The following is a 57,671-nucleotide window of genomic DNA, read 5'->3' as shown; positions in this document are numbered from 1 at the left end:
AGCAACAAATAACCCGCGTAGGTGATGCCAACGCCCCGGGGATCGTGGCTGACGAGGAACGTCGCTCCCATTTCATCGCTGTCGTAATCCATCTGATAGATACGATAGCCCGATTTCTTGAATATCTTGTTCATTGAAATCTGATGAATTTGGTCATCTACTTTAACAAAACTTCGATAATCGGCAGGTTGATTTGTTCCGGGATGATAAACAATATCAAAATACAACATTTTTACATTAAACGGCATGGATATACGCCGTGTTCCATCTTCCGAAACGAAATAATTATGTATCTCATTCTGCCGGATATGCATCGCTCCCCGTTCGCCCCAAATATAGGTAACCAATCCGCCCAATAGAATCACAACAAACGAGCAATGTAGCAGGAAGGCGGGAAAACGCCGGTAAAGCTTCATGCGAATAATAAAAATCATCATGCTGAGCGTGGCTATCCCCCACAACGCGACAAACCACCATGCGCCGTAAATCCATTCCGCCACTTTTTCTGTGCTGAACAATTTCTCGATAACGGTTGCCACAGCAAGTACCGCCACCATCACTCCCAACAGCCCGAAAGAGATATTTTTCAGAAGTTTGTCGTTCATTTTTCTATATAAGAACTTAAATTCGTTTTATTTGCAGATTTACGTCCGATTCTTCACAAAGGACCGGACGTAAGAAGCATTTTTATTGTATACCGTTACTAGATTGATTCTAAAAACTTTACCAAAGCGTCGCGGTCTTCTTTAGAGAGATTGCGGAACTTTTCCCGTGCCCAGGCCGCATCTCCGCCGTGCCACATGATGGCTTCGGTGTAGTTGCGGGCGCGCATATCGTGGAGGTGGTCGCTGGCGCCGGTGCAGATTTGCGAAAGTCCGCGTCCCCAGAGCGGCGTGGTACGGCACCAGCCGGTGCGGATGTCGTTCACCATATCTAATTTATGTTGAAGCATATCGGTATAGGGCCATATCTTTTGATAAGGATAACGGGGTAATCTGCGTGCAACCAGTGTATCGCCGGTGTAGTTGTCCGGCCCGGTAGTCCACGATGGTTTGTGGCAACTTGTACAGCCGATGCTGTAAAACGCTTTCTTGCCTTTCTGTACGACAGGATCATCCAGATCGCGTGCGGCGGGAACCGCCAATCCGCGATGCCAGATCATAAAGTTGACGTAGTCTTCCGTAGCAAGCTCGGGTTCTAAGTCGGTTGACATCAGTTCGGCATAAATGGTAGCTTCGTCCCTACCGAGTGCGGCTTGTACGTCTGCATTTTTCGACATGGCTGCGGCATACGCCGTTGTGATATAATTGCTGCGACGGTTTTCGCGGGTAACGTTGGTGATGTTCCAGATGGCATTCGCACCGGGACCGTTTTGTAGCGTTCCGCGTGTCAAGCCGTACGTGTAGCGTCCGGGATGTTTTGTGCCGTCGTTTTCTGTAATAAAGTTTGCCGGATCGTACTTCGCATCATTTAACGTGCGTCCCATTGCCTTCTGACGATGATATTCCGCAATGATGGAATCATCGGGAACGGCGTCGAGCAGGCCTGTTCCGTAAATACCTATGGTAGCTTCCAGTTTCACTGTATAATTTGCCGGTTTTGGATCGGTATTGATATATGCCGGATCAATGGTTACTTCGGGATAAATAAGGCTATAGGCTTCGCCGTCGGGAAATTTATTGCCGAATTCATCCACGTGTTCTCTCCATTCTATTTTGATACCCTTCTCGTCGATAGGAGGCAAAAAAGGGTATACCGCTTGTGTTTGAGGCATACCGGTGAGCTCAGGTACGTAAGCGTGCGTATTTTTGTCAACCACTACCAGTAAATAGCCGTTCCCGAAATCGCTGGCGCGATACCGTTCCACCCGTTTGCCATGTCCGTAACCGGGATGGCATGTAATGCAGGAACTACGAACAGACACCGGTCCTAATCCATGACGCATGCCCGAAGTATTGGAATTGAATCCGTCTTCGAAAAAGGCTTCTCCTATTTTAAAAGCAAGGGCCATTCCGCTTTCTTCCACAGCGGGAGTCGGTTGTTCGTAAGCGGAAGAAATATTGTTTACAAACGTTGTGCCGAGTTTTCCTCCTGTATAATATTCTTCGGACAATTCTGCGGGGTTGTCATCGGGGATATCACTTTCGTGACAAGAGGCTATAAATAGTATTGCGAGGTTAAGAAAGCTGATTATAAATACATTAACTCTTTTCATACATTAAATAATAAGATAATTCAAATAATGTACACATGTAGGGATTAATTTTCTGGAATTAACTATTTTTAAATACCATGAAGAGAATATCCTGAAAACAGGATAATCTCTTACGCGCTATTTCAGGTGCATGAATATAGCTTAATCTCCTTCTGCAAGCGCTACTTTCGCTTCATTCAAAGCGTTTGTAAGTTCCGTACAGGCGTCAATGGCAGCACCTGCCTGCGTGGAAGAGTAATTGCGCTCAAAAGGATAAGGAATTGCTTTAATTTTAGTGATCGCATTTGTGATCGCATTCTTCACTTTTGTATCCGCCGTGGGGTTCACAGATTTGATATAATCGCTGACCGAACCTCCTCTTTTGTTTTTTTCGGCTCCGCCCAGATAGGCATTTTCGATACTTATGATATTATTTTCAAAATCCACCAACGAATTGTAGCTGTAAGGCGATTCGAGATAATTTCTGTCATCGCCGCGCCATGCATTCCCGATTTTAAGGTCTCCCACTTCTTCCGATATAACCGCACAACCATCCAAAATAGCCAGGGAGGCAGCTGTTATCGTTTTATAGGTGCTCCCGGGTTTGCTGGCAGTAAGCATATTTTCGCCATACGAAGTGTTGCTGTTCGAAGGTGTTATGCCAAGTTCCAAATCATCAATCAATGTTTGTTTTTCTTTGGTTACAGCATCGTAGCCTGCCCAGGCAGCTTCCAACCGGATACACTGGTTACGCAAATCGCCCATCACGGCAAGAGCGTAAATCAATTCTTTTTCCGTAATGGCGCTTGCAGATTTAACCTCTCCTTCGCTGAACAAGATGTATTCTACCCCATGGAAACCAAGTAAGGCATTGCCTAAATGTTCTGATGCCCATACATCGCCGTCTTCCGCATCCATGCCGGCGATGAAATCATTATTGTTAATCAGTTGTACGAATGCCGTTTCATCAAGGGGCCAGGTGTCAATGTGCGGGTCTATGCCGAAATCGGCAACTGCGCCGTATAAAAACGCTTCACTCAATTCCCAATGCGCGCGGGTTTCTATCCATTGCTCTGCCGCTGCATTGAGGTTGGCATTCGTTTTATTTACTTTTAATGTTTCTATGGCGCCGTATAAATCAATGGTTGCATCCGCCAGATTTCTATATGTGTAAATAACTGTGTTGTTTACGTATTGTTCCACTGCTTTGGACAAGGCTTCTTCCTTAACACTGATATCGATGTCGGGGTCGTTGTCACATGCAACGAACGGGCTTACGAACAGGGCTGCAACGAAAAAACAGACTGCTAATTTTAGTAACTTTTTCATACGATTATTTTATTTTTAATTAGTGTTGAACGAAAAATTTATTTTGTAAAAAAACCGGAATAAGCAATACCGACAGCTAATGAATTTTCATCTTTAAACGGGTTTTTCATTATTCCTGCAGAATATTGGGCTTTAAGTACAATTTCATTGGTTGGAAAATAATTGATGCCGCCTGTTATGATCTGACGTTCGCACCATTCTTCGGCTTGAATGCCATCGGGCACTTTAAACATGGAATCGTAATATTCATAACGTGCGAACAAATATAACTTCCGATTGTCTTTTTCCGCCCATTTAAATTGGGATAAAATATCGTAGCCGACTTCCGTCCCATAACACAATGCATCGGACGCTACGTATGTGCTTGGTGAAGGAGAGGCGTTCGGCAAGCCTCTGTTATAAATGGAGATTGTTTTGGCATCACTCAAATGACCGTAATCGAAATAGCCTCTCGCGATGAGATTATGAGCATCGTATTCAAAATCGAAAGAGGCGATGGAGACCGCACCTTTTACGTCTTTATACTTATCCGCATACGAAGGCATCAGGCTATTTCGGAAACTGTGTCCGTAATACCCGCTTATTCCTAAGCGAAGACCTTTAACAGAATAATTGTCAATACGGAATGCTCCGGCATACGTGTTAGCGATTTTAAATTCATAAGGTGAAGCGGATGCGCCGCCAATCCATTTTTGATTACCGAACAGTTCAGAATCCAGTCCCGGCAACAACATGGCTTCGTAACGCCAGTTCTTTCCAAGATAGCCCCATAAGCTGATTCCCGTCTCGTGCCATGTACAAGGCAGGATGGTATTCTCGCCTTCGGGACGATATACGGTAAAGAATTGTGTGGGTAAATGATTACCGTTGGTCAGCCCCACAGGAACAATAATATGCCCCATACGGAGATTGAGCGTGCGGTTAAATGTTTTTTCAATCCAGAACTGTTCGAGTGCGACTTCCCCTCCACGTTCCACTTCCTGCTCGTATTCGCCTCCTTCTTCCGGTTCTACCTCTACTGCCGACTCTGTCCCGCCATGCTCGAACTCTATTTCGGCATTCATTCTCCATCCATTGCCAAATTCGTACCCGATGAAAAATACCACATGCGGTAAATCGAAGCGTCCGTGACTGGGGTCATTTTTATAAGAATCTGGATACATATAGCGGAAGGGATTGCTGCTGTAAAAATTACGGCTTGCCACGGCTTCGCCGTAACCGCCCAATTGGAGACGAGCGGTTTTGGATAAATTAGCAATGTTTGAATCGACGCTTGTATCTTTATTTTGTTCTGTTGCCGGAGACGTTTTCTCTTCGGTAACGCTTTGTGCATAACCCTCTGTGTATACAGCGGCAAAAATCAGAAAACAAAATAACATTTGAATGAGATTCCTTTTCATTACATTATAATTAAATACCTGATCAGAAGACCGGAAATATCAATAAGATCGGTTTGCCAGGCAGGAAGTATGGCCGGCAAACCTGTCTTTGATAAAATTAGTCTATGGAATTATTTGTTTTATTTATAATGCAAAAGTATTTCTCTTAAAAACGCGGCGCAATACCTAAAAGTAATTATTTTTATTAAAAAAAATACCTGAAAATGATGAGGTGTTTCTGTATATAGGTATCGCGTCTGCATCCGGCTTTTAAATCGACGATGGCTCTCCTCCTGAGATGACCATCCTGCGTGTACAGGCTATATATCAGCTGTATATGGAGATTTATCTCGTTGATTATTCACCAAGTTTCTGCTTTTTATAACCACTATTTTTTCAGGGTATATTGCGGATAATTCTATATTTTTTCTATTATATGGCGACGAAAATTTAGGGGATAATTGGTTATTTTCAAGAATAAATCATAAACTTAGTTACAGGATTACTGTTTTCCTTATTAAATATTTTTTTGCATCTTTGCAAAAAGTCCGTGAAGAAAAATAAAATTCAGGATCCTTATTTTGTAGCAGATGGCAGAGAGTGCAGTATTGGATAACCTGTTCAGGAGAATGGCCTTTCATGATGATCAGGAAGCGTTTAAAGAGTTGTTTTTCGACTTCTATCCTGCCCTCTGTGTCTTTGCTCAACGTTACATCTCTTCGCCGGAAGCGTGTGAAGATATTGTTCAGGATACTTTCTTTCATCTGTGGAAAAACCGGAAAAAGATAGAAATTAGCTCTTCTTTTAAGAATTTGCTCATCACCAGTGTAAAGAACAGTTGTACGGATTACCTTCGTAAGCAGTCTGTACGACAACATCATGCGCAGAAGCAGGCCATTTCCGCCACTGCCGATACCCCCGAAGTGATTTATACCATTGGAGAACTGGAAGAAATGCTTCATACAGCGTTGGCACAACTGCCCGAAAACGTGCGGAGAGCCTTTGAACTGAGCCGGTTTGAGAATATGACTTACAACCAGATAGCGAAGGAGATGTCCGTCTCTCCCAAAACAGTAGAAGCTTATATCAGTAAAGCATTAAGCCTGTTAAGAACCGAGTTGAAGGATTATCTTCCATTCGTATTGTTTACATATAGCATTGCTTATATTTGAGCTCCATAAGTGTTTTTTACCACACCGTTACAACGCAGTCCACAATGCATTTACATTCTTCCTCTCTATCATAAAAGTTTTCACCTTTTACCACAGTGCCATAAGTAAATGGCTTCATATTTTCATTTTTCCACAAAGATATGGTATCTCTTTCATTATGCAAAAAAGCATAATGTATTTAAGTTTCGCGAGTAAAAAATGGTGAAATAAGCGTGGACGATCCGGCAACCCCCCGAGCGTAATGTTGTGGCCGGAAAAAGCTCATCCTTCTTCCAGAATATATCGGATAACAGCACTTTGAGTCCCGGTTTTGGCATATTTCTCCACCTCGTTTTTGTAGGCATTCAGTAATTGATTGTATGTGGCCGACAAAGATTCCTGACTCTTGATCTTTGTATCTTTTGTTATAAATTTGAAAAAAATCTCTTTTAATATAGGGGATTTTCTCTCTCATACGTCAAGTGAATATAAAAAGGGATAAAATATCTTTATCAGGGATGTTTTTAATATTGCCTGTCGTATATGAAAGAGCATATAAACTATTTGCACACAAGTGTATGATTAAAGTAAATTCCATACACCATTGAAAGATTGATAATGAATAACTTTAGTGAAACTTATATTTTAGCATATATAAAGAGGGATCTTCCCGGTGATGATATCAGTAAATGTGATGCCCTTATGCATTCCTCCCCCGAATTCCGTGAAAAGGTAGAGCGAATCGAAGCAATCTATGATTTGTCGGAAAATCTTAGAAAGCAAAAGAAGATCGATACAGAAAAAGCATGGGCGCGGTTATCCCGGAAGATAGCCTTCGTCTCTTTCCGGACAAGGGTGTGGAATATTACACGGACGGCAGCGGCAATATTATTTCCTTTGTTTTTGTTGCATCAATACGTGATACAACCGATGTTGAAGACAACTCCGCCGGAGATGATCACCCTTGTTTCGGCTCCCGGTATTGTTACAAAAGCCGTATTGCCCGATGGGAGCGAGGTTTGGCTCAATGCACAGAGCGAACTGACCTATCCGCAAAAATTCACCGGAAAAGGAAGAACTGTACGGCTGTCGGGAGAGGCTTATTTCAAAGTGGTGGCAGATAAAAAGAACCGGTTTAATGTTGTGATGCCTGATGATATTGCCGTCAGCGCTTTCGGCACGGAGTTCAATATACATGCCTATCAGGATGAGCCGGATTATCAAGTGACGCTGGCCCGGGGAAATATAGAAGTGGAAACAGCCCGTTCGATGAAAAAGGAAACGCTGGCGGTGGGACAAAAAGCCGTTTTGATACCCCAGACGGAAGAGATGACTATTGTACAGGCTGATACTTATGTAGAAACAGCCTGGAAAGACGGAAAAATGGTGTTCCGGCGGGAAAAACTCGAAACCATCGCCCAGAAGTTATCCCGTAAATTCGGAGTAGTCATTCGGCTTGAAGGCGATGTATTGAAAGACTATGAATATACTGCCACTTTTACCGATGAAACACTGGAAGATATCCTGGATCTCTTGAAAAGATCGGCCCCTATCACCTATTCCATATCCCGGCAAGAACAACTTGATAATAATGCATTTACACATCGAACTGTGACAATAAAAAGTAATAAAAGATAACCAGTAACAGAAAAGGAGGAATGCCTATGAGAACATAAATACCGGCAAAAAACATAAAACGGGAGAATGAAAATTCACTCTCCCGTCCATGATTCACAATCGCCCTCGCGGAAACTCTCACCTCACCGCCAGGCAATCGATTTACTAAACCCATAAATGAATTTAATAACAATGTAAAAGTATGAATAATAACTCAATCAACCAAAAAGCACCCATTTTTTGTACTTTTTGGAAAAAAATACCTATTGCTATGAGAATGACACTCTTATTCTTGTTCTTACTTGTTTTTCAATTACAAGCAGAACATTCATATTCTCAAAACACAAAAATTTCGTTGGATATGAAAAACAGCTCCATCGAAAAGATCTTACAGACCATAGAAGAGAGATCAGAATACTATTTCTTGTATAACAGCAAGCTGATAGATGTAGACCGAAAAACGGATATACGGGCTAAGGAAGAGTCTATTGCTGCCGTATTGAATCGGTTATTTAATGCGGAGAACGTGGAATATGAGGTAAAAGGTACGCAGATCATCCTGCATCTGAAAGAGATGAACCGTACCGATTCCGAATTGATAGCCGAAGTTCAGCAACAGCAAAAAAAACAAATCACCGGAAAGATTACTGATGAAAGTGGAGAGCCTATTATCGGCGCTAATATTATTGAAAAAAGTACTACAAACGGTATCATAACTGATATAAACGGTAATTTTTCTCTCAGAGTGGAAGAAGATGCTGTACTTTATATTTCCTATATCGGTTATCTGGAGCAGGAAATTCCTACAGCAGGCAGGACCTCTGTTGATATTGTTCTGCAGGAGGATACGAAAGCGTTAGAGGAAGTGGTTGTAATCGGTTACGGTACCGCTCGCAAGGAAGATTTGTCTACAGCCGTTTCAACCGTGAAATTTGATCAATCACTCAAAAGTCGTCCGTCTAGTATCAGTTCGATGTTGCAAGGACAATTACCTGGTGTGACCATACAGTCCTCCGGTGGAGATCCACTAGCCGGGGCTGTTTATAACATTCGTGGAAAAGGTTCGCGTGATAGCGACGGTATTCTATGGGTAGTTGACGGTGTGCCCGGAGGCATATATAACATTGAAGATGTTGAGTCTGTTACGGTGTTGAAAGATGCTGCTTCTGCAGCGATTTATGGTGCTTCGGTAGGTTCAGGAGGGGTAATTGTAATTACGACGAAACGAGCTCAATCGGGAAAGGTGAAAGTTGAGGCGAATGTCTCTCATAGTTTTCAAAATCCCTGGAGACTTCCCGAGACACTTACTTCTGAGCAATTAAATCAAGTATGGCAAGATGCTGTAGACGCATCAATCACGAAAAGGGCTCTTCCTTTGGTGGCTGATCCTTCCCGCTATCCATACGGAAATGTAACGCGTACGGATTGGATTGATGAGGTTTTCCGGACAGGGCATTTACATCATTATGCTATAGCATTATCGGGTGGAACAGAGTCATTAAAAGCTTATGGCTCTTTCTCATATGATAAAAACGAAGGGATATTGCTGAATACATACAGTGAAAAATTAGGTGCTAAATTTAATGCGGATTTTCAAATTGCAAAATGGTTGAAATTTAGTCAACAAGCAATGTATCAGTATTCTAATGGACAAGGAGACGTGTGGAATAATTCTCATGAAGGAGTGTTGATCGGGGCAATCTTTTATCCGCGGGCAGCAACAGTCTACGAATACGATGAAGACGGAGATCTTTTATATGATTCTTTTGGCATCCCCCTTTACGGCGGAACTATTCCGCAATGGGCGGTAAAGCAAGGTGTTTCGGGATACGGAGAAATACGAAATCCGGTTGCAGAATTGCAACGTATGCGTCAATTCAGACCATCCTCGTCGATTTATTCCACTTCTACAATAGAGATAAAACCAGTAAGCGGTCTTACAGTTCGTTCGGATTTTACCGCAGCGCTCGCAACCAGCCGTTATGAAGCTTTTTATCCGATAATATATGAATATGGCCGCCCCAATCCTGAAAATTCGAGAGAACTCTCCTCGTATTGGGGAAACAACTGGTTGTGGGAAACAACAGCTACTTATGCCAAGTTATTCGGCAAGCACCATATAAGCGCTATGGCAGGTTATACTATGCGAGCAAGCCATTCCCGCTGGAACAATGTATGGACCTATAATTACGATCGTGAAGACCCATTCTATACCATCGCGGGGAATGCCGGTGACTGGAGTAAAACAAAACCCGGAGAGTCTATCGGGGATGAATCTATGATTTCGGCGCTCGGGCGTATCGGATATTCTTATGGCGACCGTTATTTCGTAACAACAAGTTTACGTCGTGATGCCACCTCGAAGTTAGCTCCGGAAAATAACTGGGGTGTATTTCCTGCCATTTCAGGTTCATGGAAAATATCTTCCGAATCATTCTTCAATAAAAGTCTCATTAATCTCTTAAAACTGAGAGCCAGTTGGGGGCAAATAGGTAATTGCGACTTAGTACCTCGATATTCATATATCGCACAAATTGTATCGACCGGTTATCCTGCAGTTTTAGGTGAAAGTTTGGATCAAGCCATCTATGGAAAGTATTTATCAACACTCATTAATCGTAATCTGACATGGGAAACCACCGAACAATCAGGTATAGGTTTGGATATTGCTTTGTTACGTAATTCTTTGAACTTTTCGGTAGATTATTTCTACAAGATTACAAAAGATTTAATTGACGATATGCCTTTACCGCCTGCTGCAGGATATCCTTGGGAACCCAGGGGGAATGTTGGTAAAGTTTTGAATACCGGATGGGAATTTAGTACGGATTACCGGAAAACCATCAATAACTTTACTTTCAATGTATATGGTAATTGTAACTTTGTTAAAAGCGAAGTCAAAGATTTAGGTTCCCGCGATGTGCTGGAACATGGAACCACAATCAATGGACAGAAACCGCTCAGATCGAAGGTAGGTGAGCCCTGGTATTCTTATGCAGTGATTGAAACCGATGGTATCTACCAGACCTGGGAAGATATTAATAATCATACTTATACAAATCCGGAAACAGGAGAGGTAACTCTTATCAGACCTAACGCCCGCCCGGGAGACATAAAATATGTGGATTATAATAATGATGGTATCATCAATGATGAAGACCGTCAATATATGGGAAGCTATTTGCCTAAAGCTTCCTTTGGATTCGGGGGAGGTTTTGATTATAAGGGATTCGATTTCCAGTTTTTCTTCCAGGGAATTGCTGGAGTGAAGATATATAATGGATTTCGTATGATGGGATTAACCGGAAGACAACAAGGAAATAATATGTTGGCCGATGTATTGGATTCATGGACATACAATAAAAGTTCAGGTATTCCACGCTTATCTTTGTTCGACGATGCTAACGGCAATTATGGAAATGTATCAGACTTCTTTCTGGAAGATGGGAGTTATCTACGGTTGAAGAATATGACTGTAGGGTATACTTTACCTCGGAGTATTATGCAAAATATCGGAATGAGAGACCTTAAGCTTCGTTTATATGTGGGTGCTGAAAACCTATTGACTTTTACCCGATATACCGGATTTGATCCGGAAGTTTCGAACTATGGTATAGATAGTGGAGCATATCCGGTTTCACGTAAATTGAATATAGGGATTAATTTGAATTTTTAATTTGATAAATAATAAATTCATGAAAAAGATAATTAAATACTATAAAATAACTTTCACGCTTGCGTTAATCGCTATTTTTTGTGGATGTAGTGATTTTTTGGAATTTAAACCGTATGGACCCATTACTTCTGATACTTTCTGGCAAACAGAAGATGACTTGAAAGCTGCATTAAATGCATTTTATGATTATACATATTGGGAAGGAACAACAGGCCGGGGTGTATATTGGTTTGAGAATTGCAGTGATGATATGGTTACCGGACGTGTAAATGCAACTGCAGATGCATGTAAAAACTTCCAAATGGCAGCAAACAGCGGTTTGGATGTAAGTGACACATGGCCTCGCTTTTATCAGGTAATTGCTAAATCCAATGATATTTTACGTTATGTGCCGAACATGCATGTTTCCGAATCCCTGAAAGACAGAGCCATTGCTGAAGGTTATTTCTTCCGGGGGTATGCATATTTATGGCTGGCTCCTTGGTATGGGGACAATGGACCCAACGGTGGAATACCTGTCATCACTGAAGAAACCACAGTTGAAGAATTAGATATGCCACGCCCGCTCACAGTTTTGGAAAATTATGATTTAATCATTAGCGATTTGCGCAAAGCAGGCGATTTGTTGCCAGCCTTGTCGGAGCAGGCAAAAACAGATTACGGCCGCCCACATAAAGCTGCTGCATGGGCTTTCGCTGCACGTGCTGCACTTTACGCTTCTCAATATGACAACAAATACTTTGATATAGTCATCGAGATGTGCGATAAGGTTATCAATATGACAGGATCAGATAAAAGAGACCTATATCCTGATTTCACTAAACTCTTCCGCAGAGAAAATAACTTCAGTGGGGAATACATCTATTCAATTCTGGGAAATGCAACCGAAGGGCCAAAATTTCATGGAATGGGTTTCCAGAACGGCGGTTTTGGAATATATAATACCTGGGGTTATTTTCAGCCGACGTTAGAATTGTATAATGCTTATGCTCCGGGAGATGTGCGTCGCGATGCTACAATTTTATTCCCTAATCAACATATTACATTTGTAGGCAGAGATATTCATTGGGCGGTTAACCCTTCCGAGGTTTCTTCTACATCAGGGATGACCGGCCGTAAGTTTATGTCTATCTTCGAAGCGGCTGATTGTATTGGTACCGTGGTAAATACCAGTGGAAATAATCAAAGTAATGAATTAGGCATGGTTGTGATGCGTTATGCAGATGTATTACTGATGAAAGCGGAGGCTTTAATCTGGAAGAATGGGGAAGGAGATGCAGGGGCCAAGTCTTTATTGAATCAGATTCGAAAGAGGGCCGGTTTGGCAGAAAACAGCAGTGCCACTAAAGCGGAATTAAAAAATGAACGCAGATGCGAATTGGCTCTTGAATTTTTGCCAAGCCGTCATTTTGATTTGGTTCGTTGGGGTGATGCCAGGACAGTTTATGCAAAGTCTTTACATGGTGTTAAAACGATTTTGAAAAACGGAGCATTTGACCGTGTCGAAGAAATAGAATGTTGGCCGGCCCGTACATTTAATCCAAATGTACATCATGTTTTTCCCATCCCGTCAGTACAAATTGCAAAATCTAATGGAATACTCAAACAGAATCAGGGTTATTAGATGGGTATTTAATATATATTTTAATGAAAAAATGGAAATTTGTTTATATGAAAATTATGAAAATATCTGATTTAGTTAAAGGGGCCTGGATTCTTGGCTTTGGCTGCTGTTTAATGTCGTGTGATGATAAGACAGTTGAAATGAAAGATATATGGGTAGATCCCGGTTCAATATCGCTTAACTTAGGACTTCGCACCCAAATCGCTGCAATCCCCATTCCAATAGATGCCACTGATCAAGAGCTCGAGTGGATTTCGGAAAATTCGGATATTGCAACAGTAACCCGTTTTGGGATTGTCGAGGCCGTTGCGGAAGGAAGTACCAACATTATTGTAAAAAAAGGAACATTGCAAAAAACAATTCCCATAACGGTTACCGATCCTGTTGTAATTCCTCCGGAAAAATCGTCTTGGCTTTTTGATGCCCCTTCAAATATCGGAAAAGCGGCGATTGGGCAGGATCTGATTTTAATTGGAGAAGGATTTACTTCGATCGATGGTCCAAAAAGTGATAACAAGGCTGTTCGTATTGCAAAAGGTAGTCATTTTGAAGCCTTCCACGGAATTACACCGAATGGTGGAGGAACAAAAGTAAATGAATATACTATGCTGATCGATTTCAAAGCGCCGGAATTAGGTAAATGGTATTCCTTCTACCAGACCGATCTGGCTAATAATAGTGATGCTGAAGTATTCATCAATCCAGGCGGGTCAATCGGAGTAGGCGCAACTGGATATTCGGGAAGTGTGGTTGAGCCTGACAAGTGGTCGCGCCTGGTAATTTCTGCAAAATTAGGCGTATGGTTTAGATACTATTTGGATGGAGAATTAATTCATCAGACACCAGATCTAAATGCAATAGTTGTAGACGACCGTTTCGCTTTGTTGGAAAAAGTAATACTTTTTGGAGACAATGACGGAGATGACGCCGATATTGACATTGCGGAAGTAACCTTCTGGAGCGAAGCTTTGGATGAATTACAAATAAAAAAACTGGAACGTCAAAGATAAAGAACAATTCAAAATGTAACATTGAACCAAGTTTGCGTAAGAAATTTTCTTACGCAAACTTGATTTTAATAAATGAAAAATATATTATTCTTTTTATCGTCGTTTTATATATGGTTTGTAATTCTGATCTAAATCACGTTACCAATACCGATACTCCCACACATTTTGCCGACAGCCGAGTCATTCAGACCCTATACCCATTGTGGCACATATAGCTGTAAACTAATTGAAATATAATGATGAAAATAATAAATAACGGATTATTAATTACAATATTTGCCTGTTTCCTGTTCCCTTTTGCTTTTGCAGCAACGGCGCAACAGCGCATTTTGATACATTCCCACAACGACTATCGCCAGCGAGTGCCTTTTTATCAGGCTTATTCGCAGCAGGTATATTCCATTGAAGTAGATATTTTCGTAACGGAAGAGGGTGATTTACTCGTGGGGCACGATATTGAAGAATTGACACCCGATGCAGATCTGAAAAGCATATATGTATTGCCCATCGTAAAATTATTCAAAGAAAATGGAGGTAAGGCGTGGAAAAATTCGGATAATGATTTGCAGTTGATGATCGATTTAAAATCTCGGACGGAACCTACCCTGACCAAAGTCGTGGAAATGTTTGGGCAATATCCGGAAGTGTTTGATCCCATCCTCAATCCGAACGCCGTGAGAGTGGTAATTACAGGTAATGTTCCGAAAGCGGAAGATTTTGCGAAATACCCTGAATTTATCTTTTTCGACGGACAAATTAATACCGACTATACAGACGCTCAACTGGAAAGGATAGCGCTGATAAGCTCTCCGTTTTTTGAATATGCGCGTTGGAACGGCAAAGGCACACTGATCCCTTCTCAAAGAAAAAAAGTACAGGACGCCATCGATAAGGCACACGCCATGAGAAAACCCATCCGTTTTTGGGGATCCCCCGACGGAATTACCGCATGGAATACGCTGCATACACTGGGTGTGGATATCATCAATACAGATAGGGTGGAAAAATGCACCGATTTCTTCAGGAATTTTGAAGATAAGAACTACCGGATAGAAACCGGCATACACAATGTGCACGGAATGGTTGCGACTGACCGTCTGGATAAGACAACGTCGGGTTTCAAAGGTTTCGACCGTGAAAAGATCCAACTCACCCAGGGTATAGACATATATCATCCCTCCTATTCGAATGATGGTACCGGAAAGAAAGTAAAAAATATCATCTTCCTTATCGGGGACGGAATGGGATTGGCGCAAATCAACGCGGCGGAAACCGTAAATAAGGGTTTGACACTTTTGAATTTCAAAAACATCGGACTGCAAACAAGCAATCCCAAAGGTGATTATACTACAGACTCGGCTGCCGGAGGCAGCGCCCTGGCAACCGGAGAAGCTACGACCAACCGCCACATCAGCATGACAGACGGGAAAGTGAACCTATCATTGACCGACTATGCATACGACAAAGGGTTGGCTTGCGGTGTAATTACACTGGGTAACCTGGCGGACGCTACGCCTGCCGCATTTTACGGGCATGCTACGGAGCGTGACGATACCGATCTACTGACCGATTATCTGCTCGATGGAAAGCTCACGTTGCTGGCAGGCGGAGGTATGGATGTTTTTACCGATCGAAAAGATAAGAAGGATATTTTAAGTGAATTGAAGAAACAATATCGCGTAACGAACGATTTTGAAGAGATAAATCTCGACGATAAAAAAGTGATTTGTGCCGACGGTCGTATGGATTTGGCTGCCACACAGGGAACGCTGGATATATTGGCTGAAGCTACACGGATGGGTATTGAAAAACTGCAAAAAGCAAGCGAGAAAGGTTTCTTCCTGATGGTGGAAGGTGCTAAGATAGATTATGCCGGACATGCTAATTCTTTACCGGGTTCGGTAGTTGAAACACTCAGTTTCGATATGGCTATTGCAGAGGCCCTTAAATTTGCCGATAACAACGGCGAAACACTGGTTGTAGCAACTGCCGATCACGAAACCGGAGGATTAACGTTAATCGATGGAGATCGCGAAACGGGATCAATTACCGGCTATTACGTTACTGATGACCATACCCCCATCATGCTTCCGGTATTTGCTTACGGTCCCGGTTCTCAGGAGTTCCACGGAGTATATAGGAATACGGAGATATTTCACAAAATGAAAAAAATATTAGGTTTATAAATAAGACAACGAAAATGAAAAAATATATAGCCATACTTTTAATCCTATTGGTTTGTTCAGGAATGGTACATACTTTTGGGCAGGATAATATCCGGTTCGGTTTCGACAAGAACGGACAATTTAAAATTGCCCAATTTACCGATCTGCATTGGGATAATAAATCCCCCGGCTGTGCTGAAACCGTAGAAGTTATAAAATATGTGTTATCCATCGAAAATCCTGATCTGGCAATGCTTACCGGGGATATCATAACCGCGCCGCCCGCCAGAGAAGGATGGTTGTCTGTAGCCAGAATATTTGAAGAAGCGAAGATGCCTTGGGCGGTCGTGTTGGGGAATCATGATGACGAAACCGGTGTGACCCGTGAAGAAGTGTTCGACATAATAGAAAACCTGCCTTATTTTGTCGGAGAAAAAGGGGAAAAAATGACCGGCTGCGGAAATTACACACTGCCGATTATGAGTTCCGACGGGACAAAAATTGCATCTGTTTTATATTGTCTGGACTCCAATAATAAACCGGCAGCACATAAATACGGTCACTATGATTGGATACATGCCGATCAGATAGATTGGTATCGCAAAACAAGCGCTGCATACACCGCGAACAATAATAATCAACCTTTACCGTCTTTGGCATTTTTCCATATTCCTATCCTTGAGTTTAATAATATTGTGGGTAAGGAAACCACAGTAGGCATACAAAAAGAAGGTGTGGCATCGCCCGAAATCAATTCGGGACTGTTCTGTTCTTTTATCGAAAAGAAAGACATGATGGGGGTTTTTGTCGGACACGACCACGACAATGATTATATCGGAATAGACTACGATATCGCATTGGGTTTTGGACGTACTACCGGTATAGATGCTTATGGGATATTGGAGCGTGGCAGCCGTATCATTAATCTGTATGAAAATAAATTCCGGTTCGATACGTGGATAAGAACCCGGAAGGGAACGGCGTTTGCCTATTATTTTCCCTCGGGGTTATCGTCGGTTGATGAAGAGTCTATGGCTTTTCTTCCGGCACAGACAAGTATCGGAAAAGAGGCACAAGGAATATCATATACTTACTATGAAGGCGGTCGTCTTAAAAAAATAGCGGAGATAGAAACGAATGCAAAAAAAATAAAAGAAGGCACGATTGAGAACTTCTCATTGGATCCGGCAGTTACTGTCGATTCGTTCGCTCTGGTTTTCAAAGGATTGATTGATATTCCCGAAAGAGGAGTTTATCGATTTTACACCTATTCCGATGACGGTTCCCGCCTGTCTATCGACAATCAGGTCGTGGTCGATAACGATGGTTCCCACAATGCGCGGCGTGTTGACGGAAAAGTGGCATTGGAAGCAGGATTACACGAACTGGAAGTCATCTATTTTGAAGATTATATGGGCGAAGTTCTTGAAGTCGGTTGGTCGAGCCGTTCGATTCGCGAAGAACAAATCCCCGATGAGGTTTTGTTTGTTTCAGAATAATATAGTGAAATATATATTGGGTAAAACATGAAAACAACAACAATTATTTACTGAGTCTATGCCTAGTCCTGTCGGCATTATTTCGTTTCTTTCCGTTTCAACGCACATTGGACAACTTTTATGCAGAGCAACACCCTGACGGTTTTATCTGCCGTGAAATCAAGCAGGATGGAGCGTAGATATATTCCCTTGTTTTTGTTTCATTGTAGGAGTAAAAAACGGGAAAAAGTGGATCATTGCAGAGGTGTTGTCGTTTGTGGTTTTTATAAGGAGGACTTAAAATATTCTAATGAGTGTGATGCTCTTGAGCAACTTTTCAGGCTAAGTGGATAAAAATTGATGTACGTTCCTTTTTCTCTAAATTCTTAGTGTGATGTCCTTTACCGGTAGTGTCTTCCACCAACAGGATTTCACCGGTTTGAAATTGACGTACCTCTCCCAGTGACGTTTCGATTTCCACGCCGCCATCTAACAAAACGATATACTGGCGTTGCGGGGCATGATGAAAATCGTAATCATAATCCGGTGAAACCTTTCTGAATTGCAGCGATTTTACTTCGATATTTTCAGACAGGCAGCCGATTTGACCACGGTCGAACCAAGGTATTTTGATATCCTCAAACCGGGAGTCGCCGTTTATATCAGTATAGATGCGGGTTATTCTCATAATGTGCCAATTAAATCGATAAATCATTCAATCAGTAAATCATCACGTCAAAATAATCCGGTTTACCTGTTCAATTTCGTCTTCGGAAATGGTATGCCCTCGGTTTGTATACACCTTTTCCGTCACGGAGGCATTCATTTCCTGCAGGATATCGGCGGAAGCGTATACACGTTCCACCGGCACATGGAAATCGGGATTGCTTGTTCCTATGAAGACCGGTGTTTGATCGAAATCTCCTTTGTAGTTTTCCCTTTCTATGCGGTCTCCGATAAGCCCGCCGGTAAACGCAACTATTCCACCGTACTTTCGGGCATTACGGGCGACAAACTCCAATGTAAGGCAGGCGCCTTGAGAGAATCCGAGAATATACACATTTTCGATTTTTATCCCCGATTTCAGTACCGTTTCCAATGTTTGATCCACAATGTTCAGAGCAGATGATAACCACGGCTCGTTTTCGGTTACCGGTGCCAAAAAGGACCGGGGATACCATGTCTGGTTTGTCGCCTGCGGTGCCAGCAGGGCATAGTCTGCTACGTTAAGAAGCCGGGATAAAGACAGGATGCTTTCCGCGTCGGCACCTCGGCCGTGCAGCATGATCAACGCTTTTTGCGCCTGTTCCAAAGGCTTGCCCGAATAGACGATATGTAATTGATGAGTCATTTTCTTTACAGTTCCGGCAGGACACTTTCGATTTTGTTCCGCATACTCTCGTATCGTTTAGGTAGTTTCAGCGCCGTACCCAGGTTTTCCAACGTTTCATCCACCGTGAAACCGGGGTTATCGGTCGCCAGTTCAAACAATACGCCTCCCGGCTCCCTGAAGTATAGGGAGAAAAAGTAATCCCTGTTAATTTTCGGAGTGATGTCCAGTCCCGCTTTTAATACTTTTTCCCGGAATTCCATCAGGATATCGTCGTTTTTCACCCGGAAAGCAATATGATGGTTTGTTCCGGCCGCATTCCGGCCTACCGGGGCCGTGGGATCTTCTATAATATCCACCATGTTCGCCGTATCAATAGCATCTGTAACAAAACGATACCTGTTGCCGGCCTGTTCGCTGAGCGAATACCCGAAAATATCGGTCAGGATCCCGGCAGTAGGTTTTCTGTTCCTCAACGTGAGGGTCACATTGTGAAATCCTCTGATCGCGACATCTTGTGGAGTTTCCTGCGTAGACCACGGCTTCCTGCCGTCGGGATGTGCGGGAACGACGAGGTGCAGTTGCAATCCGTCGGGATCGTTGAAAGAAAGCATTTTCTCGCCGAAAATTTCAGTTTCTTCCGTTGTGATATGATGCTGCGCAAGACGTTCTTTCCAGAAACCGGAACTTCCGTCCGGTATGGCATATCCTATATGCGTAGCCATACCCGCCCCGTTTTTTCCGGGGCCTATTCCTTCCCACGGGAAGAAGGTGATGACCGTGCCGGGTGTCCCTTGCTTATTTCCGAAATAGAAATGGTAGGTACCCGGATCGTCAAAATTAACGGTTTTCTTTACCAGTCTTAATCCCAGTGCGTTCGTATAAAAATCGAGATTTCTCTTTGCATTGTCGGAGATGGCGGTGATGTGATGTAATCCCAGAATATTGGCGTTCATATTTTTCGTTATCGCTATTATTTCATAGATAGAAACTTATAACAATAAAAAATTCCCTTTGTTCATCGTTTTAAATTTGGATCAATAAACAGATTATGAGGAACTAATCAGGACCGATAACCTTACGGAAGAAGGGAATTCATCCGATAACTCATAAGGATGGAAGCCTTACCTTTTGATGCGGAATAAAAAATATTTTAAAAAAGAGCAAAATTATTTGCCGATACAAATAGATCATTTTACATTCGTATCGGAATACGATATTGTTTTCAACATTTTTATATTCTGTTTGTTTTACTTACATTAAAATTAATCCTATGAACATAAAAAAAGCAGGCGTATTGATCGCTGTGATTGTAATAACTATGAGTCTGAAAGCGCAAACTATTGCAGGTGATTGGAAAGGCACCCTTTCGGTGCAGGGAATAAATCTGGAGTTGATCTTCCATTTTGCCGGAGAAGACGGGAATTTATCCGGTACGATGGACGTACCCATGCAGGGAGCTGCCGGCATCCCTGTGGACATGGTTGAGCTGTCGGGGAACGAGTTTAAGTTAGGCGTGACGGCGGCGCAGATTGTCTACAAGGGTGAGCTGCAGGACGACAGTATCACCGGGAATTACGAACAGGCAGGGATGACCCTTCCCCTTACGTTAAAGCGTTTTGAAAGCAAGCTGCCCGGGAATGCCGGCCTGGTGACAACCGAAGAGGAACTGCAGGAGCTGATCACCCTCGACAAAGGGGCTTACAAATACAGTGTGGCCGACTATTTCGCACGGCCCAGTGCATCCGCTTTCCAGCTATCACCGAACGGCAAGTATTTATCGTATAAGGAAAAGGATGGACTGAAAAACCATGTCTATATCAAAGAGCTTGCTTCGGGAAAAGTGATCCGCGCCATTGAGGAAAAAGAGGAGCCCATCAAAGGTTACGGCTGGATCAACGATGAGCGCCTGTTTTACGCCATGGACAATGGCGGTAACGAGAATTACCATATTTATGCGGCCGACATTGACGGCGGAAATGCGCTTGATCTTACTCCTTTCGAAGGGGTGAAAGCCGGAATTATTTCTCTTCTGAAAGAACAGAAGGATTATATCATTATCTCTATGAATAAGGATAACCCGCAGGTGTTCGAGCCTTATAAGCTGAACGTGGTCACCGGCGAACTGGAGAAGTTGTACGAGAACAGCGATCCCGCCAATCCTATCCAGGGATATGATTTTGACAAAGACGGAAACCTGCGCGCCTATACCAAAATGGCGAACGGCATCGAGATGGAGTTCTATTATAAAAACGCAGAAACAGGGGCTTTTGAATTAAAGAAAAAAACGAACTGGGACGACAGCTTCGCGATCATTGCCTTTAATTACAATACGCCCGATCCGGATGATGCCTATGTGGTCACTAACCTGGACGGCGATAAAATCCGTATCGTCCTCTATGACCTCAAAAACAACCGCGAAATCAAAGAAGTGTTTTCAAATCCTCAATATGATGTGGCCGATATGGGCTTGTCGCGCAAACGGAACTATGAGATCGATTATTTCAGCTATGAAGGCGAAAGATCGGAGATCATTCCGGTGAGCGGCCTGTACAAAGAGATCGACGCGGGTGTGAAGCAGCATTTCCCCGGCAAGATCTACGGGATTGCCGATTATGATGACGACGAGAATACCTTCCTCATTATCCTGCAAAGCGATAAGCTGTACGGAAAGTACTATGAGTACGACGTAAAAACAAAACAGTTTACCCTGTTATACGACCTGATGCCGCAGTTAAAGGAAGAAGATATGGCTGAAATGCGCCCTATCACCTTTAAAAGCCGCGACGGACTGACCATTCACGGGTATATTACCCTTCCCAAAGAGGCGTTGCAGGGTAAGAGCGTGCCGATGGTGGTCAATCCCCACGGAGGACCGCAGGGGATCCGCGACTCATGGGGATTTAACCCGGAGACGCAACTGTTTGCCAGCCGTGGCTATGCTACCCTCCAAGTGAATTTCCGTATTTCGGGCGGATACGGTAAGGAGTTCCTGCGTGCCGGCTTCAAACAGATCGGCCGGAAAGTGATGGACGATGTGGAAGACGGCGTACGTTATGCCATTGCCCAGGGTTGGGCTGATGAAAACAAAATCGCGATCTATGGCGGCAGCCATGGAGGTTATGCAACCCTGATGGGACTCGTGAAAACGCCTGATCTGTATACCTGCGGGGTAGATTATGTGGGTGTTTCCAATATCGAAACTTTCTTCTCGTCGTTTCCCGAATACTGGAAACCGATGACCGAAATGGTGAAGCAGATATGGTATGACCTGGACAACCCGGAAGAAAAGGCCATCGCCCGCGAAGCATCACCGGTATACCAGATAGATAAGATCACCAAGCCGGTATACGTGGTGCAGGGGGCCAACGACCCGAGGGTGAACATCAATGAATCCGACCAGATCGTGACCGCTCTGCGGGCAAAAGGACTGGAGATTCCCTATATGGTGAAATACAACGAAGGCCATGGCTTCTACCGCGAAGAGAACCGTATGGACTTTTACGGCACTATGCTCGGATTCCTGGCGAAATACCTCAGGTAGGAATGTGTATATTTTTCTCTATTACCGGTTTAAGTAAAAACCGGGATTGTGCAGCCCTATTGTGTGATAAATGACAGAGAATGCATTTATGAAGATATTTATTATACTATTGAGTATTGCTTATTCTTTTTGCCTGCCATTCAGCTACGCGCAATCAGACAAACCGGTAAGAATCGGCGTCGACGGTTTGTCGCACGACCATATCCACGGTCTTTTGAACAGACACAAGGAGCGTACCGACATTCAGGTTGTAGGTATTGCCGAATCCAATAAAGAAAGGGCGCAGGCGCTTTCGGATCGATATGGATTCGATATGAGTATCGTTTACGATGATCTGGCTACCATGATCGAAGAAACTGAACCGGAAGGTGTGGTTGCTTTTAATTCGATTTACGGCCATTTGAGCACCGTAGAGATCTGTGCGCCGAGAGGGATTCATGTAATGGTGGAGAAACCGTTGGCCGTTAGTCCGGAGCACGCCGGAAAAATGGCAAAATTAGCACGGGAAAACAATATCCATCTTTTGACCAACTACGAAACAACGTGGTATCCGACTCATTACAAGGCTTTCGAAATGGCTGTCGTAAATCAGGAGATCGGAGCTATTAACAAAGTTGCTATCAACGACGGGCACAAAGGGCCTGTGGAGATCGGCTGTTCTCCCGAATTCCTGGCCTGGCTCACCGATCCTGTTTTGAATGGAGGCGGGGCAGTGATCGATTTTGGCTGCTATGGGGCTAACTTAATGACCTGGATCATGCAGAACGAGGAACCTGAAACTGTTACGGCCGTGCTACAGACGATCAAACCAGAGGTTTATCCCAAAGTAGATGACCAGGCAACCATTATCCTGACTTATCCGCATACGCAAGCAATCATTCAAGGATCGTGGAATTGGCCCGTTGACAGGAAAGACCTCTCTATTTACGGGAAAGAAGGGTATGTAACGGCACACAATCAGCGCGATCTGGAGTATCGTTTAACTCGTTCCGTACCTAAACAGGAAATAAAAGTAACCGAATTCCCTTCGGCAGCAAAAGAGCCGTTCAACTATTTTGCGAATGTGATCAGAGGGAATTTCAAAGTGGAAGTCACAGACCTTTCCTCGTTGGAAAATAATTTGATTGTCGTGAGAATATTAGACGCGGCAAAACAAAGTGCCGCAGAGGGAAGAACCATTCAGTTCAAAAAGTAGTTTTTCTGTTTTCTGAAAAATAAAAAGGGTTGTCTGGAAAGTCACTTATTCGTTTGCGAAAATTGATATTTGATTGCAGCCTCAGATAGGGATACAAAGAAAAGAATATGTCTCAAAATAGAAATTAAGCCTTTGAGGGTTGAATATTTAAATCAGTTCTCAAATAGAGGCCCAGACCAAAAGAGGGTAGAATACCCTGTGGATACACCCCTCTTTTCAATTGCATAATTGTATCAATTATTATTCCTTCTCTGCATCGGAACAACATCAGATCCGAAAATACCATTCGGGTTCTCACTATTGTTTCTCAACCCCGAGTCATAATAGTTGTTAGTGAGTTCTATTGAAGTTCCTGTGGCGTGTAGTCGTCCATACACATTATTTCCGGTAATATCCCCTGTCATTCTTTGTGCGAGATAGGAAGAATATATATGCGTTTTTCCGCCTCTGACATCTATACAGGGAGTGCCTGTACGTTGGAAATTTGCCTGTTGGAAACGCACTGTACCGTTATTGATGATAGCGCCTACGGTAGGACTACCCCAAAACGCGCTATTGTACAGGATAAGTTGTGCGTCAGGGTGAACTTTGTCGGTGTTTACTTCATCTCCCATAAGAACGTATGATCTGACAGGTTGCCCCTGGATTCGTGTATTCACCAGTTCGGAGTTAATCGCAACGATTTTGGTGTTTTCGTCCGCATCTTCCACGAATAAAGCATACGTACAACCGTCTGAACCGTGACCGATGACCGTCATTTCTCCCGGATCGTTGCCCGTTATCGCATCTTTCAGGAAATGGATGCCATATACTGATCCGTAAACGAAATTGTTGAAGATCGTCTGGTTTTTAACATCGGCAAATTGTAACGCGCTGCAATTTGCCTGCACGAATCTACCTAAAGCTACTCTTGGATATCCTTGCCCTTCGTGCGGGTGTCTTGTTCCGTAATGCGGATTGAATTGTATATTTCTGATAAATCCGCCCTCGGCGCCCCCGCCGACCCAAATACCTGCTCTCGCGAGTACACCTGCAAAATAATCGACATAGTGGCCACCGGTATTATATGACGCGAGGTCTATTCCTTTGTCGCCGGCAGAGACCGTTATATTAACAATGTACACATTTTTACCCTGCCCTTGTATCAGGAACGGGGTTTTTCTCGGATTGACAGCACTAAACTCACCGGTTGCTATATTAAGCTGTACGATTTTAAATCCTCTGATACCCGCATTTGCTTCAAGCTGTATGAGCGAAACCCCGTTTTCTCCGGCGGCACCGCCCGCGTAATTTGTAAATAGGGCCGTACCTCCACTTTGGGTATGGTGTTGCACATCCCAGGTTCCTCTCAGTTCGACTCCCGAAGGAACGGTGACAGGGTTATCCACCAGATATCTTCCGCCCGGCATATAGACCGTACCGCCGCCGGCAGCTTTTACCGTATTAAGTGCAGCTTGCAATTCGGCTGATACGTCTGTTGTCGGTTCGTTGTTATTAAAACCGGTGGCTCTCGGTAAATCGATTCTCAAAACCTTGTTCGATTTTGGCTTTGGGTGTACCGCAATATCTGTTTTTATATCTTTCGGGATCGGATCAAAAAGGTATGTATCATCGACAAGAACTTCAATTTGAGCATGTCTGCTATTATTTTCAACTTTCAATGCACGATTATAGCCGGAATTCATCGACTTCAGAGAGTTCACGTCCGTGTTCAGATACACATGACCATCAGGCTGCCTGAATTCACTCTGGGTGAGCAATGCGTTACCACTGTTTATTTTAAGCGCGTAGTCTTTGTGTCTGTCGAACGTACAGTTTTCAAAAGATATAACGCCGTCACTTCCGTCACTGACAACAGGGCCATGGAAATCTACACCGTTGAATTGCACGGATGAGCTGAAATAGTTGTAGAAATACACGGCAAGACCGTCTTCATTGGCACCGAATGTAGAGCTGGAGAAAAGCAATCCGTATGGATTGACATCCTGAACATATAAACCAACACCACAATTTTCGATATGAATTTTGTAAAATTGTGCGTTCGGCGCATCGGTAAAACCGGGTTCTCTGCCTATCCACATACCTGTTTTATATCCGGAGATATACAGATAAGATACATATTCCCAGTCGGAACGATGTATCTGAAACCCTGTGCCGTTGGCTTTCGTATATGCGGAAACTTCCCCCAGCGAAGGGGAGCCGGGAAGTCCTGAATTTGCCCAATATTTCGGGTCGATTCTTACGTTTTCGATACGTCCGATGTCGGTACATACGTGTATTTCAAGTCCCGTATTGAGAGCTGTTACATAACTGTTCAAGACATAATGCAACTCGCTCGGTGCGGAATAGAACCCGTTGTAGGCGTTTACAAGCGTTACATTTTCAACTGTCGCACTGTTGCCTGCTGCCTGATATAGCGACCACGGGTACGGTTTTATGTCCTTCATATCTTGTTCGGGATACCAGATTGAGAGGTTGGTTACACCTGTTCCTTCCCTCATATCTATAAATCTGTCGGCTATGCTGGTATAGGTCGTATGAAGCATGTTATCAGCCTGCGGGTCATTCCACCAACTTTCAACGGTTCCGTTATGGTTGGGAGAATCTTTACCGACATGTACTTCGAGAATTGTTCCGAGAACTTTTCCGTCGTGTAATTCAGGGTCTGCCCAATCGCCACGGAGTTGCACACCCTGAGGAAGTTGTAAAACATATTCGTAATGATAATTTTTGTTCGCTTCTGCACTTCCCTCGCGCACTCTAACACTTATGGTACCAGTTTGGGTACTGCGGAATTCATAATTTCCCGCAGGTATATATACTACGCCGCCATCGTTATTGTGTGCGGCATCAATTGCAGCCTGAAAAGCAGCCCTGTTGTCAAAACCCGGTTCGGCTTTCGCCCCAAACTTCGGATCGGTTACTACGAAGTCGGATATAACCCGGTCTTTTGTAGGATAAATGGTTGTAATAGCCTCTTTTATCTCTTTTTGAGCTTGTAAACAACTTGCAAAAGAAAGAAGAACCAGAATGCCGAATAGATTTAGTTTTTTATTCATACGAGATATTTTATTTTTTTAGTGAACAAATATCGCGCACCATGCTTAACAGACAACTTAATTAAACATTAAGAAACCTCCAAAATTTAGTTATTTTATGTCTTACTATGAATGGTGAAAGGAAAGCTATTCGATTTGAGTGGGTTATTCTTTTTTATCCGAAACAGTTATACTCACTTTTGTATAACACTGGCCTTATTATCTTCCGAACATACCGTGAACCTGATTGGAGCCGTCATTGACGCGATCCGGGCAAGTTCTTTATTTTCGTCTTTATTCAAACTTTCCTGATATGCTGCCTTTTATTATAATACAAATTCTTCTGTTAAATGAATGCCTTTCGAGAACGAACCTGATCCCCCTCGATCTACAAAAAACATTACTGCCTGATTGTACAAACAGTAATGTAAAAAATATCCCTTTTATAAGATTTTATTTATAAATCGGCGAAAGCCATTTTTCCGGTCCTTTTTCCAGACTTTCCGCCGCCCACTTAATACCGCGTTTCATAATTTCAAGTGCTTCGGGCACCTCAAAATCACTTGCAACGTGTCCCAATGAAGAGTAGAAGACCCGCCCTTTTCCGTACTGTTTTTTCCATACCACAGGCATCACGGCGCCTTCAATCCAAAAGTCATGCTCTCCCGAGAAAGTCGTCGTTGCCAGTACTTTTATATTCGGGTCGATGTGCATATAGTATTGCTCCGATTTCATATCAAAATCTTTTAACCCTCCGGTAACAGGATCGTTTTTGTCGGTAATATTCACCGTATAGGAAATAATATTTCCCGGATGAGAGACCCATTGGCCGCCGACCATATATTGAAACTCGGTATTGTTTCGGAACGAATCGCCCATTCCCCCGTGCCAGCCTGCCAATCCTGCTCCCCGCTTAACGGCGTTACACAATGCCTTTTCCTGTAATCCGGAAAGTTCACCCATTGTATAATGCTGTACAATCAAATCTACATTTGCCATCAATAGGGAATCATCGTAGCAGGTAAGTTTATCGCATACGAAAACCTCCGCCCCTTCCGATTTTAACCAGGGTACGAATATATCCCGGCACTTTTCAGGTTCGTGGCCTTCCCAGCCGCCGTAAATGTACAACACTTTTTTGCCTTGCAACGCGTTTTTGTTTATTTTCAGGTTATCGGTTGCCATAATATGGGTTGTGCAAAATATTACTCCTATAAGAGTAACTACTGTTTTTTTGTAAAACTTCATACGATTAAAATTATTTATCCCGATAGGGTAATTTATAAGGATTTCTATATTGGTAGTAATACAAACGATGCGCTTCTGCCTCTTTATCGTCAAAATATCGTTTGGTTACCGGATCCCATTTCACAGGGCGTCCGAGTTCGTGTGCGATATTCACATTGCAGAAAAGAATATTCGTGGAAGCGCCTGCTTCAACAGGTGCAATAGGTTCTTTTCTGGATCTCACGCTATCGATAAAGTTCTGCATATGCGAAGCACTCATTTCGTATTCTCCGGCAGCGAAAGTTTGCTCCGATCTTTGTAAAAGATTCGGATCGGAACATTCAATATACCCTCTTGCTACTTTCAACCACGCTTTATCTCCGATGAAGTTGATACCTTTATCGTCCGGTTTGTCTTCACGGAAAGGTTGTTCGGTTATCACCTGTCCGTTGGCATATTTCATTGTAGCATATTTTGTTCCGTTATATCCTGCAGGTATATACTCGACAGGAGTCAATCCGTCCATACCTAACGCGGCCTGTGTAATATCGAAATGGTGAGCGCCCCAATCGCCGATAAATCCATTTCCGGTTTCCCTGTAATAACGCCATACGGCCCAATCGCCTGTCTCTTTCAGTTCGGGATAAGCGATAGGCGGACACATTTTGTGGTTGTAATGTACAACAGGAAAGTTTAACGGGCCAAGCCACTGGTTAAAGTTCAGGTTAGACGGTACGGGTTCTTCCGGCAGGTTGAACGGCGCGGGTGGTTCACCCACTCTAACGTGCACTTCTTTCACATATCCCAGGCTTCCGTTTCTCACCATAGAAATAGCTGTTTGAAACTCTTTGTCCGAACGTTGCTGGCTACCTACCTGCAAAATGCGGTTATTGTGACGAACTGCTTTTACTACAGCCAGACTTTCGGAAATATTGTACGACAATGGTTTTTGACAATACACATCTTTGCCTGCCTGACAAGAGTGAATCACATTCAACGCGTGCCAATGGTCGGGAGTAGCTATCTCGATAGCATCGATGTCTTTACGTTCAAGGAGTTGCTCATAGAAATCGTATGAATCACATCTTTCGGGCATACCTTTTGATTTTTGCCAGGAGGTTACAGCCCTTTTGAAGCGGTCGTTTTTGATGGAATCCACATCACAGCCAGCAGCCACCTGTACTCCGGGGCAGTGGGTAAAGGCGTGGAAGTCCCCTATACCTTGTCTTCCCAAACCGATAAAACCCAAAACTACCCTGTCGCTCGGAGCTATTCTAATCCCATTCATTGTCCAACTCGGCAGTATCGTCAGACTTGTTAATCCCAATGCGGATAGACCCAGGAATTCTCTTCTCGTTACTTTTTTTTGTTGATTTTGCATATGATTGTATATGAAAAAGTTTGGTGTTATAGAAATAATATGACCTGCAATCTCACAGAAATAAGATTACATCGGGCTTGACGGATCTTTTCCCGGAATAGGAACTACTCTTTCGTGGTAATCCGGTAACGGTCCCATTGCATAAGTTTCAGGGCCATATCGAAGATTCGATGCCATAATTTCGTCCCAGGTAATGGCTTGTCCCGTGTAAGCGGCTTCCCGTCCCATAATGGCAATCTGGGTAGAATATGCCAGGTCTTCCGCCTGGTTGATTTTTTTGTTTAATCGAATAGATTCCACCAGGTGTACATGCTCCTGAACATACGGATTTTTTACGGGTTTACTATTATAGTCATATTCCCACAACAGGTTTCCGTCCCAGTCCAGGAGCTTTATTTCTCCGCGATCGTTCAATTGCGCAATTCCTTTTGTTCCTAAGATCTGCTCGGATACGTTGCCGTCGCAACCGTCAATCTGACGTGCAGTGTGCAGCATACGCTTATGGTTATTATAGTAATAGTCCACACTGAAAAAGTCGAAAATATCACCTGTCAACCGACGGGCGGATCCACCGAAACCGACGGCTCTTACCGGCTGCTCTCCCATGAACCAGGTTACAATATCAATATTGTGAATACCCTGGTCGAGAATATGATCACCGCTCAACCATTTTATGTTAAACCAGTTACGAAGGCAATATTCCATATCGCTCCATTCGGGACGATGACGTCTGTTCCACCATGCTCCCTGATTCCAGTGAGAAGTGGTAGATACGATCTCACCGATGATTCCGTTTTTTATCTGGACATACGCTTCCCAGTAATCGCGGCGATGCCTTCTTTGATTACCGGTCACAACGGTCAATCCTTTCGATGTGGCTACTCTCGATGTCGATATCACCGTACGGATCCCCGTCGGGTCAACGGCACAAGGTTTTTCCATAAACACGTGTTTTCCCGCCTCTATGGCTGCTTTGAAATGCTCGGGTCTGAAATGGGTGGGAGTACACAACAATACCACATCGATATCCGGCATTTCCATGATTTTCCGGTACGCATCGAACCCTATAAAGCAATTGTTGTCCTCCACTTTATTGTCAAACTTTTCCGAAAGAACTTTGCGGCAGCTATCCATCCTGTCGGGAAATACATCGGCTAAAGCAACGATTGAGACATTTGGCCCTGATTCCAGAAATTGGCCGGCAGCCCCGGTTCCTCTGTCACCACAGCCTACAAGGGCCGCCTTCAATGGTTTTCCATCCGGTGCAATATCCACGAATGAAAACATTCCTAATTCCTCTGCAGAGTAGGTTTTGTCCGAAGCTTTTTTTGCGTTATCCGAACATGATGTAAAAATAGCCGGAGTTGCCACACCCAAAGGAATGGCAGTGCCCAACACAGCTGAGTTTGTTAAAAATTTTCTCCTTTTCATACGATTAAAACTATTTATTTTCACTAAAGTTAGATATTTGCTCGCCACGGCATGCTACAAGCAAGCTTGTCTTCTGCTCGTCTGGCTTAACGCAAATAGTTCAAAGGTATCATATGGAACCCGCTTCCGCAACAGTTTCAATAAATTGCATTCCCCTTACGCCATCGTAAACATTGGGGAAATCCAACATCTCCGGGGTGGTTTTCCGGCCTGTCTTATGAGCCATTACAGTAAGAGTAAAATTGCGATATATATTTGCGAAAGCTTCGATAAAGCCGGTGATGCCACCTCCGACCATTCCCATTTTTAATTTGCTGTTCTTCATACTCAATAGATAAATCATTCTTTTGTGAAAAAAGCGTCAAATGCATGTTTTGAAGTTTGAAAATCGATACGTTTGGTAAATTCGCATGATTCACGCGCACCGTGTTCACGATCCATTGCGCTATCTTCCCATTCTATCGAAAGAGGTCCTTGATAACCGATAGCGTTGAGCGCGCGAATGATTTCTTCGAAATTGATTTTCCCTCTTCCCACACTTCTGAAATTCCAATAACGACGAGGATCACCGAAAGGAACGTGTCCGCCGAACACACCTACTTGTTTGGGTGTATCACTCCAATAAGCATCTTTCATATGAACGTGAAAAATACGATCGGGGAACTGATAAATAAAATCCACATAATCCACACCCTGATACCCCAAGTGGCTCGGATCGTAATTGAAACCGAAGGCAGGGTGATTGCCAACCGCTTCCAATGCCCTGCGTGCCGAAAATGTATCGAACGCAATCTCGGTGGGGTGCACTTCAAGCGCAAAACGAACCCCCCATTTTTCAAATTCATCAAGAATGGGGATAAAACGACGGGCGAACTCTTTATAGCCGTCCTCAATCATAGATTCGGAAGCAGGCGGAAACGAATAAAGCAAATGCCATATGGGGCTTCCTGTAAATCCCACCACCGTTTTCACATCCAGTGCTTTGGCAGCTTTTGCCGTTAATATCAACTCTTCGGCAGCCCGTTGGCGAACACCTTCGGGATCGCCGTCGCCCCAAATGTAAGTGGGCAAGATTCCTTTGTGCCGCTCGTCGATCCGATCACACACCCCTTGTCCTACCAGATGGGTAGAAATTGTGTGTAGTTGTAATCCATTCTTTCCCAAAAGGTCTTTGATCCCTTTGTAATATTCGGGATCGGTTTGTCGGACGTCCAAATGATCGGGTAATCCCAGTTCAAGTCCGTCGTAGCCAAATTCTTTCGCTTTGACACATACGTTTTCCAATGATAAATCTCCCCATTGAAGAGAGTACAGTGTTACTAATCTAGGCATTTTTATGTAATTTATAGGGTTAATAATTTGTTGTTTCCCGGGAATATTAATTGTTTTTAGGCATCGCTTGACATCAAATTATATATCAACGTTTTCGTTAAGCAATACAAGCAGAAGACAAGCTTGCCTGGATTATGCCGTTGCGAGAATTGAAAATCGAGGAGCGAAGGCGACTCAAAACGACTAAATTTATTGAACGAAATAAAGGTACTCTTTTTTATCGGATTAGTAATATTACCCTCTTCTTTTGGGTTTCAGTTATTTTTGACTCCCTCTGAGGGTGGCGCATCCTGCGGGGCAGCGCCCCACGCTCTGTTGGCTTTATCGCCCATGACAAGCTCCAATATTCCGCCGTTTTTTATATCTTCGTGACTAAACCACGGCTTCGTCCATTCTTTACCATTCAGTCGTGCCGATTGAATGTATTTGTTGTCTTCACTGTTGTTTTTGGCAACAATACGCAATGTTTCACCATTGCCCAACTGCATCGTTACTTCGTTGAAGAACGGACTTCCGATGTTGTATGTCGGACTGCCCGGCGTTACCGGATAGAATCCCATTTGCGAAAATACCACGAAAGCCGACATACCGCCGCCATCCTCATCGCCCGGAACGCCCATCAGGTCATTCCTAAACCATCCGATTACCAGTTTGCGAATACGCTTTTGCGTTTTCCAGGGTTCTCCTGCGTAGTTGTAAAGGTAAGGGATGTGCAGCGAAGGCTCGTTCGCCATTGAAAATTGTCCCACGTTCCCTGTTTGGTCAGGCAGTTGGGCGTAAAATTCAAATTTACTTTTTCCAAGTGGCTCACGGAACGTTTGGTCGAGGTTCTGAATGAATTTTTCACGTCCGCCCATCAGGTGGATCAGGTCGGCCACATTATGTTGTACATCCCAACGGTAAGTCCAGGCGTTGTTCTCGCCATAATATTCACGTGCGCCCATTCCGCCCGAAAACTTGTAATCGAAAGGTTCGATGAAGTTCCCCTGCTTATCTTTCGGATGGAAGAAGCCCGTTTCCGCGTTGAAAAGGTTGCGATAATTATACGACTTTTCCAGGAAATATTCATAATCGTCCATCTTTCCCAACTCTTTGGCGATCTGTGCCAGACACCATTGGTCGTAGGCCGTTCCGAGCGTTACGGCCACAGGTTGGCGCTTTTCAAAACCATGTACTTCGGGGATCGTTTCCTTCTCGCCCTCTCTGAGCGCGGCAATATACCCGTTTTCATGATAGAACCTATCCAATTCGCCTGACGGTTTTGCCGACCAGGGAGCCAGTGTTTTTTCCATTATGGCGTTACGCATAGCCGGATATTTTTTCGCCAGATCAATGTTCTTTAATCCTTTTATGTATCCATCAATCACGGTAGCAATACCGTGATTGGAGTTCATCCGACGACTGTCGCCTGTAATTTCGGGGAAAGTAGGCCACCAGAATTCCGACATTTGCTCAGACATACGTAAAAAAGAGTTGAGGATATCGCTTTCCATTTCAGCCTCCACCAATACACGAAGGGGGTGAGTGGCACGGTAAGTATCCCAGATCCAATCATCGGTATAAAAAGGCGTTCCGTTGTCATTGCGGATATTTCCGTCAAAAGCGCTGAAATAACGTCCGTCTTCCGATATACAAACCGGGCGCTCGTATGTGCGATACAGCGAAGTGTAGAAAACCGTCCTGTCGTTTTCCGAGCCGCCGTCCACTTTGATCTTTCCCAATGTTTCGTTCCACACCTTCCGTCCTTTTTCCGCTACGGCTTTTGCATCGAAGTCCGGAATTTCCCTATAAAGGTTTTTCTTTGCCTGTCCGGCATCGATAAATGAAATTCCATAACGCAATCTCAACTGTAAAGTGTTTGACGGGTAAGATAATACAATATGCGCATTTGTTCCTGATGCTGTTTCGTTCTTTACACTTTGGGGTTGCACGTCAGGCTCCAGCCAGATGAAAATTTTTGTGTTGTTTTGCAGTTGTTGATAGCCCGAAAACGCTTTTCCGTCCCATTTCAACTCACCTCTTCTGGAATTCAGGATCAAGAACAGGGGATTTGTGCGGTCGAATTCCAGTTCATAGATTCCCGATTGATGGGAAACGGCATAATAGACGTTTGTTTCCTCCTCATCGAGATAAACAAAATAGTCGTAGGGTGTAATTTTCTCCCTGTCGTAGCTATAAGGAATAACCGGTCTTAACTCCGGTTCGTTTCCCTGGAAAACGCTCAGGTTGAATGCCGAACTTCCGCGATGACTTGTAACCGCGATCGGTAAACCGTTCAACAAGTCACCGGTATAGTCTGCCCGTTCGGGATAGATACGCAACATACTGTTAGGCAAGTGAACCGTCGGGTACGTAGGTACAAGCAGATGACTGATATTACCCATATAGGGATTGACGTAATCAACCAATTCCTGCGATTTTGTAGCAAATTGTGCGGTGGAAGAACATCCGGGCGACAATGCAATGGCAATAAAAAAGAATAGTTTACATGCTTGTTTCATATTTCGAATTTAAAAAAGCCTTGTAAATAAACAAAATAATATTATATCAACCAAACGCGAAGCAACAAAAGTTATCTCGTTTGTTGCACCATCTGAATAGTTCCGTCCTCATTAAAGAACAATTTATCTACACAAATCGAACGAAGATTGCCGCGCCCCGAAATGTCGCTGTTGTGGTAGAAAACATACCACTGGTCTTTATACTCCACTACCGACCCGTGATTGGTATCACAACTTGTCGATCCTAAGAACGTACCCTGATAGGCCCAGGGTCCTAACGGCTTATTGCTTGTGGCATATTTCATGCGGTTGGCTCCTCTCCCGTTTTCGGTATGATTATCGGAATAAGTAAGATAATAAATGCCATTTCTTTTGAAAACCCAGGTCGCTTCATGGAAATCGACCAATCCCTCCATAAAGGTCAAAGGCTCTGCCAGCTCTGTCATATTGTCGTGTAGTCTGGCTCCGGCACATCTGCCCCCGCCGCCATAATAGAAATAAGCTTGTCCATCGTCATCAATAAAAATGTTTGGGTCGATCATTGCGAAAACATCATCTCCCAAACCTTCGAGCCAATGATCCAACACGACGAAATCCGACGCGGGTTTATCGCTGACTGCGATGCCAATCCTCCAATTATCGTTCCACGGGTCATCACTCGGGTGAGGAAAATAAAAATAATACTTTCCGTCCTTATAGATACAATCGGGTGCCCACATAAAGGTAGCTCCGCCCGCGAGAGAGGGTTTTTTACCCCACGGTACATCGGCTGCTTCTACGATTTGCCCGTGATCTGTCCAATTCACCATATCGTCCGTCGAAAAAACGTGATACTTGTCCATCAGATCGCAACCTCTCGGCGGATTGATGTCTTGCGACGGGTACACGTACAAACGTCCGTCTTCCCAAACCCGGGCAGAAGGGTCGGCCGTGTAGATATGCGTTATAAACGGATTGGGGCCCAAGGTAACGGTATCCGTATTCTCTTTTTGTGCCTGGCAACTTACCATTGTGGTAACAGCAACAGCAGATAATAAAAATCTTCTCATACTTACTTATTCTTTTAGCTATTTCTATATTATTTTTTCGACCAATGTTGTCGTGATATTTCTGTTTTTATTTGATCAATCTCAATTTATTGCCTTACGGGTAATGTCTGTTTTAAGGGGATTTCTCCTCTCAACATCTTCCTTCCTTGCCCAGTAAGCCAGAGGTAATGGTCGGTAGGCAAATTGTCTTCGATCCCCAGGAAAGTAATATTCAACTCATCGGGAACACGCTTGCACCAATCATTCGCCCCGGGCAGATTCGTTATCGGCTGCGAACCAATGCTATAATTACCACCCCGGTAAGTCACGTAATAGGGCTCTTCCGGCTCATTACCCGGCACATCCTTCTGATTCAAAGTCTTATAAAGTGCCGTCCCCTCGTCTATTTCGTCAAACATGGCCATATACAACATTTGTGCTCCCGATTTAATGCTATGATACATCTGGTTCCACAAAAACTGCCCCCCGTACCGCTCATTCCTGTCTATATTATGAGGATGCATATTAAGATCCGATGAGCCGGGGAAACAAAGCGGCGCGTATTCCACATTGTTTGTTTTACACCACTGAATATCGCTTTCGATCAATGTGTGGAAGTCAGGAAAATTATTCATTCCGTAGCGACCTACAAACCAGGGCATGATCACATCGGCAGACCTGATGATCTCATGAAGTTTGGGATCGGGTAACGCGTCATTCCGTCTTTCGCGCCAGTAGGTGGGCACCCCCAGCATAATGCTGTACCCCATTTCTTTTAAGCCGTTCACGAGTGATTCCACGTCGGTAAGCGAGAAAGGGCGTCCGTCGTTGAAACCGACTCCCCATACGGTGATAAGCGGTTTTCCGTTCTGATGAAGATAAAATTTCTGCTTTGTACGATCTTTCAGTTGATAGGTATTCATTATTGTTTGGGCATCGTCAAGCGTTTTAGCAAGCCGGTCAGGTACAAACCCGCCCAGGTCGTACATAACGCAGAGAGCACGTTGATGTGTGTTCGAGGCTTCCATGGCGTACCCCAACACCGCATCGAAATGGTTTTTTCCGCTGGGATTGTCTATGACCTCACCAACGAAACGTTGCATAAACGCGCCGTCGATGCCATACTCTTTCATCCACTTGAAGTGAAGCATCACGCTCGATTTGTCATAGTTACTGTAAACCTGGGCTTTCTGCCCGTTCGGCAGAATAAAATTATCCGTCGTATATTTCACTTCATATTCCCTCATTTCGGGCCACATATCAATGCTATTTCTCCGTGGGCCCGGTGCGAACATATTACTCTCGCGATAATGGTACCAACCCCGGTCGGCACCGTCGTCAGGGGTGTTAAACCAACCTTGGTATCCCGCCATTACCAAACCGCGGTACGAATCGAACGGCTCACCCTCTTTGTGGGGTACGAAATCGGGTTTGTTGAAAATATCTTCCGGTGCCGGAGGTGGTTCGGGCGGTTTCACCGGCTCCGGTATGGTTTCCTCTCCGCTGTTGCAGGCGAGAGCGAATAATAGAATGCCGAATATGGCAAAATTATATATGTTTTTTAGTTTCATTGAATTGTCTCTTTGATTTATTTTCAGGGTGGCCCGGTATTTTCACCTTTACCGGCGCAAATTCACCTTCCGTGCCGTTATACCCATTGAATTCTAATAACTCTTTAAAAGCAGGAAGAGATAACCAGGCACCTCTCCCTGCTCAGAATGAAAAAATGAAAGAATAAACTACTTGCTAATATTAATCATTCGGAACCACGATTCTCTTTACCTCAGAGTAATTAAACTTCTGATCGGTATAGTTCACGTTGGCGCCCATACGCACATTGTAAGTGTAGCCTTTCTTCACGGGAACGGTAATCGTATAGGTTGCATCACTCTTGCCGTCACCGTCGGTATCTATGTTGCTCCAGGCTCTACGCAAGTTCACACGATAATCGTTCGTCCAATACTCGCCGATGTAATTGGCAGCGCCGCAATACTGGGTAAGACTTAGAAACGGACGAACTTCCAGTACGTTAGGAAGAGGTACGATTTCTCCATTGATGGTCATTTCCGTGAAAGGGGCGGAAAGGCGGCAAGACAAAGTGAGCGTAGTACCTTCGAGCACAGCCTCGAAATCGGTAATGTGCAGATAAGGTGTCACTTCGAAATGCTGCGTTACCGTTTTTCTGCCGATTGCTACATTACGAATAGTGTCGGCAGGCCAATAAGGACCGTTGTGAGGAAGCATATCGTAAGTTCCGGCAAAGAGTTTTTCGTTGTTGTACGTCCCGTCGAATCTCACGGGAATACTCTGCGGAGCAGGATTTATACTATAACTCATTTCCCATATACGGATATGCGTATCCCCGTGATCCGTAATAAAATTCTCTCCCGTAGTCTTGTCTGTCAAGCGTCCGGTAACATGTGCGTCAGGCGCATCGAAGTTGTCGATTTCCATGCAGGAAGCCATACAAAACAGGGAAGCAGCTATCAGCAAACTATATAATAACTTTTTCATACGATTTGTCTGTTTTTTTATTAATGTCCATCATTGCGAATGAGGTTCGGGTTTCTGTTGATTTGACCGCCCGGAATTTGTTGATGATAATTGGCCCTGTTGTAGTTCAAGCCTCTGTTCTCTTTTTCACGGTCGTTCAAAAAGATGTATTTACCTTCATTTACAACATAGTAACCCATCAGTCCGCGTGGATAAAAATTCTCCATTTTCGTATGTAACACGCGCCAGCGGCGAAGGTCGAAAAAGCGATGATTTTCGAAGGCAAGCTCGCGGGCTCTCTCGTCACGGATGAATTGCAGATTTTCGTCAATCGGATACAACGCGTTGATCTCTTCACTCACGTCTTCCGGAGCTGCTACCATTGTATAAGGACGAGCGCCTGCACGGGCGCGCACTTCGTTGATATACACAAACGCTTCTGCTTTCTGTGATTCGTTGCCTGTCAACAGTCCCAGCTCATACAGAGCCTCTGCTCGGTTCAAAAGCACTTCCGCGTAACGGAATACTTTGAACGGCGTGCTGCTTCGGTAAAGTCCGCGTTCGCCTGCGGTTGCCCTGGGATTCACATATTTGCGGATAAAAACACCCGTGGTGGAGCGACCTTCATCACCTCCCGACAAAGACAGACCATACAAGCCGTTGATTTTTACGCCAGGTACACCATCAACCGTCTGTATGTCAATTTCTCCTCTACCCGCGTGGGTTCTGATGCGATACTGTTCCATATAGTCGTTGGTCTGCGCATCGGCGGTCGCATCGGCAAGAGTGCCGGGGAATCTGCGGTATACACCTGCCTGCAGATCCATGACCTCTCCGGAAGCCAGCTCGGTCATACCCGAGAAGAAGAAAGTTCCCCTTGCGCGTGGCTCCATTTCTTCCGATTGCCAAAGATCGTTCAGACTATTGAAACGGACAGGCACTAAGTCTCCGTTCTCATTTTCTTCGGCAAGCGCCGGCATTTGATAGAGTTTTATCAAATCCCAGGCCGGGTGAAGCGCCGAACCTACGTCGCTTGCCAAACCTGTACCAAGTGGTAACACCATTGAGTCCCAGGAGTGATTCAATCGCGAGTTGTAGATGGATTGATTGCCGTACGGACCGAATAGTTTTACAAAAAGATCCTCTACGCCATTCAGATCTTCGGTAAACACTTCGGTAAAGGCTATCTCTTTGTTTGCACCGTCGTGCAAACGATAACCCCCTTCCTGGATAAAATGGGCAGCTTCGACCACATATTGGTAAAACTCCGCAGCCTGCTCACGCCGCATACCCATGAGTCCCGCATTGATAGCCGGTCCGGCGGTAATATTCAACGTCTCGAAATAGTTAGCCGTAGACCCTGCATACAGCATTGCACGTGTCATAAGCGCTGCCGCAGAGTAGCGATTGGCTCTTCCGGTAACACTTGTCCCGGCCATATTTTCCATCGCGAACTTCAGGTCTTCGTAGATAAATTTCCAGGAATCATATTCGGTAGAACGTGGTGTCCATAACTCTTCGAGCGGGGCAGCCGGGTCTTGTACCTCCCTGATGATCGGAACACCGCCGTAACGTTTTACCATACCAAAGTAATAGAACGCACGCAGGAAATGTGCTTCGCCTAAATATTCATTGATCTGTTCCTCTGAGTGAAAAGCCGAATAGTCGGGTATGGCTTCGATAAAATTGTTGATACGGCGGATGCGCTCATAGGGCCAATATTCAGGCGTACCGTCCCCATCTCTTCGTCCTGCCGCTTCGGCCCCAAGCACTGCGGGGCTGTTCTTTTGCGCCTCCCAATAGTTCCCGATGTCGTTTCCTGAAGCGTATCCCCTGTTATGGTAATAATTGAGGTCTTCTATCGGAAGTTCGTTGTAAATAGCCCCGAGGTAGGTTCTGATCCCGTAGTCGGAATTAAACAGCGTACCCTCGTCAAAAATACCTTTTGGCTCCAACTCCAGATCATGGCAGGATGAAACTGTAAACCCGAGAATAACTGCCACGAACAATATATATATATTATTTTTTCTCATTGTCATTATAATTATTCTTCTATTAAAATTTCAATATCGCACCAATATTGATCACACGGTTCACCGGATAGTTGTAGAACAAGACACTGGTATTGGTGTTGGTACTGCCATCGGTGTTGGTATTAGCGCCTCCCCGCGTTCCCGGACGCTCCGGATCCATATATTTCATTCCCGAGAATGTCAACAGGTTGTATCCATTCACATAGAAACGAATATCATTCACATTCACTTTTGTTACCCAGGCCTTAGGCAGCGAGTAACCTATTTCGAGCGATTTCAAACGAATGTATGAAGTGTTTTTGATCCCGGTAGTTCCTGTATTGAACGGGCGACCCGTGGCAGGATAATAACCCTCTATCCATTGTGTATCCGGATGCCAGGGATCATCCCACGCATTTGGCGTGTGCCAACGGTCCGTGTACATACTCAATGCCGCACCCCCGTCGAACGGACCTACTTCCGTAAATACCTCGTCATATTGGCTGTAAACCCCTGCCGAACCTTGCCAGTTCATCGAGAAGTCGATGTTCTTCCAGGCAGCACCCCCATTGATCCCGTAGTTGAAAGTCGGCAGGTTGTAGGTAGCCACCGGGAACCTATCCTGATCATTGATCACACCGTCGCCATTCCAGTCGAGATAATAATAGTCGCCCGGAAGAGACCCCTGGTGGAAGTTGCCGCCGGTGGTGTTATGCTGGTTGCGGATCTGGTCTAAGCTCGTGAAGCGTCCTGCTTCTTGTATGGCGAACCAAATGTCGCGGTTACGTCCTGATACATCCTGACGATACCAGTTTTCCATTGAGTTTCCGGCAGGACTGTCAAGACGATAGATCCATCTGTTCTTGGTAGCCGAAATCTGCCCGTTTACCCAATAGGTGATACCTTGCCAACGGTTCCTGTGTCCCAGACTGATCTCCCACCCGAATGTACGGTCGCTCTCGAGGTTTTGCTGGGGCATATTGGCTCCTACCGAACCGGGGAGTTGTACTTCCGGTGTTCTCAACAAGCCTTTGCGGGTACGTCTGAACACTTCCATAGTGCCTGTCAATTTTTGGTTCCACAAGTTGAAGTCGATACCTGCGTTTTCCGTGGTAGCGGTGTACCACGTGAGGTTAGGGTTAGGAATAGCCGTTGGATTCACGGAAGTCATAAATACGCCGTTGTAATACCAACCTCTGTCGGCTGTCAGGTTATAACCCACGATCGTTGAAGGATAGTTCCCTGCCGAGCCGTCATCTCCCAATTTACCGATAGAGGCACGGAGCATCATATTGGTAAGGAACGGAATACGTTCTTTGATAAAGCCCTCTTCACTTAATCTCCAGCCTGCGGACAGCGATTGGAACAATCCCCAGCGTGTGGCTTTCGGGAAGCGGGATGAGCCGTCGTAACGGAATGAGTAGTCGATGATATATTTCGACTTATAGTCATAATTGGCTTTGCCCACGATAGCCTGACGGGCATTGTCGCCTACACCGCCCATTCCGCCGACCTGATCTTCTTCATCTCCGGCAAACAGGTAGTCGCTATCGAAAAACATATTACGACGGGCATAGAAACTGTCCCAGAAGTTGTATTGCTCTTCAAACAACACCATACCGCCCACATTGTGATCGCCGAATTTGTTGGCATAGTTGAGCGACAACTGCATTATAGTACTGTAGCCGAGTTCGGTTCTGCGTTCCAGGTTGCCCGGACTGTTGCGGGCAAACTGTTGAAGCGTTCCGTCGTCCTGGCGGTTATACAGGTAGTAAGTACGCTGACGGGAAGTATTGTTCTGTGCATTGTAGTCGTAGCTATAGAAAGCACGTGCGTTAAGTCCTTCAATGCCCGGAATGTCGTAGGTCAAAGCCAGTGCACCGTTGAAGTTCGTACGTTTTACCTGACGATATCCTGTAAAGTCGCTGTTGATAGCGGCAACGGGGTTTTCACTCTCCAACATTTCCGTATCGTATGCAGGAAGATCGTGATCGCCGTCCACCCATGCTTCCGAAGTCGGGCGATAAGTCCATGCCTTTTTATACACTGCCCAGATATCGGTAAACGGTTGATTTCTTTCGTCCATGTAACCGCTCAACATAACAGAAGCACTCAAACGGTCGGTAATGCGGGCATCGACATTGCCTCGGAAGTTCCAGCGGTCATAATTCAACGATTTGCTTTTGTAAGCACCCATTTGCTCCATATAACCTAGGTTGAAGAAGTAATCGATCTTGTCCGAGTTGCCATTCACCGAAAGATTGTGTTGCTGCTGAGGCGATACTTTGTCAAACAATTCATTCGTCCAGTTTGTACTTGGCCTCAGGCCTGTGCTGTATTCAAACATCTGGTCGTAAGTGTAACGAGGGGGGGCAAGATGAAAATAGTTGCGACCGAAATTGTTGTTCAACTCTTTTTCGTTCATCAACAACATGTGCGTTACAGCGTCGGCCGTTTCGGGCATATAGAGGAACGACTGGAAACCATAGTTGGTAGAGAACGTAATGTCAAACTTACCCGTAGTAGCAGAAGTACCGCGTTTGGTTGTAACAAGGATCACACCGTTTGCCGCACGTACACCATAGATAGCTGCCGAAGCATCTTTCAACACCGATACACTTTCAATTTCACTGGCGTCCATACGGGAGAAATATGCCTGGTCACGCGGAATACCGTCCACCACAATAAGTGGCGTACCCATACCGCGAATGTCGATCGCATTATCGAACTCTCCCGGCTGAGAGCTTCTTTGTGAGATACGCACGCCCGGAAGTTTACCCGAGAGCATATTTACCACGTTCTCGTTTTTCGTAACTACGATTTCCGAAGCCGTAACAGCGGCGACGGCACCCGTAAGCGTTTCTTTTCTGCGGGTCCCGTACCCTACTACTACCACCTCTTCCAAAGTTTGGGTGTCTTCCTGCAACACGATGTTGAGGGTGGTAGAAGAAGCCGCCACAACCATATCGTCATAGCCAATGTAAGATATCCTTAACATTTCATTGGGTGCGGCTTCTATTGAGAATTTTCCATCAATGTCCGTCGCCGTTCCGCGCATTGTGCCTTCTACCCTCACACTTGCTCCGATAATCGATTCGCCGAGGGCATCGACCACCGTCCCATTCACGGTTCGCTGCTGGGCAAGTATCGGGAATGTAGCCATGAGGCAAAAAAGCATGATCACCATCGACTTCAGTGAAGTGGATACATATCTTTTTTTTATCATATTATTCAATTAATATTTATTCAATGGTACAATTATTTTTTATAAGCTCCCTCTCATTTCCCCAAAGGAAGAGAATATCTCATCCTTTGGGAAGGCTTCTTTGTTGGGCTGTCGAGACAGCCCCCTTATCCGAATATTTTACTCTTACCTTGGAGTAGGATCGGTTACATCTGCCGGACTGACACGACGGTTGATCCAAAGGAAAACCAGTGCTCCGTTATGGCCAATAGATCTTTCTCCATAAGCATACTCATAACTTAAACCCACACCTACACGAAGTGCATTTCCACCGTAGCTGTCCGACATTTCGAGACCTGTATTGATTATACGGAATCCGAAAGTATTCCACATTTCATCGGTGGAGATACCGTCATAGCCTCCAATGATTTCGCCATTACCTTTCTGCTCATCGGGAATGTCGAGGTTGCGACGTTGCGAAGCGGCAATGGATGATTGACGGTTTCCCCAATACAGACCTCTTGAATGCTTGGCTAATTTTTCCCCGAGTTCGCCAAGTTGAAGCTCTTCCCCGTCGTTGTATATGAGATAATCACTCCCTACTGATACCTCGTAGTTCCCGAAAGCCTGGACGAAGTTTCCGCCATCGTGCATCGGTTTGAAATCGCCTTTGGTGAATTCTTTGTTAAAATTATAGAGACGCGCGCCTTTTTCCCATACAACGTCTTCCGGATATTCAATATGAGGGCTTCCGTTAAACGTACCGGCAAATGCTTCAACAGGAAGTGCCGCAATCGGGTCCACTATTTTCCAATAAATTTTGTGTTTGATCACATTGTCCACGATCACATTGATGAGGATACCGCTGTTTTGTTCGCCGTTGGGCGCGTTGCCGTTCGTGCCCGGACGCGCTTTCAATTCCCATGTTCCGTCAGCCGAGAGGGCATTGCGGAATACATCGTAGTGGTTCGTAACATTGTCGTTCTGAAGTGCTCTTGCACCTAATTCGAATTTAACCGTACCCTGGGGAAGTTCAGCGAAAAGGTCTTTGAAGTTGAATGTACCCAGGACATCGACCGTGGGCTCCGGTAAAGTGGCTGTAGAGAAACCATTCTCCAACTCGGTATAGTCGGTAACCGCACCGATAAGTTTCGCTTCAACGATCTCTTCCGGTGTACCTGTGAAATCGCCCGAAACTACCAGGTTGAAATAGTTGGACACGTAAACAGTACCACCCAGGCTCATTTGAAGCACGACGGCGTAAGTTTTGCCGGCTGTCTCGGCGTCTAATGCGCGGACAGGTACATCGATGTAGTCGCCATCAAGCGTTACGTCGCCATCAACGTTGAATAGATCCCTTGCCGAACGCGTCTGAAGCTCATGCGCTGCGCCGATAGCAAAAACTGCATTTTCAAGTGTGGCCTCCGTGAGCGCAGGTTTAACGAGGAATCTAACGGTTGCCCTACCATTGGAACCGGTATGAACCTCGCCATCGGTAAATTCGGGAGCGTAAACCAATGAGCGGAATCCCGGGCCAAGGGGCAATTCGTATTCCTTGTCATCCACAGTGATAACGATGCTGTTCTCTTTTTCCACAACCTCCAGAGAAGCACCTCCTCCACCGGCAGACGGGTTGATCGTGATCGTTTGCCCACTGCTGAGCACCAAAGTCCAAATACCGTTGTTTTGCGTGGCACTTGTAATGGTTGAACCTGCCGGAAGGTTTTCCAATTGTTCTTTTACTTCCCGAATCATACCCTCAACAACAGTCAATCTTGAGTCCAGGTCGTCATTATCGTCGCTACATGAAACGAAAGTTCCCGTTGAAAGAACCAGAGCTCCAATGAGGAGCATACAGAAAAATTGTTTGTTCATAACATTTAATTAATAAGTGGGTAAAATAAGAACTAAGAGTAATGTCACCGATAGAATAATTTTTACTGAATTAGATTAAATTTTCATATCGGCATCGATTTAAATTTTTGTTTATGTATTATTTGATTTCATTTCATTTCATTTTTTCAACTAACTTTGCCTACTGAATCCGTACCCGACAACACCGGATTTTGGCCTGTTGTTTGAAAAGAAGTTTCACAAAGATGTCCGGCAGTCATTAAAAAACACATTAAAATTGTATTAATTAACCAAAGATGATCTGATTATTTTAGATTTTAACATTTTCCGTAGTCAAGAAAGGAAAAATTGAGATGTTTCGAAAGCATTCTTTAAAGGTTAGTTGAACTTTTTGTGTGGGAGGTAGTTGAATTTCACTTCTGCTAAGTGATTTATCGGTTTTTTGAAGAGGGTAACTCCCTGGTTTTGCGATAGCAGTAAGATGTGTGAGTGTAATTCGTGGCAAAATCGGAAATAGGATGGAAGGTAGTTGTATTATACATGCTGCCAGATAGGTATGTACCGCACGACAACGCGGAATATATGTAAAAAATACAATATATAAAAGCGCAATAATATAAATATTATTTTGTTAATGATCAATAATATATAGCACTCCGAAAATAGCGCCTGAAAGAAAGTTCGAAAATTTATTTATAATAAGAGATTCTCTTCTTACATTTGAATCGAAAAGTTACATGCAGTTCTTATGGACTGGCTAACCGGTTTTTTATTCGATCTTAAGATTATCTGTGATGAGAAATATATTGCTTATTACTCTGATATTATTAAGCTGCATTTACATCAACGCGAATATTTCCGAGTATGGACTTCATATTCGGTCTTATCCGTTGCCCGTTCCCCGTTTTACGAGTATGATTTTAGAGAATGGTATGCCCATAAAAACAGAGGGAAAGCAATTGGATTTGAACTTCGACTTGTGGGTCAGGGGAGATAATGTTTTCGGTACGGTGTTTCGTGTGATTACGAATGACAATGAAAACATAGATTTAATGTATAGTGTAAGTGAAAACGACATTCGTTTACCTTTCTTATTGGTAGGAGAAGAAGTTTTCCCTATTCAAAAACAAGCGAGGGTGGAAACCTGGCTGAATGTAACGCTATCGCTCAATTCCAAAAGCGGACAAATTGTATTGCAATACGACGGCGAAGAAATAGAAATGACGCACGAAAAACTGAAAGGTACGAAAAGTGTGCGGATTGCTTTCGGACGTTGTCCATTTGAGGGATTTGTCCTGGATGACATTGCCTCTGTGAATATAAAAAATGTCAGTCTGAAAAGGGACAAGGAGGGAATACGCCTTTGGAGAATGGAGCAACACGCCGGCGATATTTGCTACGACGAAATTGCGGGTGTACCTGCCGTGGGTAAAAACACGCAATGGATAATGGATGATTATATTACCTGGCGAAAAATTTATGAACAAGCGCTGGACACAGCACCCGCTATTGCTTTTGATTCCATAGGAGACAAATTTTTCATCACGACAAATACGGAAATTTATACCTTTTCCCCTTCCTCAAAAAATAAAGGGAATGGAATAGAGGTGGATACATCAATGATAAGAGGGGGGGAATACGCGGCAAACGCGCCCAATCAACTGATTTACATTTCTTCGGAACAACAATTAGTGTCTTATAACCTGACCGAGGATATTTATTCCGTTTTCGATTTAACCCAGAGCATGTGGAAAAGCCAAAAAGCACCTACGGCAGACCATGATTATTGGAATAGCACCGTTGTTTTCAACCCGGCCGATTCGGCACTGATCAGCTTTGGAGGATATGGACATTATCTTTATAATAACGAGTTACTTTTCTGCTATCCTTTGCATGAGAACAAGCAGCCACAGCGCGTGCAGTTGTCGGCTATTGATCCTCGCTACTCGCCCGCCTCTGTGCTCGTGGACAAAAACCTGTATATTTTCGGCGGTCGCGGATCTCCTACGGGACGGCAGGAGTTGTCCCCCCGCAACTATTACGACCTGTATTCGGTAAATTTGACCGACAAAACAGTAAAACACCTGTGGTCATTGGGGGGAAGTCCCGAAAACGGGGAATTCATACCGAGTGAAAATATGATTTACGATAGCAAAAATCAATGTTTTTACGTTTTCACTTCGCAATCGGGTGGAGTGTTGATGAAGATAGATACGATGCATACGGCATTAGAGCCGATGTCTTTGCCGATTGGAATTAGCTTCAACACTCATTACATCTATACAAATTTGTTTTTCGCACCCGGACAGCAAAAACTGTATGCATCCATTCTACTTTCACAAGTGAGTGGAGAGTCGACTTTGGAAATATACGAAATAGATTATCCGCCCGTTTCGGTTAAATCTGTGCAACAGAGCCCTACAGGAATAGAGCAAAAGCGGTTCCGGAAAAAACGGAACTGCCTGCTCGGACTTTTTTTTCTCGGCATAACAGTTTTAGCCTCTGTATATTATTATCGAAAAAAGAAAAGAACCGGGCAAAAAGAAGAAGTCAAAGTTCCACGCGAAGTGGTGGCCGCTATCCTCACCCCCGCTTTTGAGGAAGAGCCAACCCGGCAATATTACAATTTTACCCAGGGATGTATCTGTTTTTTTGGCAGGTTCAGGGCATTCGATAAAAAAGGAAATGATATAACCTCTTTGTTTTCACCGACGCTTCAATCTTTGTTGATTGCACTCGTTTGCTATTCCGCCAAAGATTCAAAGGGGATCAGCGGCCACAAATTGATTCAGTTGCTGTGGTATGACAAATCCGAAGAAGCTGCCAAAAACAACCGGAACGTTTATATGAGTAAGCTGAGAACAATACTCGAGGAGATCGGGGATTTAAAAATTATCAATCAAAACAGCTATTGGAGAATCCAGATAGAGGATGACACCTTGTGTGATTATTTGGAAATAATGAAGCTTTTTGAAGAAAAAGGTAATCAGGATTTAGAAAAAATGTTGGAGTTGCTCACAAGAGGAGGAATGCTACCCAATATGGAAGCTGATTGGATAGATACCTTCAAAAACGATTTCGCCAACACGGCCATTGATTTTTTGTGTAGAATTTTGAAAAAATTCGATTTGACTGACTCTCTGAAATTAAAAATAGCGGATACTTTGTTCCAACACGATTTCCTTAGCGAGGAAGCATTACAGATAAAATGTTCCATTCTTTACCAACAGAGTAAAATAGGGCTTGCAAAAACCGTATATGATAATTTTTGTAATATATATAAGTCTTCGTTAGGGACAGATTATCAGTATTCCTTTATGCAGGTTGTGGAATCAGTATGATTTCTGTTTGATATGATTAAAACTTTGTTTTATTGCTCAAATCATAGGTCTTTCCAGCGATAGTTGGAAAAGAGAGTGTTTTCCCGTTGCATTTCACTACGCAGTCATTTCCCGACTCAGAGGTGATTTTCAATGATGTAATTTTGCCATCATTCCATTCCGCAGCTATTTCAAAATTTCCACGTGCTTTTATGCCCTTGAAACTGCCGGTTGCCCAGGCATCGGGAAGCGACGGCAATATTTCGATGTAACCTCCATGGCTTTGTACAAGCATCTCGGTCATTCCCGAAGTAGCACCAAAGTTCCCGTCGATCTGGAAAGGCGGGTGTGTATCGAACAGGTTGGTCAATGTTGACTCTTTCAATATCTCCTGTACCAATTTATGAGAACGGTTACCGTCATGGAGCCGTGCCCAAAAATTGATCTTCCACGCTTTACTCCAGCCTGTTCCGCCATCACCACGCGTATTCAACGTGGTTTGCATCGCCTGTGCATATAAGGCTTCCTGTATACTTCTACCCAAAACAATCCTGCTTCCGGGATGTAACCAATGCAAATGGTTGACGTGGCGATGCCCGTTGTCACCGGTAATATCCATCGACAATTCATCTTTCCACTCCATGAATTGTCCGGCAAGACCGATCTGAGGCCCTGCTAACCGGCTTTTCGCCGTTTTTATCTCTTGAATTTCCGGGGTGTTCTTCCCTAACACATCGCCTGCCTTAATAACCATATCGAACAATTCCCATATAATGGCCTGGTCGGCCGATGCTCCGAGTGAATAGGGACCATGCTCAGGCGAATAAGACGGATTTGCCACGAGTGTTCCGTCGCGGGAATCACGCCATAAATTATCTACCCAAAACAGGGCGGCATCTTCCATAATCCGGTAATATTTTTCCAGGAACTCTCGGTCTTGATTGAACTGATAATACTCCCAGATATCCTGACACATCCAGGCGGCGGCAGCTGGAAAATAAAATCCCTGGTACCAGTTTCCGGGACCGGTATTTCCCCAGATATTGTTTTCGTGATGTATGACCCAGCCTCTCACCGGACTCCCGTCTTGTTTGCAATAATAATGTTGAGCGGTAAACGTTCCGCGCGGAACAAGGCTTTCCGTATATTTAATTACCGGTATATGGCAGTCGGACAGGTTGGTTTGTTGCGCCAGCCAGTAATTCATTTGCAAATTGATATTGGTATGATAATCGGCGTCCCACGGCGGGGTTAATCCCTCTGCCCAGATCCCCTGGAGATTTGCCGGCAATGAGCCTTTTCGGGAAGAAGAAATCAATAAATATCGTCCGAATTGATAATACAACTGTTCGAGGTATAAATTTTCCGCAGCCGTATTGGCATTGTTTTTATATCCTTCCAATAGTTCGTCAGTGGGCTTATTGTCCGTATTGTCAGCATTCCTGAACGAAACGCTCATCCTGTCGTACAGGGATCTGTAATCCTGTACGTGTGTTTCCAGCAACCGGGCATAAGTTTTTTGAGCGGCTTTTCTTATGGTGTTTTCAACGGTTATGCGTGGGTTAACGTTTGAAAAATAATTAAAATCAGTATCCATTGACTGCTGATAATTTGTTGCAGCCGAAGAGATCAATACTATTTCATCGGCATTTTCAACCGTTATTTTGCTGCCGTCATTGCTCATCGTTCCGCCTGTGGGGATAATCATCATTTGCTGGGCAAATTTCAATCCATTGTCGCCGTGATCGGCCGGCTTACCTTCCAATGTAATTACATTATTCGCCGCACTCACATTGATGCTTTCCTGCGGCGATGTAAAATAAAATGTGCGTGAAATGGAACCTGTTTTATCAGCTGTGAGGTGAATAATTATTACATTATCGGGGTGGCTGATGAAATATTCACGCGTGTAGGTTACTCCGTTTTGATGATAAGCAGTTTTAGCAATCGCATTGTCGATATCTAATTCGCGTGAGTAATGGGTATATTCAGGGGCCGTCGCCGAATTATAGGCGATATTGATATTGCTCAACTGTTGATAAGAGCCAAAATCTTCTTTGGTTCCCATCAGATTCCGAATATTGGTTTTTAATTCAGCGTCCTCGGGAGTGTAATCACTCACAGTTACTATTCTGTTTTCATCTATTTTGGCAGCGTGTTTTGCAGTAAAATCCGTCATTTTTTCCTGCAAAGCATTTCTTATGCTTTGCAAAGTTTGATGATTTTCGGCAGGGGTTCTCAGATGTCCGCCGTCGTAGTTGGGATTTTTTCCCGGTCCACCCGACCATAATGTTTTCTCATTCACAAGAATGACATCGATGGCGACACCGCCAAAAACCATTCCGCCTATGTGTCCGTTACCCAAAGGCAAGGCCTCATTCTCCCAATTCGTTGCAGGGGAAGTGTAGTGCGTTTTTAATGCGGGATTCTGGCCCCAGGCTAACGCGATGCTGCCTGCCAGGGAAAAAACGACTATTAATTTTTTTATCTTCATATCTTTTATTTGAAATCAAAAGTCAAGACTTTTGTAAACTGAAAACTAAAAGTTAAAAGTAAAAAATCATCAGTAAATCAACACATCAATCAATCTCACCTTCCTTAATTCAATGCCGGTGATGTTGGTTGTTCAGCCGGAGGCCGAGGCCTAACATCAGGTAGTTCGGCGTGTCGAAATTCTGCAGGTTATATCCGATATGGATGAACGAATGGCGGGTAACTTTTATTTTCAGGGCCAGTATCTGGTAAAGCCCTTTCAGGTCGCCACCGCCATGCAGCAGGTTAACTCCGATCCCCATTCCTACGTCGAAATAGGGCATCACATATTCTGCCCGTGCGGAAAGCCCTAAAGCTAATTGTTTGTTCACAGCAGGTTTATAAAATGTATATCCGGGGTTGTATCCTCCCGGATCAATGATATAATCCTCGGTATATATATTGGCGCTGCTGTCGTACACTCCATCCAGCGATGCCCCTACCCGAAGTTTATACCCCAGATTATACATGGGGTTGATATTGAATCCCAATACGGTATACTTATCGGGTGACGCTATTGGCTCATTATTGAAGACGACCCCTTTGCGGCGCCAGGATCCGAATAATACCACGTCGTAACTGACATGGCGGGGAAAATCCCGTATAAGGGAGGAGTAACCTGGTAAACCCTGCGAGAGATAGTTTACTTGCCGGTTGATATTATAGGTGATTCCCGCTTTTATATCCGCCGCATTGAGGCCTGCATTGGGAAATTTGGTGTTCCCGTTGGAGAAATGGGTGAGGGTGATCCCGTAGATCAGGTCGAAATGCCGGGATAGGTATTGCCTTACATAAAAATTCACATTCATATAGGCATTGATCTTCGATCCTACCATGCCGTTATAGGGATTTTTTTCATAATCGTAAGGGTTCCATCCGGTCGACAGCCCGAAATTCCATTCGTAATCGAACGATAAACGGGGGGAAATGTCGGCAAGAGTGGCTCCCTGGAACAGGTAGACCGCTTTCGGATTTCCAATCTCCCGGGAATTTTCAAAGTTGTAATAGGCAAAACCGATCCCCTGGTAAGCGCCCCGGTAGATCTGCCCGGTACGGCTGTCCGGATGGAATTGGAAGGCGTATTTCAGGTGAGAGGAAAGGGCATATCTGATCGGCCGGGATTGCCCGTTCTCTCCCCTTAGGAATTTATTGGTGGGAATGATGTACCCGGGACGGGTTCCTATCTCCAACCGGTGAATAAGGGCTGGCTGGTCACGGGAAACCGAGTCGGGGTAGAACTGTGACCATACGCTGCCTGTATTCCAGAAAAACAGGATGGTAAGAAGAAAGATGCTTCTATGGATCTTTGTTTTGCTCATGGCGTTTCCTATAGGGTAAATCCCGGGCTGAATAAGCTCTTCAATCAAGTGCTACATCCTCTCAGGTACTTCTATGCCAAACAGTTTCATTCCTTTTTTGATGGCCAGGGCTATATTTTTAGACAGGATCAACCGGAAATCGCGTAACGAGGCGTTCTCTTCACGAAGAATGGAGAAGTCGTGGTAAAACTGATTGAACTCTTTTGCCAGTTCATAGACATAGTTACCGATAAGGGAAACATTGTATTCGGCACCTGCTTGCTTTACGACCGCATCGAATTCTGCGAGCAACTGTACCAAGCCTTCCTCTTTTTCCGAAAGGGAAAGAGTGTTTTCCAGCCTTTCAGGAACGGCGATGCCTTGTTCGCCTGCCTTGCGCAGTACGGACTGTATACGTGCGTGCGTGTATTGGATAAACGGTCCCGTATTTCCGTTGAAATCGATGGATTCCTTCGGGTTGAAGGTCATATTCTTCTTCGGATCTACCTTCAGGATAAAGTATTTGAGGGCTCCCATGCCGACCATCTCCGCGATTTTATCCGCTTCTTCGGCAGGCACAACCTCCAGCTTACCCAGCTCTTCCGATGTTTCACGGGCAGTTTCGACCATCTCCTTCATCAGGTCGTCGGCATCCACCACTGTTCCTTCGCGTGATTTCATTTTCCCTTCGGGCAGTTCCACCATGCCGTAAGAGAAGTGTACCAGTCCTTTTCCAAAATCAAAGCCAAGCATATCGAGCAGGATAGAAAGTACCTGGAAGTGGTAGTTCTGTTCATTTCCTACTACATAGATCATGGTATCGATAGGATAGTCGTCGAAGCGCAGCTTGGCAGTGCCGATATCCTGTGTCATATAGACCGATGTGCCGTCGGCACGCAGCAGCAATTTGTGATCCAGCCCGTAAGGGGTAAGGTCGGCCCATACCGAACCATCTTCTTTACGGTAGAAAAGCCCTTCATTCAGGCCCCGCAGCACCTCTTCTTTTCCGGCAAGGTAGGTTTCAGACTCGTAGTATATCTTATCGAACGACACTCCCATACGGCGGTAAGTCTCGTCAAAGCCGGCATATACCCAGTCGTTCATCCGCTTCCACAGGTTGACGGTCTCTTCGTCGCCGGCTTCCCATTTACGTAACATTTCGCGGGCTTCCGCCATCAGTTGCGACTGCTCCTCCGCTTCTTCTTTCGACACGCCTTTATCCTGTAATGAGGCCAGTTCTTCTTTATATTTTTTGTCGAACAGCACATAGTAGTCGCCGATCAGGTGATCCCCTTTCTTGCCGGAGGATTCGGGCGTCTCGCCGTCGCCCCATTTCTGCCATGCCAGCATCGATTTGCAGATATGGATGCCCCGGTCGTTCACAATATTGGTCTTTACCACCCGCTTACCGTTGGCTTCCAATACTTCACATAACGAATGTCCCAGGAGGTTGTTTCGCACATGCCCCAGGTGCAATGGTTTATTGGTGTTGGGGGAAGAGTACTCTATCATATAGAGTGGTGCATCATCCGCTACAGGTGTGAAACCGTAATCAGGTTCTCTGTCGATCTGTTCCAGTAATCGGAGCCAGGCTTCTGCCGTAATTTCCAGATTCAGAAATCCTTTGATTACATTGAATCCGGAGACTATATCTGCTTTTTCCGTTAACCAGGAACCTATTTCCTGTGCCGTCTCTTCCGGTTCCTTCCGGGAGATTTTTAGCAAAGGGAAGGTGACGAGCGTGTAGTGCCCTTTAAACTCTTTCTTTGTTTTTTGAAGCGTGATTTGCGACGTTTCTACGTCTAAGTGATAAAGTTCTTTTATTGCGCGGATAATGACACCCTGAAGATTATTCTCGATATGCATATCTTGACATTGCTGTTTTAGAGACACAAAAGTAGTAAAAAATAATGGAAAACCGTTGCTTCTATCTGTCTGTAAACTCCATTGATAGATACTTCAATTTCTCATCCATATTTTTTAGGTTATTGATTAAAAAATATTTTCAATATTTCGGAAATAATAATTAATTTCGCCACTGAATTTATACACAATATCAATCGTATGAAATCTTATTTGCGTTGTAATCATTGCAATCATCTCAACGAGATCACCTCTGAATATATGGTGTTCTGTGCCGCATGCGGAAAAAGGATGAGTAATAATTTTACCGAATGGAAACAAAGGAATGCCGGAAAAACATTGGAAGACTATAAGCAGTCTGTAGGTGTAGTCGAAGAGCAAATTGTATCCGCATCATCTGCTAAAAAGAGAAAGAACATATTAAGGTCAAGACCACTCAAAGAAAAGATAGTGATAGTGGTTATTACTGCACTGTCTGCCTCCTTTGGCGGCTGGGCGGGTAGTTCCGCGGTAAAGGCTATCAAGAATAGCAAGAAGACCAATGTGGAGATATTAGAAAATCAATGGATCAGGAAGCCATACGGCAATTTCGGATTGACACTTGAAACACCATGGGAACTGCAGGCATCGGGTGAGGAACTGCCTTTGGATGGGGCGGTGACAGCGCTTATTGAAAAGATGGAGACGTTTGAAAATTCTTCTGAAGATTTCAGAGTGATGGTCAATACGATAAAATATAAACCCGAAATAGGACAACTGGATTTTCGGGGAGGTGCCGATGGTAGCATCAGCGGGATGAAGAATAATCCGGGTGTTACTAATTTTATATACAAAGAGGATCCCTTTTCAACCAACAATATACCCGGAGTGATCCAAAGAGGATCTTACACCCAAGACTCATTTGATATAGAGTTTATAAATATCCTTCTTATGTCGGAGCTTAATGCATGGCAAGTCTCCTTTTTTATGAAAAGAAAAGATGAGGTAGCGAAGCAGGTTGCGGATAGGATCATTCAATCCATTACCATCGAAAGTTAAAAGAATGGTGATTGGTTACCGGAATTCCCGTTTTTCATGATATCCTGAATTACCAGGCCCGAGAGGGTGAAGCCGAAGACGGCAGTTACCTGCACCATGGTGCCGTTGGTCTGTGCTTTACGGAAACTGCCCTTCTCATCGGCATCGGTCAGGGCTTCCTTTCCTTTGTTGGAGAGCCGCTCTTCACTATAGACACACAGGATCGGTTTTTGCGGTTTCATTCCTTTGCGCATGCGTTCACGCAATGCCGATGCCAGCTTGCAGCCGCGTACTTTCCAGAATTCGGCTACCCGGATCTGTTGCGGATCTATTTTGAGTGCTGCCCCCATGGAAGAGAAGACGGTCGCTCCGCTCTCCGAAGCTGTGGTGAGCAAATGGGTCTTGTGAGAGAGTGAGTCGATGGCATCGATAACGTAATCGTACTGTTCCAGCCGGAATGACGGGGCGGAGTCGGCGCTATAGATTTCCGGAATGGCGTTGATGGTCGCGAAGGGATTGATTTCCCGGAGCCGTTTCTTCAGTACCTCTACTTTCAACTCACCGATGGTCTGGGTAGTAGCGGGCAGTTGACGGTTGCTGTTGGCAATGGCCACTTTGTCTGAGTCGACGATCGTGAGGTGCATGATCCCGCTGCGGACCAGCCCTTCGGCACACCAACTGCCGACGCCGCCGACGCCGAAAAGGATCACTTTTTTACCCGCTAGCGACTGCATCGCTTCCCTGCCGATCAGCAGTTCGGTACGGGCAAATAGTTCGTTGTACTCCATTTCTAAATTATCAATCGCGTTCGCTTAGTTCGAGCCAACGCATCGTTTTTTCATCAATGAGGCCGATGAGTTCCGACAGCCGGTTCGACTTACTCATCAGTTCTTCTGTGGACAGATCCCCGGAGGAGAGTTCTTCGCCGATACGTTCCCTTTCCGCTTCCATTTGTTCGATCTCCTGTTCCAGCGTTTCGAACTCCTGTTTTTCTTTGAATGAGAGTTTTTTCTTCTCTTCAGGCCTTTTCCTGTGTGATGGCGCTTCCTGTTCGGATGCGGCGATTTTTGTTTGGCCGGCCTCTCTTTTCTCTTCTACCGCTTTCCATTCCCGGTATTGCGTATAGTTGCCCGGAAAATCCCGGATTTGCGCGTCGCCGTGGAACACCAGCAGGTGATCCACCACTTTATCCATGAAATAGCGGTCGTGCGACACTACGATGAGGCATCCCCGGAAACCGGCAAGATACTCTTCCAATATATTCAGCGTAATAATATCTAAGTCGTTGGTCGGTTCGTCCAGCACTAAAAAATTTGGATTTTTGATCAGAACGGTGCAGAGATAAAGACGCCGCTTTTCACCCCCGCTGAGCTTACATACATAGTTATGCTGTTTTTCCGGCGGAAAGAGGAAGTGTTGCAGGAACTGCGAGGCCGTAAGACGGTGGCCGCCGCCCAGATCGATCACCTCGGCTATGTCCCGTACCACATCGATCACCTTTGTCTGTTCGTTGAACTGCAACCCCTCCTGGCTGTAATAGCCGAAATTAACTGTCTCTCCGATATCGAAGCTGCCGCTGTCGGGATCTTCGACTCCCAGCAGCATCTTCACGAAAGTGGATTTTCCGGTACCGTTATTTCCCACGATACCCATCTTTTCATAGCGTGTGAAGATGTAGTTGAATTTTTCGGTGATCCTGATGTTGCCGAACCGCTTGCTTACTTCTTTCGCTTCGAAGATCTTTTTCCCGATATAACTACCCTTTGCAGAGAGGCGGATATTTTGCTCTTCCTGTTTTTGTTGCGCTTTCTCTTCGAGCGAGTAGAACGCATCGATACGTGATTTTGCCTTGGTACCTCTTGCCTGCGGTTGCCGGCGCATCCAGTCCAACTCTTTCCTCAGCAGGTTTTTGGCTTTTTCCGTTTCGGCATTTTGTGCCGTCACCCGTTCATCCCGTTTTTCCAGGTAATAGGAGTAGTTGCCTTTATAGGAAAAGAGCCGTTTTTCATCGATCTCCAGGATCTGGTTGCATATCCGGTCGAGGAAGTACCTGTCGTGCGTCACCATCAGCAGGCTGATATTGTTGCGGGTGAGATGTTCTTCCAGCCATTCCACCATCTCCAGGTCGAGGTGGTTGGTCGGCTCGTCCATGATCAGCAGTTCCGGCTCACTGATCAGCACATTGGCCAGCGCCACCCGTTTTACCTGTCCGCCGGAGAGTTCTCCTATTTTCTGATGAAAATCGGTGATCTTTAATTGCGTCAATATCTGCTTGATGCGCTGTTCGTAATCCCACGCATTATGCAGATCCATCCGGGCAAACAATTTGTCCAGTTCCTCCTGATTGCCAGAGGAGAGCATCTCTTCATAGCGGGCGATTAGGCGTACGGTCTCGCTATCGGTGCTGAAACAAGCCTCTAATACGGTTATTGTGGGGTCGAAAGCGGGTGACTGTTCCAGATAAGCCA

General features: G+C 44.6%; 35 protein-coding genes and 1 pseudogene (1 of these 36 running past the window's edge). 11 read left to right on the top strand and 25 right to left on the bottom strand.

Annotation, left to right across the window (positions count from 1 at the left end; translation table 11 throughout):
- The 4 genes from ccsA to Q0502_RS01270 all read right to left on the bottom strand — a co-directional run.
- Positions 1-605, bottom strand: the 5' portion of a protein-coding gene (ccsA, locus tag Q0502_RS01285; RefSeq protein WP_298646236.1) for a cytochrome c biogenesis protein CcsA. 535 nt of this gene lie to the left of the window's left edge; 605 of the gene's 1,140 nt are visible here — the first part of the coding sequence; the start codon lies at positions 603-605; its stop codon lies off the left edge, out of view.
- A 98-nt stretch (positions 606-703) separates the two neighbouring features.
- Positions 704-2,215: a di-heme oxidoredictase family protein gene (locus Q0502_RS01280; RefSeq protein ID WP_298646233.1), complete on the bottom strand. Its 1,512-nt coding sequence runs from the start codon at positions 2,213-2,215 to the stop codon at positions 704-706.
- A 141-nt stretch (positions 2,216-2,356) separates the two neighbouring features.
- Complete coding sequence (locus tag Q0502_RS01275; protein ID WP_298646230.1) at positions 2,357-3,523, bottom strand: imelysin family protein; 1,167 nt, start codon at positions 3,521-3,523, stop codon at positions 2,357-2,359.
- Between the two features lie 38 nt (positions 3,524-3,561).
- The gene (locus tag Q0502_RS01270; RefSeq protein ID WP_298646227.1) at positions 3,562-4,923 is read right to left on the bottom strand and encodes a hypothetical protein; all 1,362 of its coding nucleotides are present in this window, start codon (positions 4,921-4,923) and stop codon (positions 3,562-3,564) included.
- Between the two features lie 569 nt (positions 4,924-5,492).
- On the opposite strand from Q0502_RS01270, the gene Q0502_RS01265 reads away from it, so the two are divergent.
- The 7 genes from Q0502_RS01265 (at position 5,493) to Q0502_RS01235 (ending at position 17,644) form a co-directional block, all read left to right on the top strand.
- Positions 5,493-6,074, top strand: a complete 582-nt coding sequence (locus tag Q0502_RS01265; RefSeq protein ID WP_298646225.1) for an RNA polymerase sigma-70 factor — start codon at positions 5,493-5,495, stop codon at positions 6,072-6,074.
- A 597-nt stretch (positions 6,075-6,671) separates the two neighbouring features.
- Positions 6,672-7,691 carry a FecR domain-containing protein gene (locus tag Q0502_RS01260; protein WP_298646222.1) on the top strand — a complete coding sequence of 340 codons (1,020 nt, stop codon included), beginning with the start codon at positions 6,672-6,674 and terminating at the stop codon, positions 7,689-7,691.
- Between the two features lie 340 nt (positions 7,692-8,031).
- Complete coding sequence (locus tag Q0502_RS01255) at positions 8,032-11,346, top strand: TonB-dependent receptor (protein WP_298646220.1); 3,315 nt, start codon at positions 8,032-8,034, stop codon at positions 11,344-11,346.
- A gap of 19 nt (positions 11,347-11,365) precedes the next feature.
- Positions 11,366-12,970: a RagB/SusD family nutrient uptake outer membrane protein gene (locus Q0502_RS01250; RefSeq protein ID WP_298646217.1), complete on the top strand. Its 1,605-nt coding sequence runs from the start codon at positions 11,366-11,368 to the stop codon at positions 12,968-12,970.
- Between the two features lie 23 nt (positions 12,971-12,993).
- Positions 12,994-13,980, top strand: coding sequence for an Ig-like domain-containing protein (locus Q0502_RS01245; RefSeq protein WP_298646214.1), 987 nt, complete (start codon positions 12,994-12,996; stop codon positions 13,978-13,980).
- A gap of 236 nt (positions 13,981-14,216) precedes the next feature.
- Complete coding sequence (locus Q0502_RS01240; RefSeq protein ID WP_298646211.1) at positions 14,217-16,166, top strand: alkaline phosphatase; 1,950 nt, start codon at positions 14,217-14,219, stop codon at positions 16,164-16,166.
- Positions 16,167-16,180: 14 nt separating this feature from the next.
- Entirely contained in the window at positions 16,181-17,644 is a 1,464-nt protein-coding gene (locus Q0502_RS01235) for a PA14 domain-containing protein (protein WP_298646209.1), read from the top strand.
- Between the two features lie 316 nt (positions 17,645-17,960).
- On the opposite strand, the gene Q0502_RS01230 is transcribed toward Q0502_RS01235, so the two are convergent.
- The 3 genes from Q0502_RS01230 to Q0502_RS01220 are packed head-to-tail and all read right to left on the bottom strand — an operon-like array spanning position 17,961 to position 19,909.
- A complete protein-coding gene (locus Q0502_RS01230; protein WP_298646207.1) occupies positions 17,961-18,311 on the bottom strand; it encodes a hypothetical protein in 351 nt (116 codons plus the stop codon).
- Between the two features lie 42 nt (positions 18,312-18,353).
- Positions 18,354-18,974 (bottom strand): dienelactone hydrolase family protein, encoded by a 621-nt coding sequence (locus Q0502_RS01225; RefSeq protein WP_298646204.1) that lies wholly within the window; start codon positions 18,972-18,974, stop codon positions 18,354-18,356.
- A gap of 5 nt (positions 18,975-18,979) precedes the next feature.
- The gene (locus tag Q0502_RS01220; protein ID WP_298646202.1) at positions 18,980-19,909 is read right to left on the bottom strand and encodes a ring-cleaving dioxygenase; all 930 of its coding nucleotides are present in this window, start codon (positions 19,907-19,909) and stop codon (positions 18,980-18,982) included.
- A 317-nt stretch (positions 19,910-20,226) separates the two neighbouring features.
- Here Q0502_RS01220 and Q0502_RS01215 point away from each other — a divergent pair, with 317 nt between their 5' ends.
- On the top strand, positions 20,227-22,497 hold the full coding sequence (locus Q0502_RS01215; protein ID WP_298646200.1) for a S9 family peptidase: 2,271 nt from the start codon (positions 20,227-20,229) through the stop codon (positions 22,495-22,497).
- 88 nt (positions 22,498-22,585) lie between these two features.
- On the top strand, positions 22,586-23,692 hold the full coding sequence (locus Q0502_RS01210; protein WP_298646198.1) for a Gfo/Idh/MocA family oxidoreductase: 1,107 nt from the start codon (positions 22,586-22,588) through the stop codon (positions 23,690-23,692).
- A 233-nt stretch (positions 23,693-23,925) separates the two neighbouring features.
- On the opposite strand, the gene Q0502_RS01205 is transcribed toward Q0502_RS01210, so the two are convergent.
- The 13 genes and pseudogenes from Q0502_RS01205 to Q0502_RS01145 all read right to left on the bottom strand — a co-directional run bounded on the left by Q0502_RS01205 (position 23,926) and on the right by Q0502_RS01145 (position 45,173).
- Positions 23,926-26,751 (bottom strand): glycosyl hydrolase family 28-related protein, encoded by a 2,826-nt coding sequence (locus Q0502_RS01205; RefSeq protein WP_298646196.1) that lies wholly within the window; start codon positions 26,749-26,751, stop codon positions 23,926-23,928.
- 432 nt (positions 26,752-27,183) lie between these two features.
- Positions 27,184-27,978: a ThuA domain-containing protein gene (locus tag Q0502_RS01200; RefSeq protein WP_298646194.1), complete on the bottom strand. Its 795-nt coding sequence runs from the start codon at positions 27,976-27,978 to the stop codon at positions 27,184-27,186.
- Positions 27,979-27,988: 10 nt separating this feature from the next.
- On the bottom strand, positions 27,989-29,338 hold the full coding sequence (locus Q0502_RS01195) for a Gfo/Idh/MocA family oxidoreductase (protein WP_298646193.1): 1,350 nt from the start codon (positions 29,336-29,338) through the stop codon (positions 27,989-27,991).
- Between the two features lie 66 nt (positions 29,339-29,404).
- A complete protein-coding gene (locus Q0502_RS01190) occupies positions 29,405-30,769 on the bottom strand; it encodes a Gfo/Idh/MocA family oxidoreductase (protein WP_298646191.1) in 1,365 nt (454 codons plus the stop codon).
- Positions 30,770-30,878: 109 nt separating this feature from the next.
- Positions 30,879-31,046, bottom strand: a pseudogene (locus Q0502_RS01185) (gfo/Idh/MocA family oxidoreductase); the annotation flags it as partial.
- Between the two features lie 62 nt (positions 31,047-31,108).
- Entirely contained in the window at positions 31,109-32,101 is a 993-nt protein-coding gene (locus Q0502_RS01180) for a sugar phosphate isomerase/epimerase family protein (protein ID WP_298646189.1), read from the bottom strand.
- A gap of 254 nt (positions 32,102-32,355) precedes the next feature.
- Positions 32,356-34,602, bottom strand: coding sequence for a GH92 family glycosyl hydrolase (locus tag Q0502_RS01175; RefSeq protein WP_298646188.1), 2,247 nt, complete (start codon positions 34,600-34,602; stop codon positions 32,356-32,358).
- Positions 34,603-34,673: 71 nt separating this feature from the next.
- Positions 34,674-35,651: a family 43 glycosylhydrolase gene (locus Q0502_RS01170; protein ID WP_298646187.1), complete on the bottom strand. Its 978-nt coding sequence runs from the start codon at positions 35,649-35,651 to the stop codon at positions 34,674-34,676.
- Positions 35,652-35,737: 86 nt separating this feature from the next.
- Positions 35,738-37,201 (bottom strand): glycoside hydrolase family 71/99-like protein, encoded by a 1,464-nt coding sequence (locus tag Q0502_RS01165; protein ID WP_298646185.1) that lies wholly within the window; start codon positions 37,199-37,201, stop codon positions 35,738-35,740.
- A 181-nt stretch (positions 37,202-37,382) separates the two neighbouring features.
- A complete protein-coding gene (locus tag Q0502_RS01160; protein WP_298646182.1) occupies positions 37,383-38,144 on the bottom strand; it encodes a DUF3823 domain-containing protein in 762 nt (253 codons plus the stop codon).
- A gap of 20 nt (positions 38,145-38,164) precedes the next feature.
- Positions 38,165-40,156, bottom strand: coding sequence for a RagB/SusD family nutrient uptake outer membrane protein (locus Q0502_RS01155; protein ID WP_298646179.1), 1,992 nt, complete (start codon positions 40,154-40,156; stop codon positions 38,165-38,167).
- Between the two features lie 22 nt (positions 40,157-40,178).
- Positions 40,179-43,361: a TonB-dependent receptor gene (locus Q0502_RS01150; protein WP_298646176.1), complete on the bottom strand. Its 3,183-nt coding sequence runs from the start codon at positions 43,359-43,361 to the stop codon at positions 40,179-40,181.
- Between the two features lie 144 nt (positions 43,362-43,505).
- Positions 43,506-45,173 (bottom strand): hypothetical protein, encoded by a 1,668-nt coding sequence (locus Q0502_RS01145; RefSeq protein ID WP_298646172.1) that lies wholly within the window; start codon positions 45,171-45,173, stop codon positions 43,506-43,508.
- Between the two features lie 932 nt (positions 45,174-46,105).
- Here Q0502_RS01145 and Q0502_RS01140 point away from each other — a divergent pair.
- Positions 46,106-48,514 (top strand): hypothetical protein, encoded by a 2,409-nt coding sequence (locus tag Q0502_RS01140; RefSeq protein ID WP_298646169.1) that lies wholly within the window; start codon positions 46,106-46,108, stop codon positions 48,512-48,514.
- 16 nt (positions 48,515-48,530) lie between these two features.
- Here the strand turns inward: Q0502_RS01140 and Q0502_RS01135 are convergent, their stop codons facing one another.
- The 3 genes from Q0502_RS01135 to argS all read right to left on the bottom strand — a co-directional run bounded on the left by Q0502_RS01135 (position 48,531) and on the right by argS (position 54,189).
- Positions 48,531-50,987 (bottom strand): glycoside hydrolase family 95 protein, encoded by a 2,457-nt coding sequence (locus Q0502_RS01135; protein ID WP_298646167.1) that lies wholly within the window; start codon positions 50,985-50,987, stop codon positions 48,531-48,533.
- A 109-nt stretch (positions 50,988-51,096) separates the two neighbouring features.
- Positions 51,097-52,344, bottom strand: a complete 1,248-nt coding sequence (locus Q0502_RS01130) for an acyloxyacyl hydrolase (protein ID WP_298646165.1) — start codon at positions 52,342-52,344, stop codon at positions 51,097-51,099.
- 51 nt (positions 52,345-52,395) lie between these two features.
- Positions 52,396-54,189 carry an arginine--tRNA ligase gene (argS, locus tag Q0502_RS01125; protein WP_298646161.1) on the bottom strand — a complete coding sequence of 598 codons (1,794 nt, stop codon included), beginning with the start codon at positions 54,187-54,189 and terminating at the stop codon, positions 52,396-52,398.
- Positions 54,190-54,387: 198 nt separating this feature from the next.
- On the opposite strand from argS, the gene Q0502_RS01120 reads away from it, so the two are divergent.
- On the top strand, positions 54,388-55,224 hold the full coding sequence (locus Q0502_RS01120) for a hypothetical protein (protein ID WP_298646159.1): 837 nt from the start codon (positions 54,388-54,390) through the stop codon (positions 55,222-55,224).
- Here Q0502_RS01120 and Q0502_RS01115 read toward each other — a convergent pair.
- Complete coding sequence (locus tag Q0502_RS01115) at positions 55,221-55,991, bottom strand: tRNA threonylcarbamoyladenosine dehydratase (RefSeq protein WP_298646157.1); 771 nt, start codon at positions 55,989-55,991, stop codon at positions 55,221-55,223. The two genes, Q0502_RS01120 and Q0502_RS01115, sit on opposite strands and share 4 nt — an antisense overlap.
- A 10-nt stretch (positions 55,992-56,001) precedes the next feature.
- On the bottom strand, positions 56,002-57,671 hold a 1,670-nt coding region (locus Q0502_RS01110; RefSeq protein ID WP_298646155.1), incomplete at its 5' end, for an ABC-F family ATP-binding cassette domain-containing protein.

The organism is uncultured Proteiniphilum sp. (genome assembly GCF_937873925.1).
Lineage (GTDB): Bacteria > Bacteroidota > Bacteroidia > Bacteroidales > Dysgonomonadaceae > Proteiniphilum.
This window is presented reverse-complemented; position numbering and strand designations above follow the sequence as displayed.

Excerpts from the sequence above, each read along its gene's own strand:
- Q0502_RS01280 (WP_298646233.1), bottom strand. The coding sequence starts at position 2,215 with ATGAAAAGAGTTAATGTATTTATAATCAGCTTTCTTAACCTCGCAATA.
- Q0502_RS01275 (WP_298646230.1), bottom strand. The coding sequence starts at position 3,523 with ATGAAAAAGTTACTAAAATTAGCAGTCTGTTTTTTCGTTGCAGCCCTG.
- Q0502_RS01270 (WP_298646227.1), bottom strand. The coding sequence starts at position 4,923 with ATGAAAAGGAATCTCATTCAAATGTTATTTTGTTTTCTGATTTTTGCC.
- Q0502_RS01265 (WP_298646225.1), top strand. The coding sequence starts at position 5,493 with ATGGCAGAGAGTGCAGTATTGGATAACCTGTTCAGGAGAATGGCCTTT.
- Q0502_RS01260 (WP_298646222.1), top strand. The coding sequence starts at position 6,672 with ATGAATAACTTTAGTGAAACTTATATTTTAGCATATATAAAGAGGGAT.
- Q0502_RS01255 (WP_298646220.1), top strand. The coding sequence starts at position 8,032 with ATGAAAAACAGCTCCATCGAAAAGATCTTACAGACCATAGAAGAGAGA.
- Q0502_RS01250 (WP_298646217.1), top strand. The coding sequence starts at position 11,366 with ATGAAAAAGATAATTAAATACTATAAAATAACTTTCACGCTTGCGTTA.
- Q0502_RS01245 (WP_298646214.1), top strand. The coding sequence starts at position 12,994 with ATGAAAAAATGGAAATTTGTTTATATGAAAATTATGAAAATATCTGAT.
- Q0502_RS01240 (WP_298646211.1), top strand. The coding sequence starts at position 14,217 with ATGATGAAAATAATAAATAACGGATTATTAATTACAATATTTGCCTGT.
- Q0502_RS01235 (WP_298646209.1), top strand. The coding sequence starts at position 16,181 with ATGAAAAAATATATAGCCATACTTTTAATCCTATTGGTTTGTTCAGGA.
- Q0502_RS01230 (WP_298646207.1), bottom strand. The coding sequence starts at position 18,311 with ATGAGAATAACCCGCATCTATACTGATATAAACGGCGACTCCCGGTTT.
- Q0502_RS01225 (WP_298646204.1), bottom strand. The coding sequence starts at position 18,974 with ATGACTCATCAATTACATATCGTCTATTCGGGCAAGCCTTTGGAACAG.
- Q0502_RS01220 (WP_298646202.1), bottom strand. The coding sequence starts at position 19,909 with ATGAACGCCAATATTCTGGGATTACATCACATCACCGCCATCTCCGAC.
- Q0502_RS01215 (WP_298646200.1), top strand. The coding sequence starts at position 20,227 with ATGAACATAAAAAAAGCAGGCGTATTGATCGCTGTGATTGTAATAACT.
- Q0502_RS01210 (WP_298646198.1), top strand. The coding sequence starts at position 22,586 with ATGAAGATATTTATTATACTATTGAGTATTGCTTATTCTTTTTGCCTG.
- Q0502_RS01205 (WP_298646196.1), bottom strand. The coding sequence starts at position 26,751 with ATGAATAAAAAACTAAATCTATTCGGCATTCTGGTTCTTCTTTCTTTT.
- Q0502_RS01200 (WP_298646194.1), bottom strand. The coding sequence starts at position 27,978 with ATGAAGTTTTACAAAAAAACAGTAGTTACTCTTATAGGAGTAATATTT.
- Q0502_RS01195 (WP_298646193.1), bottom strand. The coding sequence starts at position 29,338 with ATGCAAAATCAACAAAAAAAAGTAACGAGAAGAGAATTCCTGGGTCTA.
- Q0502_RS01190 (WP_298646191.1), bottom strand. The coding sequence starts at position 30,769 with ATGAAAAGGAGAAAATTTTTAACAAACTCAGCTGTGTTGGGCACTGCC.
- Q0502_RS01180 (WP_298646189.1), bottom strand. The coding sequence starts at position 32,101 with ATGCCTAGATTAGTAACACTGTACTCTCTTCAATGGGGAGATTTATCA.
- Q0502_RS01175 (WP_298646188.1), bottom strand. The coding sequence starts at position 34,602 with ATGAAACAAGCATGTAAACTATTCTTTTTTATTGCCATTGCATTGTCG.
- Q0502_RS01170 (WP_298646187.1), bottom strand. The coding sequence starts at position 35,651 with ATGAGAAGATTTTTATTATCTGCTGTTGCTGTTACCACAATGGTAAGT.
- Q0502_RS01165 (WP_298646185.1), bottom strand. The coding sequence starts at position 37,201 with ATGAAACTAAAAAACATATATAATTTTGCCATATTCGGCATTCTATTA.
- Q0502_RS01160 (WP_298646182.1), bottom strand. The coding sequence starts at position 38,144 with ATGAAAAAGTTATTATATAGTTTGCTGATAGCTGCTTCCCTGTTTTGT.
- Q0502_RS01155 (WP_298646179.1), bottom strand. The coding sequence starts at position 40,156 with ATGAGAAAAAATAATATATATATATTGTTCGTGGCAGTTATTCTCGGG.
- Q0502_RS01150 (WP_298646176.1), bottom strand. The coding sequence starts at position 43,361 with ATGATAAAAAAAAGATATGTATCCACTTCACTGAAGTCGATGGTGATC.
- Q0502_RS01145 (WP_298646172.1), bottom strand. The coding sequence starts at position 45,173 with ATGCTCCTCATTGGAGCTCTGGTTCTTTCAACGGGAACTTTCGTTTCA.
- Q0502_RS01140 (WP_298646169.1), top strand. The coding sequence starts at position 46,106 with ATGCCCATAAAAACAGAGGGAAAGCAATTGGATTTGAACTTCGACTTG.
- Q0502_RS01135 (WP_298646167.1), bottom strand. The coding sequence starts at position 50,987 with ATGAAGATAAAAAAATTAATAGTCGTTTTTTCCCTGGCAGGCAGCATC.
- Q0502_RS01130 (WP_298646165.1), bottom strand. The coding sequence starts at position 52,344 with ATGAGCAAAACAAAGATCCATAGAAGCATCTTTCTTCTTACCATCCTG.
- argS (WP_298646161.1), bottom strand. The coding sequence starts at position 54,189 with ATGCATATCGAGAATAATCTTCAGGGTGTCATTATCCGCGCAATAAAA.
- Q0502_RS01120 (WP_298646159.1), top strand. The coding sequence starts at position 54,388 with ATGAAATCTTATTTGCGTTGTAATCATTGCAATCATCTCAACGAGATC.
- Q0502_RS01115 (WP_298646157.1), bottom strand. The coding sequence starts at position 55,991 with ATGGAGTACAACGAACTATTTGCCCGTACCGAACTGCTGATCGGCAGG.